Source organism: Oryzibacillus soli (genome assembly GCF_051594765.1).
Taxonomy (GTDB): Bacteria; Bacillota; Bacilli; order Paenibacillales; family NBRC-103111; genus Paenibacillus_AR.
The window spans coordinates 1-54565 of the sequence record NZ_JBPPGJ010000029.1 but is presented as its reverse complement, the minus strand read 5'-3'; the positions used below and the strand labels follow the sequence as shown (position 1 = coordinate 54565).

Sequence of the window (54565 nt, the reverse complement as noted above, 5' to 3'; positions counted from 1 at the left end):
GCAGGTAACGAGGCCCCTTTTCAGGGGCTCGCCCGTGAACCCACGCGGTTGGCAGCCATTTCAGAGCGCCTTTAGGCGCCGGCTAGTAACATGCCCTTATAGGGCTAATGGAAGCCACCGGCTAAGCCGGTGGTTATGACTCTTTTGCCTGCGGCGGGGGGATCCAGATTGTGGTAAACTGTTGGATATTAGGATGGATGAATCTGTATTTTAGATTTAAGAACAATGATGGAGTTCACATAGAAGAATTGAAACAGTGGGCAAGGAATAACGAAATAAAGGTAACTAGGGGGACAATTTATAGTTGGTTTTAATATATGTCTAAATTTGAGAAGGTGCATGCATTTGAAGTATCGTTCAAGACATACAAAAAGAGACGAAAGCCTACCCCATGTCCGGCAAGCGTTATTAGAAACGATTGTACATTCATTAAAGTTAAGAACAGAAGTGATAGGGATTTTTATAGGGGGCTCCATTGCTCAAGGAACTGCTGACCAATTCTCTGATATTGACTTGCGTGTAGTTGTACAAGAAGATGCACTATCCCGATACATCGAATCTAAACAGGAAATCGTAAAAGAATGGGGAAACGTTCTATTCTTTGAAGATTATTATCCGAAAGCACCCTTTACAATCGCGCACTATGACACCTTTCTAAAGGTCGATGTGTTTTTTTACAATACGAAAACCCTGCAGCCCTCGATCTGGCTTAAGGGCATAAAGATTTTGTTTGATCCTGATGAGATCATTAGTCAAATCCACGCCAAATCGGAAGCATTAAAATACAAGGTAACACAGGATGATGTATTCCGGTGGAGGGGCAAAGTCTTCGCTTACATGCACGAAATTTACCGAAGGGTCTTGCGTAGGGAATATTATTATGCACTGACGAATCTGAATAACTTGAGACATTTTATCGTTCAAGGATGGGATTTGGAGACAGATAGATTGCCTAATGAAGCGTGGGACTGGTCAAAGATAGAGGGAGAACGAACTCACCTCATGCCATGGCAATTAACAATGCTTGAAAGCTGGGATTGCAGCCGGAATGAAATCGAAATCATGAAAACCTTGACAAGTATGATTCCAGAGCTTTCAAGGATTTATCATCAATTGATTGAGATGACGGGAATAATTGAAGAAAACAATAAATGGGATGAGATCATCAATCAAGTGCTATAGCAAGTGAAGAAAGATCCTTCGAGAAGAGGCGACGTTGGCGATATATATATAACATGCTAGGAGAAGATGGATCCATGAAGCTTCAAGTCGTAATTCCGATCCTTCGGATCTTTGATGCAGAAAAAGCGGTAGAGTTCTATATCGATTACTTAGGATTTCAGTTGGATTGGGAGCATCGGTTTGAAGATCATTTGCCATTGTATATGCAGGTTTCCAAAGATCAATTGAGGTTACATTTAAGCGAGCATTATGGGGACTGCACTCCAGGTGCTGCAATTAGGATTGAAATGGAAGAAGTAACTGCATTTCAAAGAAGTTTGTTGGAGAAACAATATCGTTTTTCACGACCTGGATTGGAAAGAACGTCTTGGGGAACGGAAGAATGCTGTGTGACGGATCCGTTTGGCAATAGGATTATATTCTATGAGGAGATAAACAACAGCGTGTAGGCGAAAGACCGGTAGTCGAATTTCATTCGTACCCATTGGAGGAAACCACATGTTCGTCTATGAAGCCATCGATACGACTTGGTTGAAGAAGCTGCAAGAGTATCAGTTTAAGAAGCCGCTGGAGGATGGGATGCCGCCCGCGGATCATTGGGTTGTAAACCCGGATAAGCAGGAGGCGCTCTATTATATCGGTTGGGTATCCGATGCCATCCTGCGTTGCAATGGCGAAGATATGTATGAGTTTGCCTTTTTCGTTAAAGACCACTGTATACGAGTCACGGCTTATCTATTTCCAGCAGACTCTAGCGAAGGGTGGAACAAGAGCAACAAGCTTCTGATTGGGGAAACGTCGTGGACCGGGTTAAGCCGGGAGGAAGTTGAAGAAGATGTGAAGGACGCGATTACGACTTACTTAACGTGCCGGAATAGGGGAAGAAGGTCGTAATAGCATCCGCAAAGCGCAGCACGCCCAAAAAGAAAGAAGAGGGGACGCCCCTCTTCCTCATTAGGTGCTCCGTCATTCCGGCTTATTGCCGGACTTCGGATCCGCGACAAAGTCGCTCTTATAGTCGGAATATAAGAGATGCGTGACCATCCCTGCCGAAGCGTGATGCAGGTCGTGGCAGTGGAACATCCAATCCCCTGAATTCCCTGCTTCGAAAGCCACCACATATTCCTCGCCCGGCTTCAGGTTCAAGGTATCCTTCACAATCGGAGACCCAGAGAGCGGCGTGCCGTTATGGCTCAAGACCTGGAAGAAGTGCCCGTGAAGATGCATCGGATGATCATCGCTCTTGGAGAGATTGACCAGCTTCACCTGGACCTTGTCCCCCTTTTTCACGCGAATGGTCTCCGTATTCGGATAGGCTCGGCCGTTAATGGTGTACATGGTGGCGCCATCGCGGTTCTCCGTCCCGAGATTCATGGTGTACGTCAGATCGTATGGCCCATTTAGCTTGAACGGAGCAGGCCCCGATTGACCATATGCTGCGATATTCAGGGTCGGCAGCCCCGTTTCCATGTCGTTGGGTGTGTCGGTGCCGCCGCGAGTTCCCTCGTAGGCGATCTTGATCTTCATCCCTTTCACCCCAGGCTCCGATCCGTGAGCTTCCAGGAACCAGTCGCCGGGGCGGTTGGCTTCGAATTCCACATCGTAACGCTCTCCCGGAGCAATGCTCAAGAACGAATCCTTCAGCAGCCCGGGTTGGTTCACAGACTGGCCGTCCGTTGCCGTTATCTTCCACTCGTGCCCGTGGAGGTGGAGGGCATGGGACTTGTAACCGGCGTTGATGATGCGCAGCCGGACATGGTCCCCCTGCTTCACCGCAAGACTCTGAACCGATGTGCCGCTGCGGCCATTTATGGTCAGCAGATCGTACATGCTCATGTCGTGAGCCGCAGAACCGGAGGACATGCCATGACCGGAATGGGATTCATGGACCCCTGCAGAAGCGGCAGGGGAAGGGGTACCGGATATCCATTCGTCCAGCATCACCACATAATCCCGGTCGATGGGATCCGCGGCGGATTCAACAATGAAGGAGCCGTACAAGCCGCGGTCAATCTGATTGACACTGTCTTGATGGGAATGGTACCAGTACGTCCCGGGCACAGAGGCCTTAAACTGATACGTGAACGATTGACCGGGCTGAACCGCATTCTGAGTCACGCCTGGAATTCCGTCCATGCTGATGGGTACGGGGAGCCCATGCCAATGGATAGAGACCGGCTCCGGCAGCGTGTTCTTCAAGGTTATCTTCACTTGATCCCCTTGACGTACCCGAATCTCAGGTCCCGGAACCGAATTATTGAAGGTCCAGACCGGTATAATCTTCCCGGATTCAATCTCCAGATTGCTCGCCTGTGCAGTCAAGGTGAACTCTGTCTGTCGAATAGCCGACATGGCAACGGTCTTCGTTAACCCTGAGGTATCGGAACCCGTGGTTGGCATCGGGGCTGAATCCGTGTGCTTCTCCGAGTGATTCATACCTTCCATGGAGTGCTCCGAGCCTGTGCCGGAGCAGCCTGCTAGAAGGAACGCGAACAGTCCTGCAGCGGCTGCCGTTCGAATCAAGTGCTTGCGCATCCTATTCCTCCGTCCTTTGATAACAACTTTAACGTTATAATAATTCGCAGTTGTGTAGAAAGTGTGGAGTTGGTAAAGAATGCTGCCTTCATCGTTTCCACATATTTGGGGGATATAATAAGGGAAATCTTGCAGGATCGGGTGGTACCATGAACAGAATTAAAGTGTTGGTTGTCGACGACGAGTGGAATATGCGGAATCTGCTCCGGATCTATCTGACCCGAAAGGGGATGGAGGTTAAGGAAGCCACCAACGGCCAAGAGGCTCTGGAACAGCTGCGGAACGCCGCGTATGATCTTATCTTGTTGGACGTCATGATGCCGGATATGGACGGGTGGGAGGTATGCAGGAAGATCCGGGAGAAGGATATGACCCCCATCCTGATGCTCACGGCCCGGACGGAGGTCAAGGATAAGGTTCAAGGACTCGGCTTGGGGGCCGATGATTATCTGACCAAGCCCTTCGATCCCGACGAGCTGATTGCCAGGGTATACGCCCTGCTCCGGCGGTCGGCCTACCAGCAGCAGCATATGGTCACGGAGGAACGCTTGGAAGCGCCGGGAATGATCATCTATCCGGAGGGCCGCCAGGTTCATGTGGATCAACAGCCGGTGGAGCTGACCCAGAAGGAGTTCGACCTATTCCTGCTGCTCGCCCGCAGTCCGCACCGGGCCTTCTCCCGCGAGATCCTGGTTGAAGCCTTGTGGGGGCATGATTATCTGGGAGATTCCCGGGTCGTCGATACCCATATTAAGAATATCCGCGAAAAAATCCAACGGGCCGGTCTGTCCTACAACCCGATCCAAACGGTGTGGGGGGTCGGCTACAAGTTCCAGTCCCAAGGTGAAGCCACATGAGGATCAACCGGATCGGCTTGAAGCTGGGGGCCGTCATCATTGCCCTATTCATTATCATCTTGACCTTCCTGGGGCTCGTCATCGACCGGGTGTTCTCCTCCTTCTATCATACGAAGATGAAGGAGGATGTTCAGGATCTGGCCACTCACTTCGCCAGCATGGCCAAGTCTCACGACACGAGCTCCGAGGAGATGATGCAGACCTATGCGGACTTCTCGAACGTGAGCATCTATCTGATCCATCTGAACACCGGAGATCCCATCAGCCTGGGCCGGCTTAAGATCCAGGATGCCGAGTTCCTCCAGCCATCCGATCTAGCCGGACTGCGGGCGGGCCATTCGTTATTCCGTGAATTCGCGGCCCAAGACGGAGAGAGCTACTTCGTCTCCGCAAGGCCGGTTCCGGAGGAAGGCATTGCGATCTATGTCCTGTCCTCCATGCAAAGCATGGACGAATCCCTAAGACGGGTCCGCAGCTACTTGCTGCTGTCGGGGGGCGGAGCTTTTGCGCTGGCGCTGGGGTTCACGTATGTCGTGTCCCAAATTCTGTCCCGTCCCATGGTCCAGATGGAGCAGGCGACACGCCGTATCGCCAAGGGAGAGCTGGAAACCCGGGTGGAGGTACGGTCCAGCGACGAGATCGGCAACTTGGGTGCGGCCATCAACGATCTGGCCCGGGATCTGCAGCATTACCGGGATACGCGGCAGGAATTCTTCGCGAATATCTCCCACGAGCTGCGTACGCCCATTACCTACTTGGAGGGCTATGCCAAGGTACTGACGGACGGATTGTACGACTCCGAGGAGGAGAAGGTGCAATACCTGACCATTATCTATCAAGAGTCCTTAAGGCTGAGCCGGCTCATCCATGACCTCTTCGAGCTCTCCAAGATGGAGGAAGGGAAGATTCATCTCCTGATGGAATGGCTCGATCTGTCGGAGCTGGCGGAGAACAGCGTTCAGAAGGTACAGCTGAAGGCAAGGGAAAAAGGCCTGTCCCTTCACTACGAGAAGGCCGATATCCCACTCGTCTATGCGGACGGTCTTCGGATGGAGCAGGTTGTCCTGAACATTCTGGAGAATGCCATCCGGTATACGGAGCAGGGGACGATCCGGGTGCGGTTATCGGCACAACCCGAGTCCGTCCATCTGATCGTGGAGGATACGGGAAGGGGAATACCGCAGGAGGAGCTTCCTTATATCTTCGAGAGGTTCTACCGAGTGGAGAAGTCCAGGTCCCGCGAGCACGGAGGCAGCGGATTAGGCTTGGCCATCGTGAAGAAGCTGATGGAGCTCCAAGGAGGGACGGTTGAGGTGGCCAGCGAACCGGGAGCAGGCACCCGCTTCGTCATCTCTCTGCCTACAAGCGGCCCGGCATAGGAAGGAGGCTGTCCGATGGGACAGTCTCTTTCTATTTGGGGCGTGAAGGTTTTGTGAACAATCGCGGTTTAACGGGATTCCGATCGAGGATGTCCATCGATCCACATCGTTTCTCCATACTTTCTTCCTAGAATAGAGCCAGTAGCATCGAGAAGAAAGGAAGATCGGATGATGAAAAAAATCGCCATCGCCGCGGGATTGGCCGGTGTGGTCCTCTTCGCCGGCACCGCATGGGCAGACGAAGCCAAGAAGGACGAGCATGCCGGTCATGGAACCACACAGGTTCAACCGGCAGCCAAGCAAGAGGCCGTGAAGAGTCCGGTTCCGAGCCCGGCGCCGGCACCCGCTGCCGATGCCCACGCGGCCCACAATATGACAACGGAGGAGCACAGCAAGATGTCTACGCCTGCGGAGCAGCACGCCACATCGTCAACGGATGCGCATGCCTCCCATGGTTCGACCGGCAGCGCCACCTCCAATGGGACGCACGAAAGCTCAAGCACCGGCGGCCACGGGAGCCATGAGAACGTGGTGGAAACCCCGCCCAACCTGCCGGTTCTATATGCCTTCGGCGCAGTTAACGCCGCATTCATCCTGATTGGAATCTGGAACAAGCGGTTCCGGAAGAAGGAGGGGCTAGCATGAGCACACCGGTACGCAGCACTTCGCAATCCCCTGATGTCTCCGCCGCCGGCAAGCGGTACAATCTGTTGGACGTTCCTGCTATCCGGGCCTTCGTGCGCAGCAGATGGTACCCGGGTATTTTCCAGTGGGCGGCTATGGTCGTCTTCTCCGTCATTGTCTACGAACTGGCGGCCGGCACGATGAACCCGAGCCGGAACTTCGGTACCTCCTTAACCTGGGTGCTCTGGTGGCCCGCTATCCCGGTGATCTTCCTGGTGCTGGGCCGATTCTGGTGCGCCGTCTGTCCCTTCGGAAAGATCAGCGACATCGTCCGGAAGCTGGTCGGCTCCGAGAGACCCATGCCAGCCTTCCTGAAGAAATACGGGATCTGGCTGATCGATCTGTTCTTCATTCTGATCACCTGGTCCGACCACATCTGGGGAATCGTCGAGTCCCCTCGCGGTTCCGGATACCTGCTGCTTCTCTTGACCACGATGGTGGTGGGAACGTCGGTATTCTACGAACGGCGGACCTTCTGCAAAACGCTGTGCTTCCTGGGCGGCCTGGCCGGGAATTATTCCCGGTCCGGCATGCTGGAGCTCCGGGGCACTCCGGACATCTGCAAAACGTGCAAGACCCAGTCCTGCTACAAGGGCAACGAGAAGGCGGAAGGATGTCCGATGTTCGAGTTCCCCCGAACCATGGAAAGCAGCGCGGACTGCAATCTGTGCGGCAACTGCGTGAAGACCTGTCCGAACAATTCGATCCGGATCTCCCCCCGCAAGCCGACGGCTGAGCTGTGGGGCATCAAGAAGCCGAAGGCCGAGCATGCGTTTCTGGCTGCGGTCATCATGGGGATCGTCTTCGTACAGAATATCACCATGCTGGAGATCTGGGACCGCATCCTGACCGGCATCAGCAAGGTCACCCAGACCACGAACTACAACGTGAATTTCACCGTGGCTTTCGTTCTCTCCATGATGCTCCCGATCGCCATGCTGTGGGTCACCGCCCGCTTAACGGCCGGCTCGAAGAGCGCGGAGAAGGTCCGGGAGAACTTCGTCCGGTTCGGCTACGCCATTATCCCGCTGGACCTGGCTGGCCATCTGGCGCACAACCTGTTCCATGCCTTCACAGAGGGCAAGGCGATCTGGTTCAATACCGTGAGCCTGTTCGGTTACCAGCTCTCCGGAGACCTGAGTTTGGCATCCGCCGGAACCGTCCAATGGCTTCAATATCTTGTCGTTGTGCTCGGTACCGTGGGCTCGGCTTATACGGTCTATCGGATCGGCCAACGGGCATCGTGGCGGAAGCTGCTTCCGTATTACGTTCTGATGGCGGTCCTGGCCGTGATCAACCTCTATCTGTTCTCGCTGCCGATGATGCATCGGGTATAAGATCAAGCTTCCTGAAAAAATGGAGACTCCGTGATGATTCACGGGGTCTTCGTTTTGGTGATGGAGCGGAAACTATCAGAGGACGAAGCAGCCGGGTTCAATAGACGAATCCATAGACATATGGTATATTGAGAATTATTTTCTATACCGTAAGCTTCGGGAACGGGTGTCGGGTGTTCACAGCCCGACTTAATAGGGAAACCGGTGAAAATCCGGTACGGTCGCGCCACTGTAAGCGGGGAGCCGCTCCAAATTAGCCACTGCTTCATGGAACATGAAGCGGGAAGGCGGGAGATCAGGTGAAGAGCCGCAAGTCAGGAGACCTGCCCGTTCTTCGCTCACCTCATATCCTACGCGTCATAGGGTGGTGTAAGTGGATTCGATACGCGTAGGCATCTCCCGGCGGAGATGCTTATTTGTGCGTGCTGGGGCTTCAGAAGGAGGGATCGGAACGGCATGATATCCGAGATAGGGGGCGGAATCCCCCGCTTGGTGATAGCGGGCACCGGGAGCGGTGCCGGCAAAACGACCGTCACCATCGGTCTGATGGCGGCCTTGAAACGCCGCGGGCTGGCGGTGCAAGGCTTCAAATGCGGCCCGGACTACATCGATCCGAGCTATCACACTGCAGTCACCGGCAGAATCTCCCGGAATCTGGACACCTGGATGACGACTCTGGACGTGATGAGGGAGATCTTCCTGCGAGGATCCAGAGAAGCGGACATTTCCGTGATCGAAGGGGTTATGGGCATGTTCGACGGGAAGGATCCGTTGGCCAATACCGGATCGACGGCGGAGATCGCCGAGCTGTTGGCCGCACCGGTGCTGTTGGTCGTAAACGCCTCCAGCATCGGCCGGACAGCGGCCGCCATGGTGCTGGGCTTCCGCGAGCTGGCGGGTCCGGGCCGGATCGCCGGCGTTATAGCCAACCAATGCGGCAGTGAAGCCCACTTCCGCCTCGTCCAAGCCGCCGTCGAGCAAGTATGCGGCATCCCGGTGGTTGGCTGGCTGGGCAGAGAAGAGGGGCTCCAGGTGCCGGAGCGGCATCTGGGACTGGTACCTGCCATCGAACGGGGAGAGCTGGAGCCGTTCTTCGAGCGGGCGGCGGATGCGGTGGAGCAGGGTGTGGATCTGGACGCGCTGCTGGAGCTGGCCCGCCGGGTCCCGCCCCTGCCTTGGCCGGAGAAGTGGGTGTTCTCCACGCCTGCCGGCGGAACGGATCAAGCGGACGTGAATCCTCAGACGGAGGATTCGCTCACCATCGCCGTAGCCATGGATGCGGCGTTCAACTTTTATTACCCTGAGAATCTGGAGCTGTTGGAAGAGCTGGGAGCCCGTATCCAACCGTTCAGCCCCTTAGCCGGGGAGCCGGTACCGCCGGAAGCGGATGGCGTCTATATCGGAGGCGGCTTCCCCGAGGAATTTGCGGAGCAGCTGGCGCAGGCCGGACATGTGGGCCGGGATCTGAAGGCCCGGGCCGAGGTGGGACTGCCGATATTCGCCGAATGCGGGGGATATATGTATCTGAGCCGCTCCATTACGGACCAGTCCGGCCGGACGTTCCCGATGGCGGGCATCATTCCCGCAGAGGTGCGGATGCAGTCCAAGCTCTCGTCCTTCGGCTATCGGGAGGTAACGGGGCTCCGGGACGGCGTGCTCCTGGCCGAGGGGGATACGATCCGGGGACACGAGTATCATTATTCCACCTTGACTCCCGATTCGGAGATCTACCCTCACGCTTACGATACCAAAGGACTGCGCGGAGCCGGCCAAGACGGCTATGCTACCGATACCTTAACGGCGGGATATACCCACGTGCACTTCGCCTCGAATCCGGAAGCCGCCAAGCGGCTGGTTGCGAGATGTGCAGCGTACAGGAGAAGAAGAGGAGGAAGCGGACATGAGTGAGACGGAACAGACGGCACCGGACAAGAGAAGCAAAAGGAAGGGCTATACCCTGGTCTACACAGGGGATGGCAAAGGGAAAACCACCGCAGCCGTCGGGCTGGCCGTTCGTGCGGCGGGCCGGGGCTATAAGGTGCTGATTCTTCAGTATATCAAATCACCGAAGCGCAGCTATGGGGAACAGCTGATCCTGACCCAGATCGGAATTGACGTCCGGCAGCTGGGAGTCGGCTTCACGTGGACTAAGACACCGGAGGAGCACCGCAGCGCGCTTCGGGAGGCTTGGGCGATGACCCGGGAGGAAGTGATGAACGGCGATTGGGATATGGTGATCTTGGATGAGATCCACAATGCGCTGGCAATCGACCGATTCCCGGTTGACGACGTTCTCCCGTTGGAGGGAGTCTTGGAGCTGATCCGCAGCAGGCCTCGGCACCTGCATCTCGTGCTGACCGGTCGGGGCGCCAAGCCGGAGGTGATCGCCGCGGCGGATCTAGTGTCGGAGGTCGTGGCGGTGAAGCATTATTACGAGGAAGGCATAACTGCTATGCCGGGGTTGGAGTTCTGACCGTTTCACCGTTCCGAGTAACCCTGGGATCAGATATTTTTTGGAAAAAATATGGCGTTCCTGTTGACAGACGGAGCGCTTCTTTTTATACTGTAACTATTAAAGAAACAGTAATTAAATCTATAACAGTTGATGAATGGAGGAAACTCATATGACTCAAAAAGTTCAATCGGATTTCTTCACCCTTATTCGGGAGCGCCAATCCATCCGCAGCTATGATCCGTCCGTCCGCATTCCTGCCGAAGAGCTGAAGGAGATGCTGGCCGAAGCAGCCCTGGCACCGTCCTCGTCCAATCTCCAGCCCTGGCGGTTCCTGGTTGTCGATGACCCGGCCGTGAAGGAGAAGCTGCTTCCGATCGCCAATAACCAGAAGCAAGTGGTGGACTCCGCCGCCACCGTCATCCTGCTCGGAGACACAGAGGCCTACAAGCAAGCGGACAAAATCTACGATCTTGCCGTTGAAGCCGGCATGCCCAAGGAAGCCCGCGACAGCTACGTTCCCCGGATGAAGGAAGCCTACCGTTCCATGCCTCCGGAAGTCGCACGCGGCGTCGCTCTCGTGGACGGCGGATTGGTGGCCATGCAGCTGATGCTGGTTGCCAAGGCTCACGGGTACGATACGGTTCCGATGGGCGGCTTCTCCGCTGAGAAGCTGATCGAGGAGTTCAAGATCCCCTCCAACCTGGTGCCGGTGATGCTGATTTCCATCGGTAAGGCTCTGAACCCGGGCTTCCCGAAAGCGCGTCTGCCGGTGGAGGATGTCACCTACTGGAACCACCTGTAATTCAATAACCGCACGTTAAAAAAGGCCTTTCCGACATCGATCGGAAGGGCCTTTTTGCGATCAAAATTGAAGCTCCGGGTAATTCCAGGCGTAGGAATGGAAAAAGCCGGTGTTCCGGTTCCGGTTGCCGATTACAGGGCGGTGGGGGGCAACGAACCGTTCATAGTCGGGCTCATCATAAATCATCGACATGGCTTCGAACAAATCCACCGGCCACGTGTCGGACGCGAACGGCTCCGGAAGGCTCTGGTCCTTCTCATAGGGCCATTCCGAGGAGTGCTCAACGGCATAATAGAATAAGGTGTCCAGCGCTTTCTTCAGGCTTTTGCCGCCTGGGGAGGTCCAGTGGAACAAGTCCTCGCCCGTTACGTCCCGGATGAGCTTCGCGGCGGCGGTGGCAGGAGCCAAGGCGAAGTAATGATACCAGATCGCCTTGTTGCCCCGCATGGTCTCTTCAGGAATCAGTCCATCCGGCGATAGGGAGGAGTCGATATGCTCCTTCAGTTGAACAGCCGTTTCCTCGAACCGGGCATAGTCGCCCGTCAACCGAAACAAGGCCAATCGGGCATACAGGCTCCAGTTCCACCAGTTGTTCCGGATCGGAATACTCTCCCATTCCGGCAGGCACACCCGGGTCATCCAGCCGGTGAACCGGTCTTGATCCTCCCGGGTCCAGCCGGGATAAGCTTGAAGCCATCCCGCGGCTTGAAGCAGTCCGGCTCCCAGATAAGCGGAAACCAGGGGGCCGTCATGGCCCGCAATGGACTGATTAACGGACGCCCAGGCATGGAGCAGCTCCTTGGCTTTGTCCGCATAGGCGGAACGTCCGGTCCAGCGGTAAGCCAGTGCCGTGGTATAGGCGGTCTGCACATCCGCTTCCATCAACCGCTTGGCCGCCGTATGGCCGGCTGTATCCCAATAATACCCGGGGATCTCCCACACGGGCAGGGCGTGGTTCACTGCCGTCAGGTTGGCGTCCGCCGCTTGGAGCAGCTGTTGGAGTGTTTTGGATTCGGTCATCGGGTGCTTATCCTCCTTCGCAAGCCGCTATTTGGGCTCCACTTCATCAATGGTCAGTTTATATTGCAGGTTGCGCATGTAAGTGCCGTCTGCATTCCGGAACACCATCCGGAACCGAATCTCCTCGTCTGCGCCTTGGAGAATCGCGATCAGACGGTTCAGCCCAGGCTTCAGGGTGATGCGCTTCTCCGGATTGGGAACCACCGTGCCGTTCATATAAATCTCATAGGCTGCATTCGTGCTCACATGAAGCTGCCCGATCCGCCCTTCCAGGTTGGATGTGCCATCGTCCGGCTCATGCAGGTGAACGAAGCAGCTCAGGAACCACCGGTCCTTCATGGGCTCCCGAATGACGAAGGAGCCGTCCGTGGGGCTGCGTTCCTTCTTCAGCATCCAGCCGTACAGTCCTTCCCCCAGATTGTTCAGGGAAAACTCCGGATCGATGTAATAGGCTTTCATCGCTTCCGCATCCATATAGGGCCGACAGGGGAGGGCCATGATCTTTTCCACCGCCCACTGGGCGTCGCCCTTGGACTTGGACAGAAGTCCGTCGTCGAAGACCGCCCCCAGATTGGCCAATAACCGGGTATAGAGACGAATAGACTTGTCGCTGTCCGGGTCGGGCAAGAGCTGGGACAACACGATAAGTCCCTGACCCGCTTCGGCTTGCAGCATGAAGCTGCCCGCAGGCTGCGCCTTGTCCCGGTTCAGCTCCACCAATGCCACCCTGCTGTACTCGTCCGTATACTGTCCGACGTAATAATCCTTCCAGGCCGTGCCCTCCACGCTTGCACACCACACCGCCGCGCCGGGGATCTCCAGGCTGTAGGCGGCCAGCGGCCGGTTCACCACCTCGCGTGGAGACAAGAAGACCTTGTCGAAGCCGAACAGGTCCACCGGGCTGAACCCTCGTATTGCTGGAGCTTCGGAGACCATCTCCAGATGATAGGTCTCATGCTCCCGGATCATCGCCGGCCGGTTCAGCAGCGCGATCAGCCCGCTCTCTTGACCGGGTACTGCCGGAAGAATCACGACCTTACCGCCGCTCTGTGCATAGGCCTGAATCGCCGAGGCAGACACCGGGTCCGCCAGCAGGCCCGGATCAACCACAAGGAGACCATACGATTCCGGCCGAAGGGATCGGAGATCCGGAAGCAGATCGAACTTCAAGCCTAGGGAGCGAAGGAAAGGCACCGTCCCGCTCCCGGCTCCTACGAATACTCCGGTCCGGACCGAGGCGATATCGGCTGCGCCCAGGTATGTCAGCAGATTGCGCAGGAGAAGGCAGGCCTCCGGAACCCGGTCTGCATGCTGCATCAGCTCCAGTTGATTGGCGATGAACAGGCCGTTCCCATTGTGGTACTCCAGGAGAGGGGACCATAGATCTCCGCCGTCCCCGAAATCGCCGGAGCTGCATTCCAGGAGCATCGTGAAGTCTCCTTGGACCGGCTTCTCGAAGGCGGCATGGATAATCGGCAGGGGGCCATCTTCTTGAATATCCTCGTGCCAGTACATCAAGTCGTCGTCGGAGAGACCTTGAAGCACCGGATGATCATAGCAGCTGGAATGCGCGCGAATAAAGTCCTGTCTGGATATCGCCAGATTCCCCAGCGAAAGATGATGCTGCTCCAGAAGCAGGACCCGTCCGCCAAGCGCAACGTAACGCTGCAATTGCTTCTCCAGCCGACCGTCCGGATCCTCCAGCCTGCTGCCGGCAACCAGCAGGTGATCCGGGGTCAGCCCTTCAATTCCATCCGGTGTCAGCCGCATGCAGGCCGGGGCAAAGGTCCGTATGATGCGGAAGTCAGCATCTCCGCCGATGTAAGCAACAGGCCGTCCGACTTCTACAGGCGTGTTCTTCCGGCTTGCGGAAACCAGTCGGTAATCCAGACTAAGCTCATGCACGAGAGCACCATCGTGCAGTAGCACGGCGAGGAAGCGGAGCTCTGCCGTATCCGAGACGGGCTCCGGTCTCCACTCCATAGTGACGGACTTGCGTTCGGCGGGATTCTGGACCCACTCCAGCTGCTCCCGATGGAGGATATGATCTCCTTGCCGCACTTCGTACTGCAATTGGACGCTGCGCGTATGAAGCGTGTCGTTATAGACATCGAAGCTCCGCACGATCGGCTCGTCATCGAAGAAGGAGCGGTTGTATTCCGCCGGGATGATGGTGACGGGCTTGAAGGCCGCCGCCATGATGTCGAACGACGGATTCTTCTTATAGGACGGATATTCATCCGGAAGAAGCCCGTTGTTCAGCGTCAAGGAATACCGCGGTATGACACGCGGCTTCGGGCCGGGCGTGTCCAGCGCGCCTGGAGACAGGGGAATATCCCGGTCCGGCATGGCTCGCATGAAATAATGGGCGAAGTTGAAGGTGGCGATGCCGGATACCTCTTGGCGCCTGGCGTACTCCACGAACAGCTTCTCCTTCACGGCTAAGCCCTTGACGCATTGGTCGGTATGGCGGTAGGCGGACAGACCGACGTACATGCTGCTGTTCTGGGGGCAGACATACCACCAGCCGCCATGCTCACCGAACACCAACGGCACCACCCGGTCCCATTGGGCAATGGTTCCGTCGATGTTGTAATGCCGGCTCTCAATCTCCGTATGCTCTTTGGCAAGGAGCCGGTTGTCGCCCTCCACCAGGATGGGGCGTGTGGGGTCCAGCTCCCGGATGCTATCCATCATGGAAGGGATGTGCAGCTTGAAGCCGTCCCGTCCGTCCACCCAACGCATCTCGTTCTGCAGGCTCCAAAGGATCACGGACGGGTGATTCTTGTCCCGTTGGACGAGTCTGCGGACGTGGGCTCTGCAATTGTCCAGAAAGTCAGGGTGATCAGCCAGCATGGACTTGCCGGAGCCGTAGATAGCCGTCTCGTCGACGATCAGCATCCCTTCCTCGTCCGCGATGTCGAGATAATAGGAAGGATGGGGCTCGGCATGCAGCCGGATACAGTTGATTCCGACTTCCTTGCACATCCGGTACCAGCTGCGGACATAGTCTTCCGTCTGCTGGATCGCTCCTTGGAAGTGCCAGGAGTCGCCGCGCAGATTAAGGGGAATGCCGTTCAACAGAAAGCGGGGACCCTCGGTACGGATCTCCCGGAAGCCGAAGCGTTCCTCCAGCCGATCCCCTATCTCGTTCCCGTCCGACAACACCAGCTCCAGCCGATAGAGGAAGGGCTGGTCCGGGCTCCACAGCTTCGCATCGGGCCAGTCGAGCATGAATCGGACCCGGTATGTCCCATCCTGCTGCCGCAGCCATTCTGCTGCTTGAGCCTCGGCCTGCAGAACGGGCTGTCGTCCGTCACACTCGCGAACGAATAGGGCAGCCTTGCAGGAGGTTAAATCGGAGGAAGCAGGGGGGCTCACCTCGGCTTGGACCTCCAAGCGCCTCTCCCGGACAGACGTACGGATCGACATATCCGAGAGGGAGAAGGCAGGACGGCTCTCGAGAGTGACGTCCTGCCAGATGCCCCGGGCCAGTGCTCCGAACCAGGAGCCCGCCAGTCCGGTGATTTTTTGCTGGCCGGAAGGTAGTGTCACCTTATCGAAGCTGCCGCACACCACATGCAGGTCGTGGTCAGTGTCCGGCTGAACCTGGTCCGTCACATCAACGAGAAGGGGGAGATACCCGTCCTCCCAACATCCAATCCGTTCGCCGTCCAAGTAGACCGCCGCTTTTTGCATGATCCCGTCGAAGCGAAGGAAAAGTCTATTCTTACCGCCCGCCATCGAGTTAGGTAGACGGATGGTCCGGTGCAGCACCCCTGCATCCGCCTGCGCCCACTCCTGGGGATAGCCGAACAGATCGCACGGTGCATAATCATGCTCGGGAATGACCCCGAAGCTCCTGCCCGTCGGCCGCCGGTACGAAGCTCTCCAGCTGGATGGCACCTGCACCTTCCGTTCCTCATAGACCGGCTCCGGTGGGAGCTCGAAGCCAGCAGCGCCTCCGTAGAGAGGCATAAAATCCCATTCGCCGTTCAAGCAATAGTTGGTTCTCATCGGCAGTATGCTCCTCATTTATATGGAATGGTGTCAGGCCTGCAGCAGAAGGGGAAGCTCCATCCATACGGGGTTGGAGACCGTCTCGCCTTCCCATAACAAGAAGTGGGGCATCATAACGCCCATCCAGTCCGCCGGGGTGTTGGACGTCGTCAGCTTTCCCCGGTAGGGGGGAGGTTCGATGGTGGCCGGAGTCTCCGAATAGAAGAACATCAGATTCTCATGCAGCGCGATAATCCCATACTTGTCCCCGTCACCGGGCCGCTCCTCCTGATATTGATAATGGTAAAAAATATAGCTGGCCGCCTGCTCCGGCTTCAGCCGGGCAATACGCGCATACGGCTTGGCCGCCGGATTGGTCCGCTGCCAATGCGCAACACCTGCAGGCACCTGATAATGAAAGATGTCGAGCATCGGCACCCAGCTCCTGGGCATATCCGCCCCCGGCCACAGCTCCAGCATGGATTCCGAAGAGGAGAGAAGAGAGTGAGGAGCCGTTTCCTCGGATAGGCTCTCATAATAGAGAAACAGCTGGCTGTTCCAGCCGAACAGGCATAGATGACGGACGCCGGCTTCGCTCATCCGATCTTGAAGCCCCAACGACGCCTCGCGGACGAAGGTCTCCGGCTCTATGCCGGGACGGCACTGGGCTCTGAATTGATAGCGCTTCATAGGGCACCTCCGTGAAGAGTTCTCCTCCTCATGGTACTGCATCGGAACGGTGTTCGCCTTGACGAAAACGACTATTCTTAGCATAATAGTGACATGAATAGAAAAAGCTTATTCCGAGAACAAGGGCTGGAGCCCGATTTTATCTTCAACATCCAGAAGTGCCCTCTGAACCATGACTTTGACATTCACAGCCACGACTATTCTGAGCTTGTCGTCATTCTGGACGGAAGTGCCGTCCACATCATCGAAGGAAGAGAATATCCGATATCCGCGGGCCAAGTGTTCCTGATTCACGGCAACGTGTCCCATGGCTACAAGGATGTCCGCGGCATTCAGTACTTTAACGTCATGTTCCATCCGGATCAGATCGTGCAGCCGCCGGAGCTGAAGCTCATGCCCGGCTTCCAGGCGCTGTTCTACTTCGAGCCCTTCTACCGGAAGGAGATGAACTTCAAAGGCATGCTCACGCTGTCTCCCGGGCAGCTGAATCAGGTAACCGGGATGCTGGATCTGATCCTCGAGGAGCATCACTCCCGTCATGACGGATACCGGATGATGATCCGTTCCTACTTCACCGCGCTTATCGGCACGCTATCCCGGTTCTATGTGGCCAACAGCGGCCAGTTGGAGAACCGTGCACTTCGGATCGCCGAGTCCATCAGCTACCTGGAGGAGCATTTCCTGCAGCAGGTTACGCTTCAGGAGCTGGCGGACCGGGCCTTTCTATCCAAGAGGCAGTTCTTGCGTGAGTTCGCGAGGACCTTCCACACCACCCCGGTGGATTACATCATCCGCCGGCGGCTGGAATATTCATGCACGCTGCTCCGGAACAATCGTTTATCGATTCTCCAGGTTGCACAAGAAAGCGGTTTCAGAGATCAGAATTACTACGCTCGCCAGTTCCGCAAAGTGTACTTTTGTAGCCCGACCGAATACAGGGAGAAGCAGACGGAATCGCACTTGCGGGCATAATTCCATATAACTAGTTGACCTCTCACTTTTTTCTGGCTTTCAAATAGCTAATAACTATCATATAATAGTAAGTAAATAATTCATTCAATAAGAGGACGGTAAAAATGAACAACCGACTAACTAGGTCAGACGTTATCTTGATTGGTGCCGGCATCATGAGCGCGACTCTGGGGTCACTGCTGAAGGAATTAGTCCCGGAGTGGAATATTACTGTTCTGGAGCGCCTCGACAAAGCAGGGGAGGAAAGCTCCAATGAATGGAACAATGCAGGGACAGGGCATGCCTCTCTCTGCGAGCTGAACTATACGGTGGAGAAGACGGACGGCTCTATCGATATCAGCAAAGCGATCAAGACCAACGAAGAGTACCAGGTCTCGAAGCAGTTCTGGTCCTACCTGGTCAACAGCAAGCTGATCCGCAATCCCCAGGACTTCATCGAGCCCTTGCCTCATATGAGCCTGGTACAAGGGGAGCAAAATGTAAGCTTCCTGAAGAAACGGCATGAAACCATGTCCAAGCATCCGTTATTCCACGGGATGGAATTCTCCGATCGTCCGGAACAGCTTGCGGACTGGATTCCCTTGATCATGAAGGACAGGAATGGGAATGAACCGATCGCTGCCACGCGGATTGAGACCGGGACGGACGTTAACTTTGGCGCTTTAACGCGCATGCTGTTCGATCATCTGAAGAGCAAGAATGTGGAAATGAAGTTCAAGCATCAAGTTGACGGCATTAAGCGGGCTGAAGACGGCAGCTGGGAGCTGAAGGTACGCAACCTGGAAAATGGGGCCGTTGAGCGACATGCAGCCAAGTTCGTCTTCATCGGCGCCGGAGGCGGCAGCCTGCATATCTTGCAGAAGTCTGGCATTCCGGAAGGACGCGGCATCGGTGGATTCCCGGTCAGCGGCATCTTCATGGTGTGCAAGAAGCCGGAGATCGTGGCTCAGCATCACGCCAAAGTATACGGCAAAGCCCCGGTAGGCGCTCCTCCCATGTCAGTGCCTCATCTGGATAAACGATACATCGGCAATCAGGAGTCGCTGTTCTTCGGACCCTTCGCCGGATTCTCGCCGAAGTTCCTGAAGTTCGGATCCATGTTCGATCTGATCACTTCCGTCAAGCCCAATAATCTCCTTACGATGTTGGCCGCCGGCGTCAAAAATATGTCTCTCACTAAATACTTGATCGAGCAGGTACTGTTATCGAAGGAGCAGCGCATGGAAGCGCTCCGTGAGTTCGTTCCCAATGCCAAGAGCGAGGATTGGGAGCTGGTGGTGGCGGGACAGCGGGTGCAGGTCATCAAGGATACATCAGCAGGCAAGGGGATTCTTCAATTCGGCACCGAAGTCATCAGCGCGGCGGACGGCTCCATTGCAGCCCTGCTTGGCGCATCCCCGGGCGCATCCACGGCCGTATCCGTCATGCTGGAGGTCATCCAGAGATGCTTCCCAGAGAAGCTGAAGGAGTGGGAGCCGAAGCTCAAAGAAATGATCCCTTCCTTCGGGATCTCCCTGTCCAAGAACCCGGAGCTCATCCAAGAGATCGACGCTTACACGTCAAAGGCCCTTGGTCTTGGACCGAAGAGCCACTCCTCTGAGAGCATGAACGACCGCAAAGTGGTCATCTGAATCGAAGTCTCTGCAAGAGGCTGCCGGACAATCGGCGGCCTCTTGCCATGTCCGCGGCGGCCCCCCCCCGTTATCACCGTACGAGAGTGACGAATGGGAATCGGTGTGATATCGTTGTACCTGAACAGGAGGAGGAAGGATATGTGGATCTATCTGCTTGTATATGCGCTTGCGATAAACGCGGCGGGGATCATGATGATGCGGTCGGATAAAGCTAGGGCGAAGAAGGGAAGGTACCGGGTACCGGAACGCCGCTTGTTCGTCACGGCCATCCTTGGGGGATCTATCGGGATCTTCACCGGGATGCAGCTTTACCGCCATAAGACGAAGCACGCGTCCTTCTATATCGGAATTCCCGCCATCTTGATCGCTCAATTGATCCTGCTTGGTTATCTCTGGGGTATGAAGGTGAACGGGTAGACCGGTAGTTTACATAATATTTATTATGTCTCTTTTGTAGGCGATAGGATATAAAGAAGAAGGAATGACTATATCCATTCTTTCCGGTCTTCACATCTTGAATAACAGGATTCCTCTATGTTAAGATGCAATTACCTTTACGAATGGAGTTGAAGAGGATAATGGTAATCGTCTCTTGCTAATCATGATGATAATAAATCGGTACGACACTGCACCCTTAAGAGGTGTGGTGATCCGTTTTATTATGATTCAGCAAGAAGGTTACTTATTCTTTTCCACTCATACGATATGGCTTTCCGGCTCTTAGGGTTGGATTGCCTTATTATGCAATGAGCTGCGAGAAAAGTAACTTTCTTGCAGCTTATTTTTTTGTAAAGGAGCAGGATCTGTATGTCATTAATCCAAGTTCAGCATTTAACCTTTGCTTATGACGGGAGCTATGACCCGATATTTGAAGACGTCAGCTTTAACATGGATACAGACTGGAAGCTGGGATTCGCAGGGAGGAATGGGAGGGGGAAGACCACCTTCTTGAATCTGCTGTTGGGCAAATATGAGTACCAGGGCACGATATCCGCCCAGGTGCAGTTTGATTACTTCCCGTTCCGTGTCCAGCAGATGGATAACCAGGTATTGGATGTCGTCGAGGAGATCTATCCCGATTATGTCCATTGGGAGCTCATGCGGGAGCTCAGCTTGCTTAAGGTATCCGAAGACGTATTGTACCGCCCCTTCGATAGCTTATCCAATGGAGAGCAGACCAAGGTGATGCTCGCGGCGCTTTTCTTGAAGGAGAACCGCTTTCTCTTGATCGACGAGCCGACCAACCATCTGGATCTGGAAGGCCGCCAATTGGTTAGCCAGTATCTGAAGACGAAAAGCGGATATATTCTGGTCTCTCACGACCGGGCGTTCCTGGATCATTGTGTGGATCACATCTTATCCATCAATAAGTGCAGCATTGAGATTCAAAAAGGGAACTTCACCGACTGGTGGGAGCAAAAGGAGCGTCAGGATCAATACGAACGGGCCGAAAATGAGAAGCTAAAAAAAGATATCAAACGGCTGGCACATGCCGCGGAAAGAACAAGCCACTGGTCCGATGAAGTGGAGAAGACGAAAAACGGGACGCTGAATTCCGGCTCCAAAGTGGATAAAGGATATGTCGGGCATAAAGCGGCCAAGATGATGAAGCGCTCCAAAAATCTCGAGCACCGGCAGCAGCAAGCGATCGAGGAAAAAGCCGGGCTTCTGAAAAATATCGAATCCTCCGAAAGCCTGAAGCTCTCCCAGCTGGCCTACCACAAGAGCCAATTCGTCGAGCTGAACCAAGTCTCCATTGCTTATGAAGAGAAGACCGTGTGTACGGATGTGAGCTTCACGATCAACAAGGGCGACCGGATTGCGCTATTCGGACGGAACGGATCGGGCAAATCGAGTATTCTCAAGATGATCCTTGGTGAGAATATTCCCTATACCGGTACCGTGCGAATCGGCAGCCAACTGAAAATTTCGTATGTGTCCCAGGATACGGCGCATTTGAACGGATCGTTGACCGAATATGCCCGAGAGGCGGGGATTGACGAAAGCCTCTTTAAAGCCATTCTCCGCAAGCTGGATTTCGCCCGTGTTCAGTTCGAGAAGGATCTGTCCTCCTACAGCGGAGGACAGAAGAAGAAGGTGCTGATCGCCAGGAGCCTGTGCGAGAATGCCCACCTGCACATCTGGGACGAACCGCTGAACTTCATAGATGTGATCTCCCGGATCCAGATCGAAGAGCTGCTTCTGGAGTACAGCCCGACGATCCTGTTTGTCGAACATGACCGCGAATTTTGCGAGCACATCGCCACGAAGATCGTGAAGCTGTAGGAAAACAAAATATTGTTGTAGACATTTTGCCTCTTTTGAGGTATTGTAACTGTCTATGACTTGCATCTGGAGGAGTGTAAAATGTCAACCTTAAAAAAAGGACAATCCATCGTCACGGATAATGAGTTTGAAGCCGCCATTAAGGAAAAAGAGCTCGTCTACATTATCGATGGAGGGATCATCCAACGTCGTCCCGCCTATATCTCCGGCTGGAACACCGAGATCATCTACATGAGTGACGGTGCCAAAATCAGAAGGTCCGGCTACACCTTCCGTACTCTGACTGAGGAAGAGGCTGCAGCTGTAGAAACGAACGCGACTAAGAAGTAATTACATTCAAAAGGCTGCCGCTTATGGCAGCCTTTTTCATTTGCCAAATATTGACGGCTCGGAATTGTTAAGGTAATATACGTGTATATACACATATATGACGGAAGGGGACGGATATCCCATGAGTACTCCATTCAACACGAACCCGGGTTTACGCTGTGCCTTCACGAATGTGCGCAAGACGGATCGACTCCTTGCCCACTTCTATGACCGCAGCCTCGCGCCGTCCGGACTGACCGCGATCCAATTCGGGCTGCTAGCTTATCTGGCCGCGATGCAGCCGGTAAGCATCAATCGTATGGCCGAGGTCATGGGGATGGACCGAACGACCGTGACCCGCAATATCAATCTGGCTGGGGAAAAGAAGCTGATCCATATGGTGACGGGAGAAGATCGCCGCTTGCGTCTGATCACCATGACACCAGAGGGAGAACAAGCCTTGAAGGAGGCGTGGCCACTCTGGCAACAGGCTCAGAACACGGTTGAACAGGAGTTCGGAGCGGAACGTTTTGAACACTTGCTTCAGGAGCTGGCAGCCATTCGGTCCATAATCCAATAACTTGAATCGATCGAATCGAGAAAGGGGAGGGTACTATGCCTGGCTTGGAATGGTTGGACAGAACGGAATATCCTTTTCGCTCCCATTATTTGAAGCTTCCCGCAGGTCGATTGCATTACGTAGACGAGGGCAACGGGGATCCCATCGTGATGGTGCATGGAAATCCGACCTGGTCTTTTTTGTACCGGAATTTTATTAAGGCGCTGTCCCCGCATTTCCGATGCGTCGCCATGGACCATATCGGGTTCGGCTTATCGGATAAGCCTGAGAATTGGTCTTATCATCCCTCCAGACATGCGGAGCATGTGGAAGCGCTGATTCACTCCCTGCAACTGAAGAACGTAACCTTGGTAGTCCAGGACTGGGGCGGCCCTATCGGATTGTCTTACGCGCTGAAGGAGCCTGCCAATATCAAACGTCTGATTATCTTGAACACATGGATGTGGCCGGTTCGCGGTGATCCTCATTACGAGAGGTTCAGCAGATTTGCTGGGGGAAGCATAGGGAGGCTCATGATTCGGCGCTTCAATCTGTTCGCGCGGGTCATCATGAAGCAGGCAATGGGGGATCCATCCAAGCTGCTGCCCGCTGTTCATCGCCATTACTTGAAGGCTTTGCCGAGCCCGCGCGAACGCATCGGTTGCAGTCTGTTCCCAGGGCAGATCATCGGGGCAACCCCATGGCTGGAGTCTTTGTGGAGTAGAAGGGAGGCCATTCAAGCTCTGCCGGCACTGATCTTGTGGGGCCAGAAGGACATCGCATTTCGTGATCAGGAACTCAGAACGTGGTCAGAATTCTTAACGAATCGGGATATCGTTACCTTTAAGAACGCCGGTCATTTCTTGCAGGAGGAAGCCGCTCAGGAGTGTTGCGAGTATATCCGTGCGTTCTGCGGACGCTTCTAGGAGTGAGTAGAACTGGGCGGAAGACTAGGTCATCGGGACGTTTACCTACATATGGTAAACATATCAAATCTCTTCTAGGAGTGAAGCGTATGTCCATGATGCCTCAGTCTCCGCCCCCAACTTATATCCCTCCCAAACCCGACGTATCCTATATTATTGATTGTGTACACAGTTATACGTATGTATGGCTTTGGAATGGCGACAGCTTTTGGTTCTTTCCCACTCGAGTGGAATACGGAGAAGTATCCGGTTACCGGTGGACGGGGTATTTCTGGACCTATTACGGGATAGACCCGAGATTTATTCAAGCCGTATCGTGTCCGCCTATTCCGACTTTGTATTGAAATAAAAAGAGCTGCTGTTCACTTCATGGTATAGTGAACCCAATTCCCTTGAGTACCGCCCATCTTATCGAAGAACTGTTGAGCTCGTTTATTATCCATCCCTGTGATCCACGACATGTGAGTGAATGAATGCTCCTTGGTGTACTTGAGACATTCATTAAACAAGCTTCTTTCCACCTCAGTGTCTCGATATGGCTCCCGTGTATAAAGGTCATTCATGACCGTGTATTTATCTGCTTTCATCGTGCTGAATGTGAAGTATAATGTAGCAAAACCAACTACCTTTCCATCTAGCAAAGCCACAAACTGAACTCCTTCTTTTTTCTCTAATAAGGTATGAATCAACTGATGAAGTTTTTCAGTGGCAGGCCGAGGGTTTTTATAAAAATCAACGATGTATTCATACATGATCTCGGTCAAACTGTTCAGATCATCTGACTCAGCACATCTGATGATAAGCGACATTCGGAACCCTCCCATCTATAATATGCATTATAATACAATAATCTGTATTATTATTCAATTGTAATTTGATATGGATGATCGTCTTGCATGGGTACAGGATACAATTGCAGTTCTTGTAGGAGCAGTTCGCCGCGGCCGGCAGCTGCTCTTTCTGTTAAAAACGAACGCTTTTCTGCTGAAAAAATCGAAACTATTCCAAAATCAGCCCCCTATATTCCAAACTATTCTATCTCCTATAATACATATAGGAATCTCAATGTCGCACCAATTTATTTAGATGGGAGGGACTGATGCAATGATTCAAAGAACCTGGCATATATGGACATACTTGAAATTGGCAACGATTGCAGCTGTTGTGGTGAGTGCTCTTCTAAGCTTCATGCCGTTTGCCGATAGGCCTCATGCTATAAGCCCTCCGCCTATCGCCGTTGTCGACGGGGAGAAAGTTGACGCTAAGGAGGTACAGCTTCTGGCGAATGCTCAAAGAGCTAAAGTATACACTTACTTTATGCAGCGATATGGACTTGAGGACAGCCTAGATTTCTGGCAAACGGAGGTTGGCGGAGAGAAGCCAATCCAAAAATTGAAAGGGCTTACATTGGAAAGGCTAAAGGAAATCAAAGTCCAACAATTATGGGCTAGGCAGGAAGGATTGATCGAAGATATCGGCTATGAATCTTTTTTGCAGCGGCTGCATGACGAAAATGAATCGCGTAAGAAAGCGTTACAGGAGCATCGCGTCATCTACGGACCCCAACAGTATAATGCGGATACCTATTACGAGTATGTGTTCAGTAATTTGATCATTCAATTAAAGCAGCGGTTGGCCGACTCGGCATACAAGCCGGATGAGGAGCAAATACACCGATATTACGAGGAAAACAAGACCAGGTATACCGAAAAGGGAACGGCTCAGATGGAGGTCTTGTTCATTTCCAACAAGAGCAGTCAGGCGAAGGAGCTCATGGCCATGGCGCAGCAGCTGTCCCAGCAAGGAACTTCGCTGAAGGAGGTGGTGAAAGCATTGACGGCAAGCCCTGCCGAGGTCCAATTCGGTGAGTATCTGCTTGGCAGTAAAATGGAGGAAACGGAGGTGAGTGAGCGATTGAAGGTGATCTCGGCAGGTCTTTCGGCAGGTCAAACAAGCGGATTCGAGCAAGTGGAGAATGGCTGGTTTATGGCAACGTGTCTGGATAAAACGGAGGAGCGTGCTCAACCGTTAGCATCCATTCGTTCGAATGTTATAGACGATTATGTTCATTCTGTCTATCAACAGGAACTGGCACAACGAATTCGCAATGTAACCGTCCAATGGGACGAACAACAGTTTGACAAACTGGAATTACGTTAAGAGAGGGGAATTATATTGATGAAATTCGCAATATCACGCACATTCTTTTTCCTGCTTCTTCTGCTATCCTTCTTTGCGTATCCTGCGCCGGAAGCAAAGGCAGCGGGAACGATCTACTATGTAGATTCTTCACGTCCTGATGATAGCGGGGACGGACTCACTCAGGGAACAGCCTGGAAAACACTGACCAAAGTCAATGCAACAACCTTCATGCCGGGAGACACCATCAGGTTCAAAGCGGGCGGAGTGTGGACCGGCCAGCTGTATCCGAAGGGCTCTGGCGTCAATGGCAGCCCCATTATCATCGAATCGTATGGAACAGGAAACAAGCCGATTATTAACGGCAATGGTTTGGCCGCCAATCCTGATGCGACAGGAGGAGCCGCTGTCTATCTGTACAATCAGGAATATTGGGAAATTAATAACCTGGAAGTGACCAATTCCGGCGGGACGGCTGTTAAACGGTATGGTGTTAGCGTTGTGGCCGCCGATTATGGCACCGCTAACCATATTTACTTGAAGAACCTGACCGTTCACAATGTCAACGGCATTAATTCGGACAGGAAGAACGGCGGCATCTCCGTACAAGCGTTGGGCAGCACTACTACGACGAAATTCAACGACGTTCGCATCGAGGATTGCATCGTATATACCGTGGATCGCACAGGAATTACTCTTCATTCCCGTTGGATGAACCGCGGGGGCATGGCGGATTCCGGACCATGGAATCCTTGGACGAATGTTCTGGTGAAGAATAATACCGTGTACGATACGGGGGGAGACGGAATTCTGGTGCGTGTCGCCCAGGGGCCGCGTATTGAATACAACACGGCCCGCGATGCCAACATGCGTTCCAACGATAACAGTGGAGGCATATGGCCATTCAATACCGACGATGCGGTGGTTCAATTCAATGAAGCGTATTTGACTCATACGACAATGGATGGGCAAGGCTTCGATTCCGATTATGTGACCAACAGAACGATCATCCAATACAATTACAGTCATGACAACGATGGCGGCTTTGTATTGATATGCAATCCAGGCATGGGTAATTTCAACAACGATACGATTGTGCGTTACAACATTAGTCAGAACGATAAGAACCAAATTTTTAACGTTCATGGTCCCGTGAGCAATGCGAGCATATATAACAATACGATCTACGTTCGCAGCGGGCTGTCGCCCAAGCTGTTAAATTACGACGATTGGGGCGGTTACCCCAATGGCACGTCGTTTAAGAATAACATTATTTACAATTTAGGCAGCGGTATCTACGACTTCACGAATAGCACGAACAATACGTTCGATTACAATCTGTTTTATGGCAATCACCCTACTTCCGAGCCAGCAGATCCCCATAAATTAACGTCCGATCCAATGTTTGTTAGTCCAGGAAGCGGCGGTATTGGCCGCAATTCGGTCGCTGGCTACAAACTGCTGCAAGGCTCGCCCGCTATTGATAGCGGAACGACCATTGCCAACAACGGCGGGCTGGATTACTGGGGGAATACGGTACCCTATAATAGTGTAACCGATCGGGGCGCATACGAAGGTCCTGGCGAAGTTGCAACACAAGCCACCGTCCTATTCCAGGATGATTTCAATGATGGCAATTCAACGGGTTGGACAACGTCAGGCGGAACATGGAGCGTCATCACGGATGGCACAACAAAGGTGTATAATCAATCCGCGACAACGAACGAGGCAATAAGCGGAGCGGGCAGCAATTGGACAGACTACACCTATTCAGCCAAAGTGAAGCTGCTTAACCCTGCAGCGAATGCAGGCCTAATGTTCCGGGTAACGGATAACAATAACTATTACATGTTCAGGCTTAATAACGCGAACCAGACGGTGGAGCTATACAAGAAAGTGGGTGGAACGCTTAATCAGATCAAGTCCGCAGCGTTGACCAACAACATCAATCAATGGTATACCCTCAAAGTAATCGTTTCCGGCAATCAGATAACTGCATACGTAGACGGCGTGCAAAAAATCAGCTCGACGAACAGTGTCAACGAACTGACGAGCGGCTCGATTGGCTTTAGAATGTACGGCTCCCCGGCCAGTTTCGATGATGTGCTGGTGACAACGAATACGCTGTTCCAGGATGAATTTGAAGCAGGAAACGCGAATAATTGGACTGCTAGCAGCGGAACCTGGAGCGTTGTTACAGATGGATCCTATGTATACAGTCAGACGAATACGGCAGGAGAGGCTATTTCAACGGCAGGCAGCGGAACCTGGACCAATTATACGTATTCCGCCAAAATGAAATTGCTCAATCTGTATGCGAACGGTGGTATTTTGTTCCGATATACGGACAGCAACAACTTCTATACGTTCCGTCTCAACAACAGCACAGGGACAATCGATCTTATCAAGAAAGTTGGCGGAACCTTAGAGTCAGTCCAATCCGCTTCTTTCACGAGCAATATCAATCAGTGGTATACCCTTAAGATCACGGTGAACGGGAATCAAATCACCGGTTATGTCGATGGAATTCCTAAAATCAGCGTGACGAACACTGAGTTGACCTCCGGTAAAATTGGATTACGTACAGCGGGCTCATCTGTGAATTTTGATCAAGTTCTTATCACTGAATAACAGCGTCATCAGCCCGGAGCAAGGGCATTCCAAAAACCGTCAGGGAAGCTCTCCTTGACGGTTTTTTGGATCATCTAAGGTCAGTACGGGCAAACGGAGCTGCACTAGGGTTCCTCTGCCTGGTCTGCTGTCAATTCTCCATGCGTATCGATCATTAAAATATAGGTTCAGGCGACGGAATACGTTGACCAGTCCAATACCGAAATGGCCGTTTCCTTGCGAACCTTCCACGATTCGCTTCAACTCAAGCCATTGTTCCTCCGCCATTCCAGCGCCGTTATCGAGGATGTCAATATACATGTGGTCCCCGTCCATATAACCTCTTATTAGCAGAAGGCCATCGGCTTCCATCTGATCCAATCCGTGTATAATGGCGTTTTCCACGATAGGCTGCAAGATTAATTTCACTGTCAGACACGCATGTAGCGCTTCCGCAACGTCCCAAATGATATCGAAGCGGGATTTCGCTCGAATTTTTTGAATATCCAGGTAATGTTTTAGGTGGCTGAGTTCCTCCTCCATGAGGATCAAACCGGCGCTCTTCGTAATGCTGCCTCTGAAGAACTGACCCAAAGCGGTCGTCATTTCGACGATTTCCTCGGAGCCTTTCCTGAACGCCATCCATTTGATCGATTCAAGTGTATTGTACAGGAAGTGCGGATTAATTTGCTGCTGCAGCGCCCGCAGCTGCGCTTCCTTCTCAAGAAACATGAGCTCCTGCTCACGGATTTTCGATTGATACACTTCGGTGATCAGCTCATTTAGTTGTTTAATCATACTGTTAAAATAATGGGCCAGAATGGCGATTTCGTCTTTGCCCTTGTAATTCATCTGTACTTCGAGGTTACCGTCATGTACATCTTGCATCAAGCTCTGGAGCTTATGCAGCGGGTTGATAATCGTTCTGGAGATCAGTGTAGCCGCAACGATAATCATCATGCCGAAAAGAGCGAAAAACGCGGCTCCGAACCAAATGAGCATGTATACCTTTTTTTTCAGTTCGGCGGAAGGAACGATCCCGGCCATCTTCACACCGAAATAGGACGCCGTATCAAAGAAAACCATATACCGTTTGCTCCCGATATTCTTAGCATAGGAACCGGACGGATTCCGCATCATCTCGGCTGTGACTGGATCCGCCATGTCCAGCACATGGGAGGTAAGGTCGTCGTTATCATGAGCCAGGATGGTTTCGTTCGCATCGATCAGAAAAAAATAGCCCGAATCTCCGATACGAAGCGTACGAAAAATATTGTTCAGCATGTCCTGTTCAATATTCACGATCAGATACCCTAAACGATCCCCAAGGCTTGATGCGCTGCTGTTGCTCACTTTGCGAGCAAACGTAAGTACCGGCGACCGATATAAATTGCGGTAGGATCCGATAAACAGCAGCTCTCCCGAGCTGTGATCCAACCGCTCGAAAATATGCGGATTCGTCCTCGCAATCGGCACGTTATCCGAATAAATGCCGGTGTAAATTCTCTCTCCGCTGCGATTGTACAGCTCCATGGACATAAACTCTCGTTTTCGCTGCTTGATATTGCCGAACTGCAGCTCTAACACAATCATGTCATCCGACTTCACTCCGCCTGATTCTGATTTCCGCATGAGCTGCTGGATATCCGGCAAATAGATCAGTTGCCGGGTTAACGTGTCGTAGCTTTTCAAACTGTAGTCGATATTCCGTTTTAGCTGTTGAATCGTACTTTCAGTAAATTGCATCACTTTGCTCTGATAATGTCCATAATGGACGTAAGTGAGGAGCAAGACGAAAAGCAAGTTCGGCAAGAATGTCGTAAGCACAAAATAGGCGATCAGCTTCGAGCGAACGCTGTATTTTGGCAAGACGATTCGAGGCTCCACCGAGGAACGGCTTTGCAATCCGGCAAAACCTTCGGTCAGTTTTTGCGTCAGCTCATGCAACGGTTCGACTATCGTTCCGGCAAACCAGAACGACAAGAGCACTACAAAGATTAACGAGACCAAGGCAAAAACGACGATGGCGGAATTCGGTCTCGTATCGTGCTTAAGAATCGCAGCCTTGGGAATTTCGCTTACAAATTCGAACGGATAAGAAGAAAGCGGATAGTGCGTAAGCAGCGAGGGCTGACCGTTTATTTGGGCTACCCGGTAGGAGACATCTTCCAAATGAAGAAAGGGGGCTGTGAGGGAATCAACATCCATGCGACCGGGAGAGCTGCTCCAAATCGGCACTTGTCGATTGGTCATCATCATGAGAGATTCATCGGGATCTAAGCCATAGAACACTTCTTTGGCGAACTGTGCCGTATTGAAGGTGACAATCAGCGTGCCTATGATGTCATTTTCTAGGCGGATGGATCGGAAGTAGGCGATCTTGCCTTCGATCAAATCTCGCAACACTTGCTGATCCCCCGTATCGTCGGCAATCGCACCTATAACTTGACTATAAAATGGAACGCCCTCCTGCATATTGCGTGGATAAACGGGGCTTGCATGCAGCCAGTCGTCGAACCTAAAGTCAGTCCCCGCATACTTTCCCCCTACATCAAAAGCGTACATATAGACGAGATCATTCTTGCCCAATACGATAATCCGGTCGATATAATCGTGGTAAAGGAACGTATCGTTGATCTCAGTCGTCAGGGTCTGCACCAATTCCCCGATCTGGATGAAGTTGTCTCTCCGGTACGGAATGCTAACTGCCGCCTGAACTGTGTCTTCGCCAACCAGCTTGTTCGTAGTTGCGTCCATATCAGCGAAGAGAGATTTGAAGTAGGTGGCATTCTGCTTCAGCTCGTTCAATTGCTGTGCCGCTTTCTCCTGCACGACAAGGCGATTAACGAAAGCTTCCGACAGCCAATAAAAGGTGGAAGCAAGAGTCAATGTGAGCAGCATGGAACAGATGAGCAGTTTTTTTCGAATGGTGTACCGATAGAGAATGCGATTCAACTTGCTTCGGATACTTCCCATATCAGCACCGCTTTCAATAAGTGATGAACGATTGACGGTATTCCAGCGGTGTAACCTTGGCATAGCTTTTGAAGGTAGTTGCGAAATATTTCCTATCCTGGTAGCCGACTAATCCACCGATTTCATACACCTTGAGATCGATTCGGCGCAGCAGCTCTTTCGCTTTCTCCATTCGGTAAAATTTCAAATAATCGACAAAGTTGACGCCTGTCTCTTTTTTGAACTGCATGCTGAAATAGCTTGGATTCAAATATACAAGATCGGCCATTTGGTTCAATGTAATTTTGTCGCGGTAATGTTCTTCAATATATTTTTTCACTTGCTGTACAGCCGTATGGGAGGTTGTCTGCACATCATCGTTCATTTTCTTGATTTGCCGTGCAACCTCTACAATCAAACGTTCCAATGCGGCTTTTAGCTGGGACAAAGTGCGGAAGGGGTCGATAAAATCGGTTAAAGACGCTTGCAGCGGGGCCAGCTTCTCAAGCGAAGTACCATGCAGGTTCAGTCTTCGCTCGAGCATCGTCAGCAGGGGGACGATATATTTGCGGATCGTCGCCGGTTCGGCATGTTCGAGCCCAAGATCGCAGCCCTCCCAAAAAAGGTGGAGCTGCTGCAGACTGCCTTCAGGGGCACCTTCCAGTACGGCGTCGAGCAATTTACTTTCTGTCTGAAAGGGATATTCCTTAAGTCCGCTCGAACCCCCAGCGGATTCGTGCCAAACAAACAATCCGTATCGCTCCATAAAAAAGCAACGGTCCATCATTTTTTTCGCTTGTTGGTATGAATCGGGAAAGGACAGTAGATTCCGATAAACTTCGCCCAACCCTATAACGGAGTGCCATCCGGTTTCAGCTTCAAAGGCGCATTCTACCCGCTTTAACACCAGTGACGCCGCCCGGCGGGCGTCGGCGGCTTCCGCATTTATATTGAAGAAGACAGCAATCTCTCTGCGGTTTCGAACGAGCACATAGCTATGGTGTTGATCTTCTTCTTGCTGTTGTTCGAGCAACTTGCACATCGTTTCTATCCTGTTTGCGCCTGGCGTGGATCTTTCGTGGTCATCGATCGGGATGAGCTTGATGGAGGCACAGCAAAAACTGCTGGCGTTCATCTCGATTTCGAGTAAACTCATTTTTTCCTTAGCTTCGTGGTATTCCGGTAAGGTGCCATCGATAAGCGAACGAAAAAAATGATCCCTTGCCGCTGGTAAGCTTTCGGCTAGCTGCAGCTCATAGGATTGGAGCAATTCAGAAGATTGCTTTTCAGCATCTAGGAGCGATTTAACATGGTGCATGGTCTGCCCGAGCTCCTTCAGATTGACGGGCTTCAGCAAATATTCAGTTACCCCCGCTTGGAGGGCGCTGCGCGCCAAATTGAATTCCTTATATCCGGACAAGATGATAATCTTAACTTGCGGGTAGAGAACGCGGAGTTGATGGCTTAATTCAATTCCGTCCATGACGGGCATCTTAATGTCGGTAACGACGACATCGGCAGCCTCTCTATGCATCATGTCGAGTGCTTGTTTGCCGTTTGCCACACAGCCCGTTACCTCGAAATGAAACCGCTCCCAATAGAAGGATCGAAGACCTTCCCGAATCTCGAACTCGTCGTCGACAATCAGTATTTTATAGCTTCTGACCATTGGGATCACTCCTTACGTCTATATTAATTTATCGAATATTCCGGTGTAAAGCGACAACCTTGACAACCCGCAACATTCAAAAAGATCGAACCTAATCCAAAAATCGTCCCCTGTTTTTTTAACAGCAATCTTTCTACAATAAATTTCGTAAGCAGTAATCTACTACCATTCACGAAATTGGAGGCGCATTTATGCATGGGTTAAAGAAAAAGTGGGTTCTTATCAGTTCGGTGACAGCACTGACAGTGAGCCTGTTGGCTGGATGTGGAAATGCGGCGAATGAAGCGAATGGATCGGTGAGCAGTGCAACGGGCGGCGTGTCGAAGAAGGCTGAGCCGGTCACGATCTCCATGTTTATTACTTCCGCCTCTCAAAAAGACTGGCAAGAGGGTTCCGCCAACGACAAATTGAAAAAAGAGTGGGAAGCCAAGACCGGCAATAAGCTGGAGCTGAACATTTTGCCGGGTTCGCTTGAAGAAGCTACGAAGAAAATTGATATTTCGATGGTCTCTGGCGATACGACGGATTTGATCGGCCTCACCAATCCGCTGGATCAGAACAAGTACGCATCCAAAGGATTTTTGTATCCGCTTACAGACTTAGCGAAAAAAGCAAACTACGATATGGACAAAATGTATGGGGAATCACTGACCAAATATAAAGGCGAAGTATACTACATTCCTATTAACTTGTCGATGTGGGCGGTATTTTATAACAAGAAGATTTTCGACGAAGCGGGCGTTCCCTACCCGAGCGGCAAATGGACGTGGAGCCAATATATCGAAACAGCAAAAAAGCTGACAAAGCCAGAAAAGGGTATTTACGGCTCATACATGCTAACGTTCGATAACTATTTGTACCTGCAGGCCAGACAAAAGGACGTACCCGGATATAAACAGGACGGCACCTCCAACTATGACGATCCGGCTTTCAAAGATGCGCTGAAATGGTTCAACGATCTGAGCGGCGTTCACAAAATTCAGCCTTCTTGGATCGAATTCAAAACGAAGAAGCTATCTAATCTCGGTTTTTTGGAAGGCAAGTATGCCATGCATTTCATTGGCACTTGGTACTTGGGATCGTTGAACAACTGGGAGAAATACCCGCGTGACTGGAAGTGGGGCGTTGTCCAGCCACCGGTACCAGACGACGGAAAGGGCAACAACAACATTGGTGTTACTGCAGCATACGGAATCAATAAAAAATCCGCCCATCCGAAGGAAGCGTTCGATTTCCTCACCTTCTTCGCCGAGAACGGTTACAAGGTGAGGGGAGAATTCCCAGCGCAGAAAAATTTGAGCAAAGAGGACATGAGCACCGTGCTGCAGAACATCGCGGACAAATCGCAGGGAAGTGTAACAACAGAGGATCTTCGGAAAGCGCTGATTGATAACGGACTGGGCTTCACCCAAGAGAAGCTTTTGGGAACGGCCATGAGCGAATACAGCAACATCGTGATGCAGGAATCTGAGTTGTACTTCGCCGGCCAGAAATCGCTCGATGAGGCGGTCAAAGGTATTAAGCAAAGAGAGGATCAGGCTATTCGAGAGGCAAGCAAGCAATAACAACAGAAGATGCGAAGCGGGACTCCTATTCTGAGGGTCCTGCTTTTATACCGAAGGAGAATGGAGTATGCCGCGGATAACGAAAGAAGAGAAGGTCGCCTTCTGGTTTGTTGCTCCTTTTTTAGTCGGATTTTCACTATTTTATTTGCTGCCGACGCTTTACGCTTTCGTCATCAGTTCTCTCGATTACAATAGCTTTAAAGAATTTACGGATGTGAAGTTTGCCGGACTGGCGAATTACATTCGCGTATTCAAGGATCCGATAGCGATAAGTTCGTTCGGGCGAAGCTTGTTATTTACCTCGTGCTATGTGCCGGGCATTATTGTGACGGCTTTGATGCTTTCCATGATGTTCAATGCGAAATTTCATTTCAGAACGTTTACGCGCACACTTATTATGCTGCCCTATGTGACGAACGTTGTCGCCATCGCGATCGTATTTTCCATCCTGCTGAATCCTTACGACGGCGTTGTGAATAAGCTTCTTGTTTCTTGGGGGATCGCGCATCCACCGCAATGGCTTGCAGGCATTCGGACCTCATTGGTGACGGTGGCGGGAATTGAAGTTTGGCACTCCATCGCATTTCCTACAATCGTTTATCTAGCGGCTCTGCAAGGAGTTCCCCGAGATTTGTACGAATCGGCTGAGATCGACGGGGCGGGGCGGATCCGAAAGTTTTTGAGCGTAACGATGCCTCTGATCTCGCCAACGACATTTTTCTTGGTCATAACAAACATTATCGGTTCCTTCCAAAATTATGCCATTTTCCGCGTACTCACGAATGGGGGGCCGGGAACTTCTTCACGGGTCATTTCCTTAAATATTTATGAAGAAGCGTTTTCCTACAACAAATATAGCTATGCATCCGCTCAAGCGATATTGTTGTTCCTCGTTATCCTGTTCATCACGATTATCCAATGGAGGGGGCAGAAGAAATGGGTACATTACTAAAGCCGAAGAGACTGGTCGTGACCTTCATCATGCTGCTGCTCGGCATGTTGATGATCGTACCTTTCCTATACATGATTTCGTTCTCATTAAAAACACCGTTGGAATTGACAAAAAATCCGGCTTCCATCTTGGTTGGACGGCCGTATTTCGGCAATTTTGCGACGGTCTTTACACATAAAACATATTTCATCTGGTATTTCAATTCATTCAAAGTGGTGCTCGGCCTGCTTGTACTAAGGGGGCTGCTCGTGACGATGGCAGCTTACGCATTTGCCAGACTCGAGTTCCGATTGAAGAATGCGATTTTCCTTGTGCTGCTTGCTAAAATGATGATCCCATCTGATACAACGATTGTGGCGCGATTTCTGCTATATAAATACTTACATCTGAACAATACGCATTGGGTGCTTATTCTGCCGGCGGCCTTCGATGTGTTTTTCCTGTTTTTGCTGAGGCAATTTTTCATAGTCATTCCAAGAGAAATCTCAGAAGCGGCCATCATCGACGGTTGTTCCCACTATAAGGTGTATTACCGTATCATTTTGCCGCTGGCCAAACCGGCTCTCGTAACGATGGTGTTGTTTACCTTCCTATGGACTTGGAACGATTTCGCATCGCCCTTTGTGTTCATTACGGATATGAAGAAGCAGTTGTTGACCGTCGGTTTGTCCTACTTTCAGACTGAGGCGGGCGCTGACTACTCCTTGCAGATGGCCGGAGCCGCTGCTGCTGTAGTGCCAACGATCCTTCTGTTTATATTTACACAAAAATATTTTGTCGAAGGTGTTACCATGTCTGGGGTTAAAGGATAAGAGGGTGCGATGCTAAAAATCGAATCCGGCAAACATACGAGTAGAGAGGAAGCTGCAAGACAGCATGCTCCGGACGCCGGAGTTCGTTTATTCTGTGATACAATGAGTGCAAAGTCTATGGAAAGGGTGGTGTCTTTTTGGAAAAGACGAGCCCAAGATTACCGTGTAATCTATGCGGTTTCATTATTCCAATCTCACTCCAAGACCTACTCATGAAAGAAAAAATCATATGCCCAGGTTGCGGGTATGACTTTAATTTGTCTCCTATCCGCAGGCATAATCAGCAAGATGGAAAAGCAGAATGAAAATGAACATAGCCCTGCTCAATAAGCGGGGCTTTGTTTTGTTCAATGTAGCTGAAAACCCCCAGTTTAAGATTGGGGATAAAAAGGGACTTATTACTATATTGCAAAATACCCCCTTTGCGTTTCTCCTGAGTATGGTAAAGTATTGGTAACAATTGTTTTGGATGGCGGGACGGGATGAGAATTTATAAGAGGAGTTGCCACAATAATCAACGATCCGCCAAATTTATGTAAATAGGAATAAGGGCGAAGTGGCCGGATTCATAGCTAACTATGGTGCAAATGCTGTAGGGATATCCAACGTATTTTCAACTGGTAACAATGATAATCTGTGGTCTGACATTCAAGAAATAGTGGCATTGAGCTTGCGAATAACAAGAGTGCGGCGGTGGATCTGATCCACCGCTTGTTTGTGTTACGGCACAACTGTGTCCGAAGAAGGATCATGGGTGAATGTAGAATAGTGCTTTTTATTAATTTAGGCAGTGAGCAGGAGCGTGGATTAACGAAGCCTTCGGATATAACGGACACGATCCCAAACCGAGATCGTGTCTTGTTTTATGGACATCTATTGTGTCATACGCCACAGTTTCTTCCAAATTATTCAAGCTTCCATTCGGTTGTGATAAGATACAAAATGTATCTATTCAATTGTACGAACCGTACGCGTTGAAATGAAGCTGTATTCATACCTGATATAGAGGTGATCCGATGTTGATGAAACGAATGGCCGCCGGGCTGGCGGCAATCAGCTTGTTGTCGGGCTTGGTGAGCCCGTCCTATTGGTCTACAGTCGCACTTGCGGACGGTCGCCCCCTAGCCCCCATGACGTTCGGTTCCGGTGCTGCCGACCCGGATGAAGCCCAAACGGTTACTAAACAGCTGGGGATGTTGGAGTTTAGCACTCCATCCGTCCATCAGTCCGTATACCAGACGGCAGGGGGCGGAGCAGGGCAGATCGTACCACCGGTGATGGATGCCTTGCCAAAGGCGGTGACGAACCAACCCTCGGTCACGGTAACCGGAACGGCTCCTGCGAATTCGGCCGTAACGATCCTGTACAAGGTTGATGGCGGCGACTTGAAGCCGGGAGCCTCGGCGGTTGCCACAGGGGAAGGGCGCTTCAGCACTCTGGTCGATCTGCCTTCGGAGGGGCACTACGAGATCTTCGCCACGGCCAAGATCCATGACATGGTGAGCGGGGAGTCCAACGTCTTGACGCTGGAGGTGGACCGGACGGCTCCGTCCTACCCGGAATACGTTTCCTGGTCCAACCCGTCCTACGATAAGATCGAGCTGAAGTGGGGGGCCGCCGACCCGAACCAGGGCGTGGACCATTACCTCGTGCAGCAACTAGACAAGGAATACCACGTGCTGAAGACGGCGGAGACCAAGCTGCCGTATTACATGGAGACAGATCTCCCGGAGCTGACTTACGCTTATTATGACATTTATTCCGTGGATAAGGCCGGAAACCGGTCGGAATATGCCTATTCGGTGGAGGCGTCCACCTTCCACAAGAACGCAGATCTGATTGCCCGGGCAGCCGATACGTCAGAGGGCAAGGAATCGTTCTGGAGCTCGGTCCTGAGCCGGGACGGATCGACGGTGGCTTTTGTGTCCGACCAGAAGGATCTGGCCGGTTCCCCGCCACCGAATGCCGGTGATTACAGCCTCTACGTGTACCGGTTGGAGACGAAGAAGATGCTCCGGATAGGGGACATTCCCTTCTCGACTTATAATCTCGAAGTCCCCTTCTCTCTTAGCGCCGACGGGAGATATGTGGTTTATTCCACGGCCGAGGATGACAACGGAAGCGAACTGATGGTCTATGACACGGCGGACGGCAGCTCCAAATCGCTGGTTCATATCCGGGGGAGCGCCGATGCGCTCTCTTTAAGCGATGATGGAAGCCGGTTGGTGTTCTCCTCTTATGCCGACCATCTGGTCGACGGCGATACAAACAACCAGTCGGATGTGTTCCTGCTTCACCGGCCGACAGGCAAGATTACACGGGTGAGCGTGGGGATCCAACAAGAACAATCCAACGGAAGCAGCGTCCATCCGGCCATCAGCGGAGATGGCCGCTGGGTATCGTTCATGTCGGAGTCCACAAACCTGGTCGAAGGAGACTTCAGCAGGGATTATAACCGGGTGTATCTCTATGATGTGGAAGCGGGAGCCACCCGGTTGGTCAGTCTTCATAACGATTCCTCCGACGAAATGAGTGGGGACGAACCCCACGTATCCCGCGATGGCGCCATCGTGGCCTATGTTTCGTCTTACGGCAATGAGGAGAAGCATGTCTATGTGTGGGACCGGGCTACCGGGAAGAGCCAGAGCGTACGGGAGTTCCCCAGCAGTCTGGACATCTCGATGAGTCACCCGCGTGTCAGCGCGGACGGTCGTTATGTGATGATGGATTACCATAACACGAACCGTTCTCACAGCGGCTCGGGGCCTTTTGACTCGACGCGGGGGGCCATGCGCTATGACCGTACCACGGGAGACCTGCAGCATGTTGGGAGCCGGGCGAGAAGCACGGTCAGCTCGGATATTAGCGCAGACGGAAGGAGAGCGGCGTTTGTTGTGAACGGGGCGGAGGTGTATGCGGTGTGCTTCGAGGCCTGCGGGCAGACCCAGCCGCAGACAGCCATCGATCACGTCGGATGGTACGCCGAACCGTCGGTAAGCGGATTTCCTCTGGCGGGGGGCAACATCTTCATCCAAGCCTATGGAACCAAGGGGCAGCAGCTGCAAGCTGCAGTAACCTATAAGACACGGTCCGGCAGCCCCGGCTTCAAGATCATTCCGTTGGCTGCCGCGGATCCGGCGGCAACGCTGTACTCGGGCTCGTTCCAGCTGGAGGAGGATGCGGTTGAAGTGACCTCGATCCGGGCCCGCAGCTTGACGAACGGCTCCGTGGTGAAGGATGCGGAGGCTCTTCCTGTAGCGGTGGCGGGGACCTTGAAGGTGCAGATTCAGACGGATCCTTCGTACATGGAACTGCTGCACAATGTGAATCTGGTGCTGTGGAGTGAAGAGAAGCGTTACGGCGGCAGTGCCCGGCTGACCGATCCGGTGAGGCCTGTGGAGCTGGGACTGGGGCCCGCGGACGACTATACCCTTCGGATAATGGATGCATCGGGAAGACTGTTGGTGGAGAAGAACGGCATTCAGGTGAAAGCCGGAGTCGAGACGGAGCTGACGGCGGAAGTGAAGCCTGCGGCCGAGCTCCTGATCAAGGTGAACAGTGCGGAGGTCGGGCAGCAGAATCTCTATGGGGTAACGGTGGATCTGTTGGCGAATGGCGGGGAGGTCCTCGGCTCGTGGAAGACGGACACCAAGGGCGAAGCCGCCTTTGCCGGCAACTATTGGGCAGGCGATGCGGTCACGGTCCGTATTACAGCCCCGGCGCCGTATGTGAATCCGCCGGAGACGAAGCTGACGCTGACCCCGGGGGTGAACAGCCGGACCTTCACTCTGGAGCAGGTGACCTACGGGGAACTGCGAGGGAAGGTTACGAGGCCGGACGGCAGTCCAGCCGAAGGGGTCCGGGTGCTGCTGCTGGATCCGGCCGGTATTGAGACGGTCCGGGAGACATGGTCTGACGCTTCGGGGCATTATGTGCTGCGCGCCAACGCGCGGAACTATCTGGTGCAGGCAGAGCGGTCGCAACCTCCTCTTCTCCGTTCGGAGCGTGCACAGCCGGTCACGCTGTTGGCCCAGGGTACTGTCACGAAGGATATGGTATTGCTGGACCGCGGGCCGGGCACGATTCTTCTCAATACCTTATTGAAGCCGGTTGACGGCGATTGGCGGCCCATTGAGATGCCGGACTGGAGATCGGGTGCTCATTACGGTCTGGAGGCTAAGGGGGAGAACCCGAACTTTTACGGGAAAGCGTACGAGGTTCAGAATAATCTGCTGCCTGTTGTTGCCGGGCCGGGCGAGAAGGTTACGGTATGCATGAAAGGGCATGAGGCCGGACTACAATCCGCCTGCGATGAGGTGGTGCTGGACGACTACCGGAATGGGGTCGCGGAGCTGAAGCTGGAGGAGAGGGCCCGGATCACCGGCAAAATCGTGGGGGAAACCAGTTACACCGGCTTCCACGTGATTGCCAGCAGGATCAACGGAGGTACCGGAGGGTACTACCGGGGAGTAGAGGTGGATGCGTCCGGACGGTTCGCGGTCTCACTGCCCGAGAGCGGAAGGGTGGAGCTGATTGTCCGGTCCGATGTCGGTCCCGACTCCTACAACGGGAATTATTATTCGACCACGGTAGAAGTGACCGAAGGCCAGCTTCTGGAGCTGCCGGATATCCGGCTGCCGGGAGATGCGCTGTTCTACGGCCGTCCGGACAATGGGCTGAATGTTCAGGAGCTGGTCGCATCGGGTGGAAGCACGGTTACCCTGCGAGGGACTTACAAGCTGACGCGGAGGCAGCAGGGAGAGCTGCTTCAAGAGGGCTACCTAGGGATCGAGGTGCCGGCCGGGGCCCGGTTCGTAGAGGGAAGCGCCATGCTGAACGGCACGCCTGTGGAGACCTCCCTTGCCGGCGGTAAGATGAGAATCCCTGTGGGAGGCATTCCGTACAACCAATCGGGAACCTTCAGCTACCGGCTGAAGCTGAATGCCAAGGTGGAGAGCGATCTCATGGCGAAGGTGAACATCGGCTACACCGGTACGCAAGGCCATAAAGAGGAGCTGCTGGGCAGCGCTTGGATCCGTGTCCCCCTCCTGACGCTGGAGGCGCCGGAACGCACGGCCTCCCACACGGTGAAGCTAAGCGGCCGTGCCGCTGCCGGCCAAGGCGTAACTCTCTACGCGGATGACCGCACGGTCGGCCGCGCGCAGGCATCGGCAGGCGGACTCTGGTATACGAGCGTGACCCTGCCGGAGAAGGGGGGAGTCTGGAACGACACGTCCGTCTATTCGCTCCTGGCCAAGGCCGATACAGAGGAGGGGACGGTTCAATCGAAGCCGGTATCCGTATCAGTCAACGCCGAGCATGCCTTGTTCAAGAAGATCACCATGTTCCAAACGTTCGGGGGCAGAGCCTCCTTCAACCCGGCGGACGGTGTAGCCCGATTCCCGTTCGTCATCGTGCCTGGCGAGCCGCTCTTCTTCGAGCTGGAGTCCCTTGCGCCGGAGCGGGTAAAGAACGTGAAGATCAAGCTGGGTGAGCGGGAGACCGACGCCTTCTATAATGTGGAGAGCGGCAAGTTCCATGCGGTGATGAGCACGCCGTCCACCAATATGGGGGCGGGTCTCTATGTCACCTACGATGAGTTAACCAAACCGCCGGTTTACAAGCCGTCCCCGACGGAGGAGGCCTGGAGATCGGAGCATGCCAACATGCCGGAGCAGTGGGGAACGGCGTCTTATGAGCTCTTGGACCCGGCCTCGGGGGAGAATCCCTTCCCGGAGCAGGCGGGCCTGGCTCTGGATGACTACGTCCATTCCCCGACGGTGAAGATCAAATTTAATGCCGGCCAGTCACAGGAGACCGCTTATTACCGGGTGTCCGCCAAGGCCGTTACCCTGCCCGGCGGAAGCAACGGCGGTGCGTACCCGGATTTCAGCGTGGACGTGAATGAATCCGCCGGAACGATCGTCATGCAGGGGACGGTACCCGTTTCCCTGCTGGTCCAGAGCGGCCAAGGTGATGCGGTTCGGGCACTGCTGGGTCCCGCGGAGGTTGAAGAGGCCGGAGGCATTACGTTCAAGAACACGTTCCGGGTCGCAGGGGCCTTGAACAACCTGCGGAAGTATGTGACGGACGGGTTTGATTTTGCAGAGTATGCGGATCAGCTGCTGGCCTTTCAGGATTACGTCATCAATAACGAATGCCATTCCCCGACGGTCAACTCGTACCTTCGGGAGACCGAGCGGCTGTTTGACCGGGCCAAGACCAACCTGATCATCAAGAATGCCACCACCGGTCTGGCGCTTGTCGCCGGCACCCTGACATTGGCCATTCCTCCGGTGGGAGGAATAGCGCTCGGCATCGGCCTTGCGGTGATGGGGGAGATGGCCAAGAACAAGTGGCAGGAGGAGTTGAATGACCTGAAGGCCCGCTTCGAGGAAGAGAAGAAGTGGCGGGATGATATGGCGGAAGCCGGCGCGATTGAGCGCTGCGAACGGGATGAGGAAGACGATGACCATGACCCGGATGAACCACCCCATAACGAACCGCCCAAGACCGCCGATCCCACCTGGATCTGGGATCCGAGCGGGTACGTATATGAGGCCTTCCGCGACAATCGGATCGAAGGCGTGACGGCCACGATTCTGAAGCAGGAAGCGGACGGAGGCTGGCGGGTCTGGGATTCCGAGTGGTACGGGCAGAAGAATCCGTTAGTGAGCGACCCGCAGGGGAAGTACGGCTGGGATGTGCCGGAAGGGAAGTGGCAGGTGCTGTTCGAGAAGCCCGGCTATCTGCCTGCGAGGAGTCCGGAGCTGACCGTGCTGCCGCCGCATCTGGACGTCAATATTCCGATGACCTCCTTGGAGCCTCCGCAGGTGGCGGTCATCGATGCGGTGTACGGAACGGGCGTCCGGGTGCTGTTCAATAAATACATGCTGGCCGACTCTATAACGGGGGCGGGTATGATTCTGGAGACGACAGCCGGGGAACGAATCCCCACAGCGGTGGAAGCTGTGGATGCCAAACCGGGCGACGGCCAGGGGCTTCTCGCCAAGCAGTTTCTCTTGGTGCCGGGACGGTCTGTAGAAGCAGGAGTGGAGATGAAGGTGACCGTCAAGGCAGGGGCTGCCAGCTATGCGCGGGTGCCGATGGAGCAAGATTATTCGGCAGAGGTAACCTTGAAGGGGGCCGATGCCCCTGCCGCAGAAGCGGCGGAAGCGCTCCAGGCTGTGCAGGGAAGAAGACAGCTGGGCGTTCAGTGGACGAAGAAGGCCACCATCGGTCTAGAGCAGTACCGGCTCTACTGGCGCATTGCCCAGAGTGGGGCTGCCTTCCAGGAACCGGTTACGGTTCCCGTCGGCCAAACGAGCTACGTATTGGAAGGTCTCTCCGCCGGTACGGCCTACGAATTGAAGCTCACGAGTGTCATGGAGGACGGCCGGGAGTCCGTCGGTCTGACGGTGGAAGGACGGACCGTGGAGGAGGCGCCGCTTGTCATGGACACAGTCCCTGCAGGTGCCGTGCAGGATGCTTCGGCGCAACCGGAGAAGTCTGCCGTTACCGTAAGTTGGACGGATCCGGCGGACCGGGACTTGCGCAAGGTACTGGTGTCCTGGAAGAAACATACGGATGCGCGTTACAGCATGCCGATGTACGTGGATCCGGGCGTGCAGCACCTCCGCATTGCGGGGCTGGAGCCGTCCACCGGCTATGATCTGAAGCTGGTTTCGGCCGACCGCTACTGGAACGTCTCGGACGAGGTGAAGCTTGCGGTCAGCACCACCGGGGAGGGATCAGAGCCCGACCGGACGCCGCCGCAGGAGGTTAGCGGGGGAGCCGTGAGGGATCCAGCCGCTCAAGGCTTCACTGTCACATGGACGGATCCGGCCGACACGGACTTGAAGGAAATTCGGATCGCGGTTAGTAAAGCGGCAGATGGCGCTGTCTTCGGAGATGAAGCCGTTGTGGCCAAGGGCGCCATGCAGTACCGTGTGTCGGGTCTGGAATCCGGCACACGGTACCGGATCCGTCTTATCGCCGTGGATGCAAGCGGCAACCGGTCCTCCGGGCTCCTGCTGGAAGGATCGACAGCCAGTTCCGGCAGTTCCGGCGGTTCAGGTGAGGAACCGTCCGGGAACGGTTCCGGGACGCCGGGCGGCGGTGGGGTTCCGGGGCCTAATGGGAACCCAGGCGGGGAACAACCGCCTGTGAAAGTAACCCTGTCCCCAGAGGGGGGCCAATGGGAAGGCTATAATGGGAGCATCCGCATCAAGTACGGGGCGGGTGCATTTACGGAAGGTGCACGGCTGTCCGTCCCCTCCCTCCGCCCGGACCGTGTCCCTACCGGTTACACCGCTTTCAGTAAGGCCTTCCGGCTGGAGTTGGAATCCGGCCGGATGACGAAGCCGGTTCAGCTCATCTTGAAGTACGATCCGCTGAATCGGCCCGATTGGGATCCAAGGCTGCTGGCGCTATACCGGGAGGATGCCTCCTTGCCCGGCGGCTGGGTTTATGCGGGCGGCGTGGTGAAGTCAAGCGGCCATACCGTTGAGGCGGACATATTACAGCCGGGAACGTATATTCTGATGGTGTACGGCAAGGGGTTCTTGGATCTTCGCGGCCATTGGGCGGAGCGGGATATTGCTGTTCTGGTCTCCCGCCATATCATCGACGGCAAGACGGAGATCACCTTCGCTCCGGAGGAAGGCATCACCCGGGCTGAGTTCACGAAGCTGCTGGTGCAGCTGCTGCAAGGGCCCGGCTCTGGCGGTTTGCCGGCGGTTACGGAGGCGCCTTTCGAGGATGTCGATGCATCGGAATGGTATGCACCGTATATCGCATGGGCGGAGGATAAGGGGCTCGTGCAAGGGGACGGAGGCCGCTTCCGTCCGGACGAAGTGCTTACCCGCCAGGAGCTGGCCGTACTGATCGTTCGGGCGTTGGGGCTCGAGGCCGATGCTAGGGAAGAGGAGCGGCAACTTGCGGCGGACGGCGCTGTGCCGGACTTTGCAGACGGCAGGGATATCCCCGCATGGGCGGCAGGCTATGTGGAGACCGCACGCAAGAACGGCTTGATGCAGGGAATTGGCGGCGGACGCTTCGAGCCAGAGCTCACGGCCGGACGCGCCCAAGGGGCGGTTCTGGTGCTGCGGGCAATGGTAAAACTGGGGCTATTAGGCGAGTAAGAGGCATACGAAGTACAATGCAGCAGGAAGAGGCCCTTGACCAGATTCGGTCGAGGGCCTCTTGGCTGTGTCGATTTACGGAAACAGGCGTTCCTGCTCTTCTTCAACAGGTGAAGAATACACTCGTTCGGAAATAGTAAAGGTGATTCAGCGTTTTCCCACATTTGAGCCGATACCGATGGTTTACCGGACAGAAGATGAAGCACCGGGATTAGCGGCAGCGGAGGAAGCCGAGGTGTCTCGATGATTTCGGGACTGAAGACGATTATCTACCTGGCGCAAAATCTAAACCTCCATGTTGTCGCTAAAGGTTTGGAGACGAGAGAATGGCGCTACAAAATTCTATGCAAAAAAGAACGTTTCTCCGAGTTGGTTTTTCTTGGAGAGAACGCATTGCGGGGAGGAGTAACCTAATGCGTAGGAAGCGAATTGTTTAATAAAGAGTTGGAATCGGGGAACAGTTGAAGAAAACAATATCTCTTAATGCAATCGAATATTGATTCCATCTTCCGCCGAAAAACCTATAGCCATAGGCTCTCGATTCTCCTACAGTCGTCAAAAAGAACCAGAAATTGTCTCCATTACGAAGCCACATATACGTGAAACGATATAAACAATGTTGAAGACCAAAGGGATTTGTCGCATAGGGGGTTACTTGTTGCATAGTTCCCATTATTGAAGTTCACTCCTTATTGAAATAGACATATAACCATTTTATGCCAATCGTCAAAGTTTGGGTTGGGCTGATGCCTAGGATCACCGATTGGAAATACCCATGGGAATTCATATTTATAACCTGCAAACTATGTCCAGAATGAATAAAGCGGATGCACTTGATATTGTGTCGGATTCCGTTCAAAAGGCATTAGCAGGTTCTGATCGTCTGCTTTCGGTAGGCTCTGTTCGAAGCTATAATCTTGAGGAAGCGAAAACGAAACCCGAAGTTACTTACCCGGACGTTGATTTGGAGAAGGCCCCAAGCGATCGCCTACAGTCTAAGGTAGAAGCTCACCGGTTTTCTATAGGACGGAAGACTATGCCAACTATGCAGAATGAATGAACAATGAATCCGGATATTTAAGATACGTCCATAATAACTTTTACGCAAAATTCGTATTTTATACAATAGTCGGTAAGTCGTGAAAGCACCCGATTTACCGCCCCTAAAATTAGCAATACATATAAAAAAGCATCGCCTCAATTTGATGGCAATGCTTTACGTGCTTTTCGATAGTCAGCAGCCTAGATACATATTGCTCCACGTATTTACTGAGTATTTTATTATTCGTATAACATTGGCGGCTGTTGTACGGATTGTTCCAATTTGCGTCGAACAATTTCCGTATAAAGGGAGGAAATAAACACAGGATGATACTTATTTATATTCTCAAGAGCACTTGAGTAAATGGAAAGCAACAGTTCATCGCTTAGTCTATGGTGCGGTGATTGCAAGGAAATTCCCCCATAAATACAGCATTGATGGTTCTTCTTTGTGACTCATACCGGAGAAGGATTGCGCACTGCCCCCTTCTACTCGTTTTATCATCATTCAATCCAGTATAAATTCCACTCGGTTGCGACCCCGACGCTTAGCCTCATATAACGCTTTATCAGCCTGTTCAATTAATGACACTGCTTCTCTTCCGGCACCGCCATGGTTCACGGCTGCAATCCCCATACTAATGGTAATGCTAATGGGAATACTCCCCGAATGGAACGGGTGGGTTTCGATGATCTTCCGAAGCTTATTCCCCACTTGCACGGCTTCATCCAATGGGGTCTCCGGCAGTATCAATCCGAATTCTTCGCCACCGTAGCGTCCGAGAATGTCGCTCCCTCGGATCGACGTTTCGACTAGACGGGTGAGCCCCTTTAGTATCTGGTCACCAGCCTGATGGCCATAGGTATCATTGACCCCTTTAAAATGATCAATGTCCATCATGATATAAGACAGACAGCCCCCTGTGCGGGGTAACTTGGCCAATTCTTTGCTCAGCCATTCCATGAGGAGAGCATGGTTATAAACACCGGTTAATCCATCTTTAGATGCCATAACCTTTAGTAGGTCCTCACGCTCTTTCAGCCTGAGAGCCGATTGCACCCGGGCGATTACCTCCACCTCATCGATGGGCTTCTTGATAAAATCGAAGGCTCCTAGTTCTAGAGCTTTTTTTAGAGCTAGGCTATCTGTCTTTGCAGTAACCATCAGAATGGGAATGTCAGAGGTGTTCGGTTCCTCCTTGAGGCGTTTACAGATCTCGTAGCCGTCCAAATCCGGCATCATTATATCGAGCAGGATAGCGTGCGGACAGAACAGACTAGCCAGTTCCAATGCCTTCCGGCCGTGCTCCGCGGCGGCGACTTCATACCCTTCGTCTTCTAGAATATCCTTCAGAAGTCGAAGATTGTTAGGGACATCGTCTACGATCAAGATCCTTGTTCCACTCATCTGGTCTTCACCAGCCAATCGTTAAGTTTATTCAAAAATTCGTCCGCGTCAATAGGCTTTGAGATAAAGTCATCGAATACGCCGCGGAAGGCCTCTTCATCCCCTCGCATGGCGTGCGCAGTTACAGCAATAAAAGGGGTATCGGTCAAGTGAGGATATGTTCGAAGTTCTTTCGTAATCTGGAGCCCATCTATATCTGGAAGAGAAATATCCATTAACACCAGACGGACGGACTCCACCCGAGCAGCCATCAGAGCCTCCTCGCCTGAAAATGCCTTAATCGGCTCAACGGACTCTTCCAGATCCTCAAGAAGTTGTACCATCAATCTCATATTATGAAGATGGTCCTCCACGATCAGTATTTTGGGGCTCATAAGATTTCTCCTTTATACGCTTCACTAACATCTGCATCACTTGATCGATAAGAGCTCCCGATTTTTGAATGACGATGCCAGACCTTTCGGCTAGGAACGCTTTTTCAATCTGGGTCAAATCCTTTGAAGTGACCACTACGACCGGTGTATCTCGAATCCTTTTGTCAGACCGAATGGCCTCGATGACACCGAAGCCATCTAATTTGGGCATAATAAGATCCAGAATGACGATGTCCGGCTTATGAGAAATCATTTGATCCAACACCTCGAGTCCATCACGAGCCAAGCGATATGAAATTTCTTCCTCTTTCAAAAATTGGCCCATCAAATAGAGAAAATTCTCATCATCATCAGCCAGCAGTACTTCAATGCCTTCTCTATTGCTAAGGATTCGGGAGATAGCGCCGATTAACTCTTCTTGGCTCATAGGCTTTATCAGATAATCATCGGCCTTCATACGGTAAGCGAGGTTGCTTTCGCTTAAAACGGAAGCCATAATCACTGGAATATGGTAGGTCTGAGGATGCTTTTTTATCTCTGTAAGCAGTTCCCATCCGTCCTTGTAGGGTAGCATGATGTCCAAAATGACAACCTCCGGCTTAAATTCCTCTATAGCCCGGACTACATTCTCCCGTCCGTCCAAAGATAGAATTTCATAACCGTGTTCCTCCAAGGTTTGCCTATATAGTTTCTGCACGTTTTGGTCGTCATCCACGCATACAATACGTTTTTTCGCAGAACCATGGGACTTTTGTAAGCGCTCAGTTGATAATTCGGTCTCCAAATCACGTACGGCGTGCATTACGACTCGGAACCGACTTCCGATCCCTGGCCTACTTGAGACACTAATTCGTCCACCCAAGATGTGAACCAATTTACGGGTGATGGACAAACCTAGTCCAGTGCCTCCTACCTTTCTTGTATATGAACCATCCACCTGACGGAATTCATCGAAGATGTTGTCCAAGTTTTCGGGCTCGATCCCGATTCCTTCGTCGATCACATCAATAACTAGGAATCCGAATTTCCGTTTTATTCGGACCTGAACGGTCCCCTTTTCGGAATATTTGAAAGCATTGCTTATGAGATTGATTAAGATCTGCTTCAATTTCATTCGGTCAGTGACTACATGGACCTGAACCAGATTATAAGACGCCAAAACGAAGGACATGTTCTTTGCTTCCATCAGAGTCTTAGTCATGGATTGAACCTCTTCCAATACCTTAAGGAGATTTAGGGATTCCAAGTGGATCTCCATCTTGCCTGCTTCCATCTTGGAATAATCAAGCAGACTGTTGATCAGCTCCAACAGATGTTGGGCTTCCTCCTTTACGATTTCGAGGTTCTCCTTCTGAACGTCGGGCAGAACGTCCTGGGATTTCTTCAGTACCCGTCCCGTAAATCCTATGATGGAATTGAGTGGTGTTCTTAATTCGTGTGACATGGTAGCTAGAAATTGACTCTTCAATCGATTAGCTTCATCTACTTCAGCCATTCGAATCTTCAACGCTTCGTTCTTCCGTTTGAGTTCGTGCTCCCTCCATTGGATGGCTGCCTGCATTCGGTTAAAATGTCCGATCAGCACTGCCAATGCTTTGTCCGTCCTAAGCCGGATGGGCTCCTGATAATTCTCCACCGTAATTCTCTCAATGGCGGTAATCACTGTCCGTAAAGGTTTGGAAACGGAATAGGAAGTAATGAAAGAGATGATGATGGCGAGTAACACCGCCAGTAAACCTCCAAAGCTCATCACCATACCGGTTCTTGCTTCGGCTGAGCTCATTTTCGCATTCCGACTTTGAAGGACAATTTCTTCCTCATGGTTGATATCTGCTAGGATGGATCGAAGATGGTCCATCTCCTTCTTCCCCTGGTCCGTCCGGACTGTAACAATGACATCATCCATATTACCTAGCCCGAGCACCGCACTTCGGCGGCTGGCAATCAAGACATTGGTCTCCCAGTCAAACCACCTTTTATATCCTTCCCTCAAGGCTTCCAGTTTTGTAAGTTGCGCTGGACGGTCAGATAGAAGGGACAATATCCTATCGTAATGAAGATCAAAATCAGACAGGCCTTGATAATATGGCTCAAGAAATTCTTCTTTTCCAGCGATCGCATATCCCCTCGCACCCGTCTCCATATTCAAGAGACTGACAAGAATGGCATCTGATTCGCGGATCACATCATGAGTGTTGAGATTGTCCGAGACGGCAGCCACCTGCTTGTCATAGTTGATATACGTATACCCTAATACTCCGATCAACAGCACCACAATAATGCCAAATCCCATAATTAGCTTTTGCCTCAAGCTAAGAAAGTGAAAAATCATAAGTTCCTCCTGACTGAAGATTACGAGGATTAAGACCGAACAAGAATAATGTTGTTATTTGTAGAATAATGTCGAATACTATTTCAATATTTGTTCTGCAAATCCTCCTTTTTGGGGATGAAACTATGTATCAAAATTGTTTAGTAGAATTTTTGATACTTTTCAGCAAAACAATTTCGAGAGCTAGTTTTCAAACAAAATCAGCTCCCGGGGGACTTTTCCCACGAGAGCTGATTCCTTAATCTCTTAATTCCTTTTTTTATACCGAGTTATTAGATGGCAAATCCGGCAGCCAGCACGATTACCAATAGGATGTAGAGAACCAAAACGATTGCAGTGGAAGACCCGCCACCAACTCCTACGCAGCTCATTCATTTTCCTCCTCTCTGTTTGCTATGGAACCATCATAAGCAGAAACCCGCCCCGTGGATTGGACGGTTATCCAGGTTCCGAAGATATTTGCAGAGAAAAACCATCGGTAAAACACCCGGGACCCCATCAGGGTGAACCCGATAGTCAAGAAGCTCCAGTACCAAGCCCAACAGTTATAATGAATCAAATCCGTATCACGTTCCAAGAAGATCTCCGGAACCGTCAAGCACATGGTATAGGAGAGGTAAAACCATATTTTTGTACGAATACCTCGATGAACAGGAAAGAACAAATTGAAATAACATGCAACTACAGGGAACGCAAAGAATTCATACAAAAAGCTGGTATGGGTAGCGCTAGGGAATTCCCTTACCGGATATTCAAGATATCCGAATTCAACGGCTAATATTCCAAAGGGCCATGTCAGCAGCTGGTGAAACAGAAACACCGCTTGGGCTTCTAGCGGCCTTTTCCGGTTCAGGACAAGAAATCCGATGATCGAGACGGCATAGGTTCCGATCAGGATCCATTGCTCCAACGAAAGTCGCATTATGATTTCACCTTCGCATGAGGAAAATGGTCAAAGTACCATTCATGATACTTTTGCGCCAGATACAAAACGAAATTCGACAATAGGAAGGTAATGAGGATCATGATCCACTTGGGTTTAAGAAATTGAATCAAACTGGTATAGGCTTCGGTTATGCAAATAAACAGGGAAATAGCGAATGTGTACAGAAGGGTATGACTGAACCGTCGGCCTATGCCGGAATTCCTGGGATAGTAGAGACTATGGATCACTGCAACCATCGGATAAAGAGCAAAGTTAAAAGTAAAGTTCTGCGAGACGGCCCGGCTGAACTCCCGGGTAGGATTCCTGATCCATCCCCATTCATTGAGCAGAATGCTGGAGCTCCATGTCATCGCTTGAACCGCCAGGAAGACGATAATGGCTTCGCGTCGCTTCCCCTTTGGTATGAAGAACAGCATTATCATGATTAGAATCCATACCACAGTCAAGAGGATTCGCTCCACCGTCATATCCCAGTTCCTTTCCATACCACGAGTTTGATGAACTAACTTGTTTGTCCATTATTCCACCTGTAATTTCTCGAACAATGATTTCCAATATACAGAACAAACGCTCTTACGTGGAAGGTAAAAAAGCAGCGAGGTCTAACCCTCCTGCTCTTTTGTGCACCGACTATAGCTTACCGATGCTTTCCTATCATACCCTTTTTTCCTTCATCTTGTTTTGATGAATTACTTCCTGCTGAGCCTGGAGTTTCTCCCTCTGGTGTACTATCGTGTCCCTTTTCAGAAGGTTTTAACGACTCTTCAGGTTGTTTGGACTCTGACCCATTTTTAGAGGCTTCTCTACTTTCTTGCTGTGTTGGGGCTGAATCAGAAGTCTGGACTTTGGTTGTTCCTTGCTGTTGTGGTCTTGAACTGCATGCACATAACGCGACTAGAATGGATAGTACGATTAAGCGATAGTGTTTCATCTGTTCTCCTTTTACATTTACAGGTTTTCAACCCATTGTTTTATTTGTTCCGCGGTAAGCTCAGCACTTGAATCTGACGTGTCAATAATCCGAGTACCTGTATGTTGAGCATAACGCCATAACACATTAGCAAGGATATTAGTATGGTAGATCCCTTCAAGCGTCCAAATGCCTCTTGCCAATAACCGTTTCGTTCTTTCTTCATCATTACAGTGGAGGAGCAGATAATGAACGGGTGAAAACAAATTCTCCATCTCCGTTTGGTAAACATTATAAGGGTAAGGCACGCTTCCAAACAGGATGGTGTTTTCCCCTTTAAGTGCGTTCTCGTATGCAAATTGAATCCAAGCAAAGCAGGCTGACATGTAATCCTGTCCCTGAACTAAGTCATCCATGTCATATACCAAAAATTTCTTTCCCAATTTACGTGACAAGACTTTAGCTACCGTTGTCTTTCCCGCGCCGCTTATACCCGTGACAATATACAACGGAAAACCCATATGTGCCCACCCCCAGCCCTTATAGGAGTAGTATATGAATCCATTTATAAGACGCGAGGGCCATTAGTCAGTTATGCCTTTGCGGTGATGTTATTGATACCACCCAGCGAGCTATACAAGCTGAAATAACAAGGAATGAAAAAGTGATACTTAACACCCAGGGTTCCGCCTTATATATTCCCATCCATATAAACAACGGCTGACCAATAAATGCCAATATGCCAGAGGTGATTAGTATCGCAGTGAGAAAACGACGGAACGTTGTGTTATAGAACTGATAAATGGTCATCATTATGACGGGTACAAGCACGTAGTCATGGGGGAAGAGAGGTGGTACAAGACCCAACAGTTTGTCCGGATACGACCAAAGTAAAAAGCGATCCGCTCCCAAGTGATTAGCAAGGGTCTGTCAAGAATTTTGTGTAAACTCATTTATAGGGAACTCCCCCGGGGAGGGGGAGTTGGCCTGTCTAGCGTAAATGTTGACCGACCCGATCCGGGAAAAAGACAGACAGTTGCAGCAGCATTTGTCCCCAGTTTTGAACCCGTCCCGTCCACTTTCGAACGACGTCCATGGTGGAAAGATAGAGCATCTTGAGAAGTGCTTCATCCGAGGGGAAGATACTTTTCCCTTTCGTGACTTTGCGGAGCTGGCGGTGGTAACTTTCGATGATATTGGTGGTATAAATCAGCTTCCGGATCTCCGGAGGATACTTGAAGAACGTTGCAAGCTCATCCCAGTTGTTACGCCAGGAACGGACGATAAGGGGATACTTGCTTCCCCAAACCTCCTCAAAGCGATCCAGTTCGACCAAGGCTGCTTCTTCTGTGGCGGCCTTGTAGATTGGTTTCAGGTCAGCTGTAACCTTCTTCAAGTCCTTGTAAGACACGTAGCGCGTGGAATTTCGGATCTGGTGAATGATGCACTTTTGGATCTCGGTCATCGGATAGCAAGCAGAAATCGCTTGAGAGAAGCCCGTCAGGTTGTCCACACAGGTGATGAGAATATCTTGTACACCGCGGTTCTTCAGGTCGTTGAGAACGCTCAGCCAGAACTTGGCCGATTCATTTTCGCCAATCCACATGCCCAGTACGTCTTTATTGCCATCGAGATCAATGCCAATGACCATGTAGGCTGCCTTGTTCACAATGGCTCCATCCTGCTTCACTTTGAAGTGAATGGCATCCAGAAATACAACAGCGTAAACGCCTTGCAGCGGGCGATTCTGCCATTCCTTGATCAGGGGTACGATCTTGTTCGTCACATTAGAGATCATCGTAGGAGAGACGTCAATCCCGTACAACCGGTTCAGATGATCCTGGATGTCACGCGTGCTCACGCCCTTGGCGTACATCGCGATAATCTGGTCTTCAATGCCGGTTACATTCGATTGATGCTTCTTGACGATCATCGGTTCGAACTCGCCGTTACGGTCGCGTGGGACCTGGATCTCCATCTCACCGTATTCGCTCGTCACCGTTTTCTTTGTCTTCCCATTGCGGCTGTTAGAGGTTGCCTTGCTTTTCAAATCGTGCTTTTCGTATCCAAGCTCCGTGTCGAG

At 52.2% G+C, this 54565-nt stretch carries 40 protein-coding genes and 1 riboswitch; of the genes, 23 read left to right on the top strand and 17 right to left on the bottom strand.

What is annotated here, in order from left to right; genetic code table 11:
• Positions 1-345: 345 nt before the first annotated feature.
• The 3 genes from ACSEXW_RS26605 to ACSEXW_RS26595 all read left to right on the top strand — a co-directional run bounded on the left by ACSEXW_RS26605 (position 346) and on the right by ACSEXW_RS26595 (position 2076).
• On the top strand, positions 346-1182 hold the full coding sequence (locus ACSEXW_RS26605; RefSeq protein ID WP_438449222.1) for a nucleotidyltransferase domain-containing protein: 837 nt from the start codon (positions 346-348) through the stop codon (positions 1180-1182).
• 74 nt (positions 1183-1256) lie between these two features.
• Positions 1257-1631: a glyoxalase superfamily protein gene (locus ACSEXW_RS26600; RefSeq protein ID WP_438449221.1), complete on the top strand. Its 375-nt coding sequence runs from the start codon at positions 1257-1259 to the stop codon at positions 1629-1631.
• A 49-nt stretch (positions 1632-1680) separates the two neighbouring features.
• A complete protein-coding gene (locus ACSEXW_RS26595) occupies positions 1681-2076 on the top strand; it encodes a hypothetical protein (RefSeq protein ID WP_438449220.1) in 396 nt (131 codons plus the stop codon).
• A gap of 72 nt (positions 2077-2148) precedes the next feature.
• On the opposite strand, the gene ACSEXW_RS26590 is transcribed toward ACSEXW_RS26595, so the two are convergent.
• The gene (locus tag ACSEXW_RS26590; RefSeq protein WP_438449219.1) at positions 2149-3717 is read right to left on the bottom strand and encodes a multicopper oxidase family protein; all 1569 of its coding nucleotides are present in this window, start codon (positions 3715-3717) and stop codon (positions 2149-2151) included.
• A gap of 149 nt (positions 3718-3866) precedes the next feature.
• Here ACSEXW_RS26590 and ACSEXW_RS26585 point away from each other — a divergent pair, with 149 nt between their 5' ends.
• From ACSEXW_RS26585 to ACSEXW_RS26555, 7 genes are all read left to right on the top strand, one after another.
• On the top strand, positions 3867-4574 hold the full coding sequence (locus tag ACSEXW_RS26585) for a response regulator transcription factor (protein WP_438449218.1): 708 nt from the start codon (positions 3867-3869) through the stop codon (positions 4572-4574).
• Positions 4571-5953, top strand: a complete 1383-nt coding sequence (locus ACSEXW_RS26580) for a sensor histidine kinase (RefSeq protein ID WP_438449217.1) — start codon at positions 4571-4573, stop codon at positions 5951-5953. The genes ACSEXW_RS26585 and ACSEXW_RS26580 overlap by 4 nt, the downstream gene beginning before the upstream one ends.
• A gap of 168 nt (positions 5954-6121) precedes the next feature.
• Entirely contained in the window at positions 6122-6598 is a 477-nt protein-coding gene (locus ACSEXW_RS26575) for a hypothetical protein (protein ID WP_438449216.1), read from the top strand.
• Positions 6595-7974: a 4Fe-4S binding protein gene (locus ACSEXW_RS26570; protein WP_438449215.1), complete on the top strand. Its 1380-nt coding sequence runs from the start codon at positions 6595-6597 to the stop codon at positions 7972-7974. Before ACSEXW_RS26575 ends, ACSEXW_RS26570 begins: the two co-directional genes overlap by 4 nt.
• Before the next feature lie 147 nt (positions 7975-8121).
• Positions 8122-8319: riboswitch (cobalamin riboswitch) on the top strand.
• 111 nt (positions 8320-8430) lie between these two features.
• Positions 8431-9882, top strand: a complete 1452-nt coding sequence (locus tag ACSEXW_RS26565; RefSeq protein ID WP_438449214.1) for a cobyrinic acid a,c-diamide synthase CobB — start codon at positions 8431-8433, stop codon at positions 9880-9882.
• Complete coding sequence (locus tag ACSEXW_RS26560; protein ID WP_438449213.1) at positions 9875-10447, top strand: cob(I)yrinic acid a,c-diamide adenosyltransferase; 573 nt, start codon at positions 9875-9877, stop codon at positions 10445-10447. The genes ACSEXW_RS26565 and ACSEXW_RS26560 overlap by 8 nt, the downstream gene beginning before the upstream one ends.
• A gap of 151 nt (positions 10448-10598) precedes the next feature.
• Positions 10599-11231, top strand: coding sequence for a nitroreductase family protein (locus ACSEXW_RS26555; RefSeq protein WP_438449212.1), 633 nt, complete (start codon positions 10599-10601; stop codon positions 11229-11231).
• Between the two features lie 60 nt (positions 11232-11291).
• Here ACSEXW_RS26555 and ACSEXW_RS26550 read toward each other — a convergent pair whose 3' ends face one another.
• Genes ACSEXW_RS26550 through ACSEXW_RS26540 form a run of 3 tightly spaced genes read right to left on the bottom strand, consistent with a single transcriptional unit; the run spans position 11292 to position 16940 of the window.
• Positions 11292-12251 (bottom strand): alginate lyase family protein, encoded by a 960-nt coding sequence (locus tag ACSEXW_RS26550; RefSeq protein WP_438449211.1) that lies wholly within the window; start codon positions 12249-12251, stop codon positions 11292-11294.
• 27 nt (positions 12252-12278) lie between these two features.
• Entirely contained in the window at positions 12279-16268 is a 3990-nt protein-coding gene (locus ACSEXW_RS26545) for a glycoside hydrolase family 2 protein (RefSeq protein WP_438449210.1), read from the bottom strand.
• Positions 16269-16301: 33 nt separating this feature from the next.
• A complete protein-coding gene (locus ACSEXW_RS26540; RefSeq protein WP_438449209.1) occupies positions 16302-16940 on the bottom strand; it encodes a hypothetical protein in 639 nt (212 codons plus the stop codon).
• A gap of 93 nt (positions 16941-17033) precedes the next feature.
• On the opposite strand from ACSEXW_RS26540, the gene ACSEXW_RS26535 reads away from it, so the two are divergent.
• From ACSEXW_RS26535 to ACSEXW_RS26505, 7 genes are all read left to right on the top strand, one after another.
• Positions 17034-17912 (top strand): helix-turn-helix domain-containing protein, encoded by an 879-nt coding sequence (locus tag ACSEXW_RS26535; RefSeq protein WP_438449208.1) that lies wholly within the window; start codon positions 17034-17036, stop codon positions 17910-17912.
• 104 nt (positions 17913-18016) lie between these two features.
• Entirely contained in the window at positions 18017-19543 is a 1527-nt protein-coding gene (locus ACSEXW_RS26530) for a malate:quinone oxidoreductase (protein ID WP_438449207.1), read from the top strand.
• Between the two features lie 141 nt (positions 19544-19684).
• Positions 19685-19963 (top strand): DUF1294 domain-containing protein, encoded by a 279-nt coding sequence (locus tag ACSEXW_RS26525; RefSeq protein ID WP_438449206.1) that lies wholly within the window; start codon positions 19685-19687, stop codon positions 19961-19963.
• A 390-nt stretch (positions 19964-20353) separates the two neighbouring features.
• Positions 20354-21832 carry an Lsa family ABC-F type ribosomal protection protein gene (locus ACSEXW_RS26520; RefSeq protein WP_438449205.1) on the top strand — a complete coding sequence of 493 codons (1479 nt, stop codon included), beginning with the start codon at positions 20354-20356 and terminating at the stop codon, positions 21830-21832.
• 81 nt (positions 21833-21913) lie between these two features.
• Positions 21914-22162: a hypothetical protein gene (locus ACSEXW_RS26515; RefSeq protein ID WP_438449204.1), complete on the top strand. Its 249-nt coding sequence runs from the start codon at positions 21914-21916 to the stop codon at positions 22160-22162.
• A gap of 121 nt (positions 22163-22283) precedes the next feature.
• The gene (locus ACSEXW_RS26510; protein WP_438449203.1) at positions 22284-22721 is read left to right on the top strand and encodes a MarR family winged helix-turn-helix transcriptional regulator; all 438 of its coding nucleotides are present in this window, start codon (positions 22284-22286) and stop codon (positions 22719-22721) included.
• Positions 22722-22756: 35 nt separating this feature from the next.
• Positions 22757-23626 carry an alpha/beta fold hydrolase gene (locus ACSEXW_RS26505; RefSeq protein ID WP_438449202.1) on the top strand — a complete coding sequence of 290 codons (870 nt, stop codon included), beginning with the start codon at positions 22757-22759 and terminating at the stop codon, positions 23624-23626.
• Positions 23627-23988: 362 nt separating this feature from the next.
• Here ACSEXW_RS26505 and ACSEXW_RS26500 read toward each other — a convergent pair whose 3' ends face one another.
• Positions 23989-24435 (bottom strand): GNAT family N-acetyltransferase, encoded by a 447-nt coding sequence (locus tag ACSEXW_RS26500; protein WP_438449201.1) that lies wholly within the window; start codon positions 24433-24435, stop codon positions 23989-23991.
• 295 nt (positions 24436-24730) lie between these two features.
• Between ACSEXW_RS26500 and ACSEXW_RS26495 the strand changes: the two genes are divergently transcribed.
• Together ACSEXW_RS26495 and ACSEXW_RS26490 are read left to right on the top strand one after the other, a co-directional pair.
• The gene (locus ACSEXW_RS26495) at positions 24731-25786 is read left to right on the top strand and encodes a peptidylprolyl isomerase (RefSeq protein ID WP_438449200.1); all 1056 of its coding nucleotides are present in this window, start codon (positions 24731-24733) and stop codon (positions 25784-25786) included.
• An 18-nt stretch (positions 25787-25804) separates the two neighbouring features.
• The gene (locus tag ACSEXW_RS26490; protein WP_438449199.1) at positions 25805-28396 is read left to right on the top strand and encodes a 3-keto-alpha-glucoside-1,2-lyase-like domain-containing protein; all 2592 of its coding nucleotides are present in this window, start codon (positions 25805-25807) and stop codon (positions 28394-28396) included.
• 39 nt (positions 28397-28435) lie between these two features.
• Here the strand turns inward: ACSEXW_RS26490 and ACSEXW_RS26485 are convergent, their stop codons facing one another.
• Together ACSEXW_RS26485 and ACSEXW_RS26480 are read right to left on the bottom strand one after the other, a co-directional pair.
• Positions 28436-31351 (bottom strand): sensor histidine kinase, encoded by a 2916-nt coding sequence (locus ACSEXW_RS26485; protein ID WP_438449198.1) that lies wholly within the window; start codon positions 31349-31351, stop codon positions 28436-28438.
• A gap of 13 nt (positions 31352-31364) precedes the next feature.
• Positions 31365-32999, bottom strand: coding sequence for a response regulator (locus tag ACSEXW_RS26480; protein ID WP_438449197.1), 1635 nt, complete (start codon positions 32997-32999; stop codon positions 31365-31367).
• A gap of 191 nt (positions 33000-33190) precedes the next feature.
• Between ACSEXW_RS26480 and ACSEXW_RS26475 the strand changes: the two genes are divergently transcribed.
• From ACSEXW_RS26475 to ACSEXW_RS26460, 4 genes are all read left to right on the top strand, one after another.
• The gene (locus ACSEXW_RS26475) at positions 33191-34564 is read left to right on the top strand and encodes an ABC transporter substrate-binding protein (protein WP_438449196.1); all 1374 of its coding nucleotides are present in this window, start codon (positions 33191-33193) and stop codon (positions 34562-34564) included.
• Between the two features lie 67 nt (positions 34565-34631).
• Positions 34632-35516: a carbohydrate ABC transporter permease gene (locus ACSEXW_RS26470; protein WP_438449195.1), complete on the top strand. Its 885-nt coding sequence runs from the start codon at positions 34632-34634 to the stop codon at positions 35514-35516.
• Positions 35501-36328: a carbohydrate ABC transporter permease gene (locus ACSEXW_RS26465; protein WP_438449194.1), complete on the top strand. Its 828-nt coding sequence runs from the start codon at positions 35501-35503 to the stop codon at positions 36326-36328. The genes ACSEXW_RS26470 and ACSEXW_RS26465 overlap by 16 nt, the downstream gene beginning before the upstream one ends.
• Positions 36329-37344: 1016 nt before the next feature.
• Positions 37345-45471 (top strand): S-layer homology domain-containing protein, encoded by an 8127-nt coding sequence (locus ACSEXW_RS26460; RefSeq protein WP_438449193.1) that lies wholly within the window; start codon positions 37345-37347, stop codon positions 45469-45471.
• Between the two features lie 1281 nt (positions 45472-46752).
• On the opposite strand, the gene sda is transcribed toward ACSEXW_RS26460, so the two are convergent.
• The 10 genes from sda to ACSEXW_RS26410 form a co-directional block, all read right to left on the bottom strand.
• On the bottom strand, positions 46753-46923 hold the full coding sequence (gene sda, locus ACSEXW_RS26455; protein ID WP_438449192.1) for a sporulation histidine kinase inhibitor Sda: 171 nt from the start codon (positions 46921-46923) through the stop codon (positions 46753-46755).
• Between the two features lie 97 nt (positions 46924-47020).
• Positions 47021-47902: a diguanylate cyclase gene (locus tag ACSEXW_RS26450; RefSeq protein WP_438449191.1), complete on the bottom strand. Its 882-nt coding sequence runs from the start codon at positions 47900-47902 to the stop codon at positions 47021-47023.
• A gap of 14 nt (positions 47903-47916) precedes the next feature.
• Positions 47917-48294 (bottom strand): response regulator, encoded by a 378-nt coding sequence (locus ACSEXW_RS26445; protein WP_438449190.1) that lies wholly within the window; start codon positions 48292-48294, stop codon positions 47917-47919.
• Positions 48254-50626, bottom strand: coding sequence for a response regulator (locus tag ACSEXW_RS26440; protein WP_438449189.1), 2373 nt, complete (start codon positions 50624-50626; stop codon positions 48254-48256). The genes ACSEXW_RS26445 and ACSEXW_RS26440 overlap by 41 nt, the downstream gene beginning before the upstream one ends.
• A 272-nt stretch (positions 50627-50898) precedes the next feature.
• Positions 50899-50997 (bottom strand): YjcZ family sporulation protein, encoded by a 99-nt coding sequence (locus tag ACSEXW_RS26435; RefSeq protein ID WP_438449188.1) that lies wholly within the window; start codon positions 50995-50997, stop codon positions 50899-50901.
• Positions 50994-51548, bottom strand: coding sequence for a CBO0543 family protein (locus tag ACSEXW_RS26430; protein ID WP_438449187.1), 555 nt, complete (start codon positions 51546-51548; stop codon positions 50994-50996). Before ACSEXW_RS26430 ends, ACSEXW_RS26435 begins: the two co-directional genes overlap by 4 nt.
• Entirely contained in the window at positions 51548-52039 is a 492-nt protein-coding gene (locus ACSEXW_RS26425; RefSeq protein ID WP_438449186.1) for a CBO0543 family protein, read from the bottom strand. The genes ACSEXW_RS26430 and ACSEXW_RS26425 overlap by 1 nt, the downstream gene beginning before the upstream one ends.
• Positions 52040-52209: 170 nt before the next feature.
• Positions 52210-52503: a hypothetical protein gene (locus tag ACSEXW_RS26420; protein ID WP_438449185.1), complete on the bottom strand. Its 294-nt coding sequence runs from the start codon at positions 52501-52503 to the stop codon at positions 52210-52212.
• A 17-nt stretch (positions 52504-52520) separates the two neighbouring features.
• Positions 52521-53003 carry an AAA family ATPase gene (locus tag ACSEXW_RS26415; RefSeq protein WP_438449184.1) on the bottom strand — a complete coding sequence of 161 codons (483 nt, stop codon included), beginning with the start codon at positions 53001-53003 and terminating at the stop codon, positions 52521-52523.
• A gap of 470 nt (positions 53004-53473) precedes the next feature.
• On the bottom strand, positions 53474-54565 hold a 1092-nt coding region (locus ACSEXW_RS26410; RefSeq protein WP_438449183.1), incomplete at its 5' end, for an IS256 family transposase.

What these genes read in the sequence shown, in the direction of transcription:
- ACSEXW_RS26435 (WP_438449188.1), bottom strand. Translation starts at nt 50,997, where the DNA reads ATGAGCTGCGTAGGAGTTGGTGGCGGGTCTTCCACTGCAATCGTTTTG.
- ACSEXW_RS26590 (WP_438449219.1), bottom strand. Translation starts at nt 3,717, where the DNA reads ATGCGCAAGCACTTGATTCGAACGGCAGCCGCTGCAGGACTGTTCGCG.
- ACSEXW_RS26475 (WP_438449196.1), top strand. Translation starts at nt 33,191, where the DNA reads ATGCATGGGTTAAAGAAAAAGTGGGTTCTTATCAGTTCGGTGACAGCA.
- ACSEXW_RS26460 (WP_438449193.1), top strand. Translation starts at nt 37,345, where the DNA reads ATGTTGATGAAACGAATGGCCGCCGGGCTGGCGGCAATCAGCTTGTTG.
- ACSEXW_RS26425 (WP_438449186.1), bottom strand. Translation starts at nt 52,039, where the DNA reads ATGACGGTGGAGCGAATCCTCTTGACTGTGGTATGGATTCTAATCATG.
- ACSEXW_RS26480 (WP_438449197.1), bottom strand. Translation starts at nt 32,999, where the DNA reads ATGGTCAGAAGCTATAAAATACTGATTGTCGACGACGAGTTCGAGATT.
- ACSEXW_RS26470 (WP_438449195.1), top strand. Translation starts at nt 34,632, where the DNA reads ATGCCGCGGATAACGAAAGAAGAGAAGGTCGCCTTCTGGTTTGTTGCT.
- ACSEXW_RS26595 (WP_438449220.1), top strand. Translation starts at nt 1,681, where the DNA reads ATGTTCGTCTATGAAGCCATCGATACGACTTGGTTGAAGAAGCTGCAA.
- ACSEXW_RS26445 (WP_438449190.1), bottom strand. Translation starts at nt 48,294, where the DNA reads ATGAGCCCCAAAATACTGATCGTGGAGGACCATCTTCATAATATGAGA.
- ACSEXW_RS26500 (WP_438449201.1), bottom strand. Translation starts at nt 24,435, where the DNA reads ATGTCGCTTATCATCAGATGTGCTGAGTCAGATGATCTGAACAGTTTG.
- ACSEXW_RS26515 (WP_438449204.1), top strand. Translation starts at nt 21,914, where the DNA reads ATGTCAACCTTAAAAAAAGGACAATCCATCGTCACGGATAATGAGTTT.
- ACSEXW_RS26440 (WP_438449189.1), bottom strand. Translation starts at nt 50,626, where the DNA reads ATGATTTTTCACTTTCTTAGCTTGAGGCAAAAGCTAATTATGGGATTT.
- ACSEXW_RS26490 (WP_438449199.1), top strand. Translation starts at nt 25,805, where the DNA reads ATGAAATTCGCAATATCACGCACATTCTTTTTCCTGCTTCTTCTGCTA.
- ACSEXW_RS26505 (WP_438449202.1), top strand. Translation starts at nt 22,757, where the DNA reads ATGCCTGGCTTGGAATGGTTGGACAGAACGGAATATCCTTTTCGCTCC.
- ACSEXW_RS26570 (WP_438449215.1), top strand. Translation starts at nt 6,595, where the DNA reads ATGAGCACACCGGTACGCAGCACTTCGCAATCCCCTGATGTCTCCGCC.
- ACSEXW_RS26580 (WP_438449217.1), top strand. Translation starts at nt 4,571, where the DNA reads ATGAGGATCAACCGGATCGGCTTGAAGCTGGGGGCCGTCATCATTGCC.
- ACSEXW_RS26550 (WP_438449211.1), bottom strand. Translation starts at nt 12,251, where the DNA reads ATGACCGAATCCAAAACACTCCAACAGCTGCTCCAAGCGGCGGACGCC.
- ACSEXW_RS26510 (WP_438449203.1), top strand. Translation starts at nt 22,284, where the DNA reads ATGAGTACTCCATTCAACACGAACCCGGGTTTACGCTGTGCCTTCACG.
- ACSEXW_RS26545 (WP_438449210.1), bottom strand. Translation starts at nt 16,268, where the DNA reads ATGAGAACCAACTATTGCTTGAACGGCGAATGGGATTTTATGCCTCTC.
- ACSEXW_RS26585 (WP_438449218.1), top strand. Translation starts at nt 3,867, where the DNA reads ATGAACAGAATTAAAGTGTTGGTTGTCGACGACGAGTGGAATATGCGG.
- ACSEXW_RS26535 (WP_438449208.1), top strand. Translation starts at nt 17,034, where the DNA reads ATGAATAGAAAAAGCTTATTCCGAGAACAAGGGCTGGAGCCCGATTTT.
- ACSEXW_RS26565 (WP_438449214.1), top strand. Translation starts at nt 8,431, where the DNA reads ATGATATCCGAGATAGGGGGCGGAATCCCCCGCTTGGTGATAGCGGGC.
- ACSEXW_RS26430 (WP_438449187.1), bottom strand. Translation starts at nt 51,548, where the DNA reads ATGCGACTTTCGTTGGAGCAATGGATCCTGATCGGAACCTATGCCGTC.
- ACSEXW_RS26495 (WP_438449200.1), top strand. Translation starts at nt 24,731, where the DNA reads ATGATTCAAAGAACCTGGCATATATGGACATACTTGAAATTGGCAACG.
- ACSEXW_RS26540 (WP_438449209.1), bottom strand. Translation starts at nt 16,940, where the DNA reads ATGAAGCGCTATCAATTCAGAGCCCAGTGCCGTCCCGGCATAGAGCCG.
- ACSEXW_RS26420 (WP_438449185.1), bottom strand. Translation starts at nt 52,503, where the DNA reads ATGAAACACTATCGCTTAATCGTACTATCCATTCTAGTCGCGTTATGT.
- ACSEXW_RS26465 (WP_438449194.1), top strand. Translation starts at nt 35,501, where the DNA reads ATGGGTACATTACTAAAGCCGAAGAGACTGGTCGTGACCTTCATCATG.
- ACSEXW_RS26600 (WP_438449221.1), top strand. Translation starts at nt 1,257, where the DNA reads ATGAAGCTTCAAGTCGTAATTCCGATCCTTCGGATCTTTGATGCAGAA.
- ACSEXW_RS26575 (WP_438449216.1), top strand. Translation starts at nt 6,122, where the DNA reads ATGATGAAAAAAATCGCCATCGCCGCGGGATTGGCCGGTGTGGTCCTC.
- ACSEXW_RS26560 (WP_438449213.1), top strand. Translation starts at nt 9,875, where the DNA reads ATGAGTGAGACGGAACAGACGGCACCGGACAAGAGAAGCAAAAGGAAG.
- ACSEXW_RS26555 (WP_438449212.1), top strand. Translation starts at nt 10,599, where the DNA reads ATGACTCAAAAAGTTCAATCGGATTTCTTCACCCTTATTCGGGAGCGC.
- ACSEXW_RS26415 (WP_438449184.1), bottom strand. Translation starts at nt 53,003, where the DNA reads ATGGGTTTTCCGTTGTATATTGTCACGGGTATAAGCGGCGCGGGAAAG.
- ACSEXW_RS26520 (WP_438449205.1), top strand. Translation starts at nt 20,354, where the DNA reads ATGTCATTAATCCAAGTTCAGCATTTAACCTTTGCTTATGACGGGAGC.
- ACSEXW_RS26485 (WP_438449198.1), bottom strand. Translation starts at nt 31,351, where the DNA reads ATGGGAAGTATCCGAAGCAAGTTGAATCGCATTCTCTATCGGTACACC.
- ACSEXW_RS26525 (WP_438449206.1), top strand. Translation starts at nt 19,685, where the DNA reads ATGTGGATCTATCTGCTTGTATATGCGCTTGCGATAAACGCGGCGGGG.
- ACSEXW_RS26530 (WP_438449207.1), top strand. Translation starts at nt 18,017, where the DNA reads ATGAACAACCGACTAACTAGGTCAGACGTTATCTTGATTGGTGCCGGC.